The sequence below is a fragment of the Streptococcus mitis genome (genome assembly GCF_047459985.1).
In the GTDB taxonomy this organism is placed as follows: Bacteria; Bacillota; Bacilli; order Lactobacillales; family Streptococcaceae; genus Streptococcus; species Streptococcus mitis_DZ.
Genome location: NZ_JASHHD010000008.1, coordinates 1 through 57,671 on the forward strand (window position 1 = coordinate 1; position 57,671 = coordinate 57,671).

The window sequence follows — 57,671 nt, forward strand, 5'->3', positions numbered from 1 at the left end:
ACGCGAGCTGGGTTCAGAACGTCGTGAGACAGTTCGGTCCCTATCCGTCGCGGGCGTAGGAAATTTGAGAGGATCTGCTCCTAGTACGAGAGGACCAGAGTGGACTTACCGCTGGTGTACCAGTTGTCTTGCCAAAGGCATCGCTGGGTAGCTATGTAGGGAAGGGATAAACGCTGAAAGCATCTAAGTGTGAAACCCACCTCAAGATGAGATTTCCCATGATTTTATATCAGTAAGAGCCCTGAGAGATGATCAGGTAGATAGGTTAGAAGTGGAAGTGTGGCGACACATGTAGCGGACTAATACTAATAGCTCGAGGACTTATCCAAAGTAACTGAGAATACGAAAGCTGAAGGTTTTCTTAATTTGAATAGATATTCAATTTTGAGTAGGTATTACTCAGAGTTAAGTGACGATAGCCTAGGAGATACACCTGTACCCATGCCGAACACAGCAGTTAAGCCCTAGAACGCCGGAAGTAGTTGGGGGTTGCCCCCTGTGAGATATGGAAGTCGCTTAGCTTTATTCCGCCATAGCTCAGTTGGTAGTAGCGCATGACTGTTAATCATGATGTCGTAGGTTCGAGTCCTACTGGCGGAGTAATTAATTATAGGAGGTTTAGGCCTCTTTTTTTGTTGTGTAATTCATAATCTATTTAGTGTTATTTTGGGCGAGATATTTTTCGGCTCTTTGTTAACTGTAGTGGGTTGAAGAAAAGCTAAGATCTAGAAAGGACACATTTCGCCCTTTCTTTTTTGATGTTCAGAGCCATACAAATCCGTTTTTTGAAGTTTTCAAAGTTTCGAAATACAAATGCATTTCACTTTTGGCATTGGAATAGGGTAGTTGAAGAGCGTTGACGATTTTCTCTTTCTCCTTTAGAAAGGTTTTAAAAACAGTCTGAAAAAGGGGATGAACCTGCTTTAGATTGTCCTCAATGAGTCCAAAGAATTTCTCCTGTTCCTTATTCTAAAAGTGAAAAATCAAGAGTTGATAGAGCTGATAGTGGTGTTTCAAATCTTCTGAATAGCTCAAAAGCTTGTCTAGAATCTCTTTATTGATCAAGTGCAGACGAAAAGTAGGGCGATAAAAACGTTTGTCGCTGAGTTTCCGACTATCTTGTTGAATGAGTTTCCAGTATCGCTTAATAGCTTTGTATTCATGAGACTTTCGATCCAATTGATTCATTATTTGGACACGAACACGACTCATAGCATGGCTTAAGTGTTGGAGTAAAACAGTCCAGTGCACTGTTTTAGCCTGAGCCTAGAAATTCGAAAGCGAAGCTGTTTATCTAAATCATAATAAGGACTAACACTCAATTGTTTTCAAAAAGCAACCTTGTCCATTGTTTACTGACAGTGGACTTTAAAACGCTTTTTTCCAGTCCTTAAATAACTTCTTGAAGCTTATCAATGACGGCTTCCAATGTTTGGAAAGCCTTATTTTTAAAACCTCGTTTTCGAATTTCTTTCCAGACTTGTTCAATAGGGTTCATTTCTGGTGTATAAGGTGGGATAAAAGCCAACTCAATATTACTTGGAATCTCTAAGGTACTTGATTTATGCCAGATAGCATTATCCATAACCAGTAAAATATAGTCATCTGGATAAGCTTGTGAGACTTGCCGTAGAAATTCATTCGTCCACTCAGTATTACATCCTCCAGCAATAAGGAAGAAGGAATCTCCTGTCTGAGCATCTACTGCCCCATAACAATAGCGATATTCTCGCATATAATGACTAGGAATGCTAGGTCGAATTCCTTGAGGAGCCCAACAAGAACTCATCTTACTGATCCTCCCGAAACCAGCTTCATCTTGGTACATCAAGCGTACTTTGTTATAAGTCCCCTCCTCTTTAAAGCGCTTACTTAAGGTCTCGAATGTAGATTTTATTTTTAGACGTCTCAATTGTCTGAGCGTCTGCCTTCTTGGGATGTTCAGGTCGAGGAGTGACCGTTCGCCAACCATGGCGTTTCAGGAGATAATAGAAACCATCACGTGTGGAAGTGCGACCAATCTCTTTTTGATAGGCTTCAAATAACTGATTGACAGTTACAAATTCCCCAGCCTGAGCAGCTTCTATATGACGTTTTAGGAATGCTTGTTCCTCTTCGTAAGTCATATATTCTCGATGACGTCCACCACGGGTTTCTTGAAGAAGAGCTTCTAAACCAAACTCCTTATATTTTTTCAAATTCCTCCAAACAGTTGTTTTATTACAATCTAGCAAATCCATGATTTCCTTATAACTCTTTCCTTTTGAGCGAAAATAAATAATCTGTAGACGTTTGTGATATTTGGCGTACGATGAATCTTTTAAGAGTTGTTCAATTTTTTGTGTTTCTTCGTTTGTAAGTTTCATAACTACTATTATCAGATGTTTTTTGATTTTAGGCTAGTATAAACATATCCATAGTAATGATTTTCACCTGACAGCGAATAGCTCTATCGTAGCGAAGAAAGTGATTTCGGATAACAGCTTGTGTCCTGTCCTCAAGAACAGTGATGATATTTAGCTTTTCAAAATCTTGAGCAATGAAACTCATATTCATCTCCCGATTGAAACAGTTATTCCCCCGACTGTTTCAACATCCCAGGACATAATCTCAGGAAGACGAGAAAAATCATGCTTAAAACGGAATTCATTGAGCTTGCGAATAATAGTTGAAGTTGAAATGGAAAGCTGATGGGCAATATCAGTCATAGAAGTCTTTTCAATCAGCTTCTGAGCAATCTTTTGGTTGATGATACGAGGGATTTGATGATTTTTCTTGACGAGGGGAGTCTCAGCGACTGCCATTTTTGAGAACTGATAGTACTTAAAACGACGCTTTCTAAGGAGGATTCTAGTAGGCATACCAGTCGTTTCAAGGTAAGGAATTTTCGACGGTTTTGAAAGTCATACTTCTTCATGATTCTTTCTAATGATGGTTTGGTTGCTTTTCATTATAGATCTTATGGGACTTTTTTTCTACAACAAAATAGGTTCCATAATATCCATAGGGGATTTACCCACTACAAATATTATAGAGCCATCTATCTCGCGTCATTAGACTTCTATTCAATCACTTCATAGTTTAGACTGAGCAATATTCAAAGCTATGGAAATCGTACTGTATGATTTGCAGTGAGGGTAATAGTTTTTGTAAATTGATTATAGGAAATTTATTTCTATCCTGTCAACTTTTCCTATTTGTTATCTTGTTGAGGTTTGTATTTTGACAATTCAGGAATTGATAGTGAATGTGTAAAATTTTTTGTTAGAATAAGGTCATAAAAAGAAAAGGAGTATATATTTATGCTACAAAAAATTTATGAGCAGATGGCAGATTTTTATAGAAATATTGAAGAAGAGTATGGTACTGTATTTGGTGATAATTTTGATTGGGAACATGTTCATTTTAAATTTTTGATTTATTATTTTGTCCGATATAGTATTAGGTATCGTAGGGATTTTATTGTTTACCATTATCGTGCTGCTTATCGTTTGTATCTTGAAAAATTGATAATGAATCAGGGATTTATTTCTTGTTGAGATGTTTTGGGTAAATTTCCGAACAAATTTATTATTTTATTGAAAGATAATAATAAATAGCTGGTTATTTTTCTAAATCATTTTTTAATAGTTGGAAATAGCAAATCTTTCTATTGTTTCTTCTTGATAAAAAGGCGATTTTTTCTTATAATAAATTGTAAGATATAATTGCAGGTGAGAGTCCTGCCATGTATGTGAGAAAGGAAGAGCCTGAGGGCTCAGACAAGATTATGACTTCAGTTGTTGTTGTAGGTACCCAATGGGGTGATGAAGGTAAAGGGAAGATTACTGACTTCCTTTCAGCGAATGCGGAAGTGATTGCGCGTTACCAAGGTGGTGATAATGCTGGTCACACGATTGTGATTGATGGTAAGAAATTTAAGTTGCACTTGATTCCATCTGGGATTTTCTTCCCTGAAAAAATCTCTGTTATTGGGAATGGTATGGTTGTAAATCCTAAATCTCTTGTAAAAGAGTTGAGCTATCTTCATGAGGAAGGCGTTACAACTGATAACTTGCGTATTTCTGATCGCGCGCATGTTATTTTGCCTTATCATATTGAGTTGGATCGTTTGCAAGAAGAAGCTAAGGGCGACAATAAGATTGGTACTACAATTAAGGGAATTGGTCCAGCTTATATGGACAAGGCTGCTCGTGTTGGGATTCGTATCGCAGATCTTTTGGATAAAGATATTTTCCGTGAGCGTTTAGAACGTAACCTTGCTGAGAAGAATCGTCTCTTTGAAAAATTGTATGACAGCAAAGCGATTGCTTTTGATGATATTTTTGAAGAGTATTACGAATATGGTCAACAAATCAAAAAATATGTAACAGATACATCTGTTATCTTGAATGATGCGCTTGATAATGGAAAGCGTGTGCTATTTGAGGGTGCACAAGGTGTCATGCTAGATATCGACCAAGGTACTTATCCATTTGTTACGTCATCAAACCCTGTGGCTGGTGGTGTTACGATTGGTTCTGGTGTTGGTCCAAGTAAGATTGACAAGGTTGTTGGTGTATGTAAAGCCTATACGAGTCGTGTAGGAGACGGTCCTTTCCCAACTGAGTTGTTTGATGAAGTGGGAGAACGTATCCGTGAAGTTGGTCATGAATATGGTACAACAACTGGTCGTCCACGTCGTGTAGGTTGGTTTGACTCAGTTGTGATGCGTCATAGCCGTCGTGTTTCTGGTATTACGAACCTTTCATTGAACTCTATCGATGTTTTGAGTGGTTTAGATACTGTGAAAATCTGTGTGGCCTATGATCTTGATGGTCAACGTATTGACTACTATCCAGCTAGTCTTGAGCAATTGAAACGTTGCAAACCTATCTATGAAGAGTTACCAGGTTGGTCAGAAGACATCACCGGTGTCCGTAATTTGGAAGATCTTCCTGAGAATGCGCGTAACTACGTTCGTCGTGTGAGCGAATTGGTTGGCGTTCGTATTTCTACTTTCTCAGTAGGTCCTGGTCGTGAACAAACAAATATTTTAGAAAGTGTTTGGTCCTAAGAGATTTTTAAGATTTGTTTAAGATAGGTCGGGTATACTATAGACAGTTACAAGAAGACCTCCTAACTTGTTGTAACAAATATCCTAAACTTTTCTTTTTCATAATAATCTCCCTATAGAGTCACCGCATTCGGTGGCTTTTTTTGTGTTGGGAATCATGATATAATAATAAAATCGATAATACTCAATGAAAATCAAAGAGCAAACTAGGAAGCTAGCCGTAGGTTGCTCAAAGAATTGCTTTGAGGTTGTAGATAAGACTGACGAAGTCAGTTACATATATCTACGGCAAGGCGAAGCTGACGTGGTTTGAATTTGATTTTCGAAGAGTATAATTAGGAAAAGGGAAATTGATGAACTATACAGTTGAAGAAAAAGAAGTCTTTATGAGGGAAGCTTTGAGAGAGGCTGAGATTGCTCTGGAACACGATGAAATTCCAATTGGTTGTGTGATCGTCAAGGACGGAGAAATCATTGGCCGTGGGCATAATGCGCGTGAGGAGTTGCAAAGAGCGGTTATGCATGCGGAGATTATGGCCATAGAGAATGCGAACCTGAGTGAGGAGAGCTGGCGCTTGCTTGATTGCACGCTTTTTGTGACCATTGAGCCTTGTGTCATGTGTAGTGGGGCGATTGGACTCGCCCGTATTCCAAACGTGGTCTACGGGGCTAAAAACCAGAAATTTGGCGCTGCTGGGAGTTTGTACGATATCTTGACAGATGAGCGTCTTAATCATCGTGTAGAGGTTGAAACGGGAATTTTAGAAGATGAATGCGCAGCTATTATGCAGGACTTTTTTAGAAATAGACGGAAAAAATAATTTTGCTTTTAAAATGAATAGGAATGTGATATAATAAATAGTGGAGCAACAGTTCTGCGTGAAGCGGGTCAGGGGAGGAATCCAGCAGCCCTAAGCGATTTGAATTGTGTGCTCTTTTTTTCGTGCTTTTTCCGAATAAATAAGATAGAATAATCTAGAATAAATGATAATAGAAAAGAGAAGATGATGAAAATTCGTGGTTTTGAATTGGTTTCTAGTTTTACAGATGAAAATTTGCTACCAAAACGTGAGACAGCCCATGCAGCTGGGTACGACTTAAAGGTTGCGGAACGCACGGTGATTGCTCCGGGAGAGATTGTCCTCGTGCCAACAGGAGTTAAGGCTTATATGCAACCGACTGAGGTACTCTATCTTTATGATCGCTCTTCAAATCCTCGTAAGAAGGGTTTAGTCTTAATCAACTCGGTTGGTGTTATTGATGGGGATTACTATGGTAATCCAGGAAATGAAGGACATATCTTTGCTCAGATGAAAAATATTACTGATCAGGAAGTTGTTCTTGAAGTTGGGGAACGTGTAGTTCAGGCTGTCTTTGCACCATTTTTAATCGCTGATGGAGATGAAGCAGATGGAGTTCGTACTGGTGGATTTGGATCGACTGGGCACTAAGATGAAGATTATCTTTGTGCGTCACGGTGAGCCAGATTACCGTGAGTTAGAGGAGCGTTCTTATACGGGATTTGGGATAGATTTGGCACCCTTGTCTGAGAAGGGACGGCAACAAGCTCAGGAACTGAGCAAAAATCCTTTGTTTGACTCAGCTGATATACTGGTGTCTTCTGCAGTAACGAGAGCTTTAGAAACGGCTTCTTATGTGGCTTGTGCTACGGGACTTCCTTTGAGAGTGGAGCCATTATTGCATGAATGGCAGGTCTATGAAAGTGGCATAGATAGATTTGAAGAAGCTAGAAGACTATTTTTAGAAAATAATGGGGAGTTGCTCCCAAATTCTCCTGTTCAATATGAGACAGCTACAGAGATGAAGACTCGTTTTCTAGAATGTATGGCTAAGTATCGAGACAATCAAACTGTGGTAGTTGTAGCCCATCGTATGCTGATACGTCAGTTTGTGGCAAATGAGAAGATTGATTTTTGCCAAGTGATTGAGTGTGAGTTAGAGATATAGAAAGAGGTTTATCATCGCAAAGAAAAAAGCGACATTTGTATGTCAAAATTGTGGCTATAATTCCCCTAAATATCTGGGACGTTGTCCTAACTGTGGGTCTTGGTCTTCTTTTGTAGAAGAGGTTGAGGTTGCCGAGGTCAAGAATGCGCGTGTGTCCTTGACAGGTGAAAAAACAAAGCCCATGAAACTAGCTGAGGTTACTTCAATCAATGTCAATCGAACCAAGACGGAGATGGAGGAATTCAACCGTGTACTTGGAGGCGGAGTGGTACCAGGAAGTCTCGTCCTCATCGGTGGGGATCCTGGAATCGGGAAATCTACCCTTCTCTTACAAGTCTCGACCCAGCTGTCTCAAGTAGGAACGGTCCTCTATGTCAGTGGTGAGGAATCTGCCCAGCAGATTAAACTCCGTGCAGAGCGCTTGGGTGATATTGATAGTGAGTTTTATCTCTATGCCGAGACCAATATGCAAAGTGTTCGTGCAGAGGTAGAGAGAATCCAGCCTGATTTTCTCATCATCGACTCCATCCAAACCATTATGTCTCCTGAGATTTCTGGAGTTCAAGGATCGGTTTCTCAAGTGCGGGAAGTGACAGCCGAGCTTATGCAGCTAGCTAAGACCAATAATATTGCCATCTTTATCGTGGGCCATGTGACCAAGGAAGGAACCTTGGCGGGTCCACGTATGTTGGAGCATATGGTGGATACAGTGCTTTACTTTGAAGGGGAGCGTCATCATACCTTCCGTATCTTGAGAGCAGTTAAAAACCGTTTTGGTTCGACCAATGAGATTGGAATTTTTGAGATGCAGTCAGGTGGACTGGTTGAGGTCCTTAATCCTAGTCAAGTTTTCTTAGAAGAGCGTTTAGACGGTGCGACTGGTTCGTCCATCGTGGTGACCATGGAAGGGACACGTCCAATTCTTGCTGAAGTGCAGGCCTTGGTGACGCCGACCATGTTTGGGAATGCTAAGCGTACGACGACAGGCCTTGACTTCAATCGTGCTAGCTTGATTATGGCTGTTTTGGAGAAACGGGCAGGTCTCTTGCTTCAAAATCAGGATGCCTATCTTAAATCAGCTGGCGGTGTCAAATTAGATGAACCTGCTATTGACCTGGCTGTTGCAGTTGCTATTGCTTCAAGTTACAAGGACAAACCAACCAACCCTCAAGAATGTTTTGTGGGAGAATTGGGATTAACGGGAGAAATCCGACGGGTCAATCGTATCGAGCAACGCATCAATGAAGCTGCTAAACTTGGATTTACAAAAATCTATGTGCCAAAAAATTCTTTGACTGGCATTCAACCGCCTAAGGAAATTCAAGTGATTGGGGTGACAACTATCGGAGAAGTCTTGAAGAAGGTATTCTCTTAATAGTTATGGTCAGTTTTAGATGACTCATTATTTTATTGCTAATATTTATTAAAACAAGGAGGAATTTCTGATGAAATTTTCTATGGATAGCCAAATGCATTTTCCTTTGGTAGAGTTGTCGCTCAATCAAGGAGAATTCGTCTATATCCAGCGGGGTAGCATGATCTACCACACACCCAATGTAAGTCTCAATACCCAGCTCAATGCTAGCGGTTCTGGTTTAGGACGATTTGTCAAAGCCGTGGGACGTTCCATGGTTTCTGGCGAAAGTACTTTTATTACTCAAGCTGCTGCTGAGTCTGACAACGGCAACCTTGCTCTAGCACCAGATACTCCTGGTCAAGTGATTGCTCTTGAGTTAGGGGAAAAGCAGTACCGACTGAATGATGGGGCCTTTCTGGCTCTTGATGGTACGGCCTCCTATACGATGGAACATCAGTCTATTGGAAAAGCTCTGTTCGGAGGGCAAGGTGGTCTTTTTGTGATGACTACCCAAGGTCAGGGAACTCTTTTGGCCAATGCTTTTGGTTCTATTAAGAAAATTGAGCTGCAAAACCAAGAAATAACGATCGACAATGCCCATGTGGTGGCTTGGAGCCAGTCTTTGGACTATAACATCCACTTAGAAAATGGCTTCTGGCAGTCAATCGGTACGGGTGAAGGGGTTGTTAATACTTTCCGAGGTACTGGTGAAGTTTATGTACAAAGTCTCAATCTTCAGAGCTTTGCAGGCTCACTCAATAAGTATATCCAAAAAGGATCATAAACCAAAAACTAGGACAGAAGCCCGAGCTAGAAGCTGGATGTCTCTGTCCTAGTTTTTTATATAAATGCTGAAAGCTGACAAACGAGGTAAAAAATGATAAGATAGGAGAAATATTTGACTATCAAATTTTCGAGGAGGGAATCATGTCGTATTTTGAACAGTTTATGCAAGCCAATCAGGCTTATGTTGCCTTACACGGGCAGTTAAATCTGCCACTTAAACCCAAAACCAGAGTAGCCATTGTGACCTGTATGGACTCACGTTTGCACGTTGCGCAAGCTCTGGGCTTGGCACTTGGGGATGCTCATATCTTGCGGAATGCAGGTGGTCGAGTGACTGAGGACATGATTCGTTCGCTAGTTATTTCCCAGCAACAGATGGGGACAAGAGAGATTGTGGTATTGCACCATACAGACTGTGGTGCTCAGACTTTTGAAAATGGTCCTTTTCAGGAGTATCTGAAAGAGGAGCTAGGTGTCGATGTGTCAGACCAGGACTTCTTGCCCTTCCAAGATATAGAGGAGAGTGTGCGTGAGGATATGCAACTCCTTATCGACTCCCCCCTAATACCAGATGATGTCATTATCTCTGGTGCCATTTACGATGTGGATACAGGAAGTATGACAGTCGTAGAATTGTAAATACTTCATTTAGAAAGAAAGTGTATGAAGAAGAACAGTATTTTATTTATTTTTATCTTATTGCTATGTATTGGTTTACAGTATGAAACCATTTACTATACGGACGGTTCGATGTCAGGTTCGGAATATGGCCTAATGGGGGTTTCTATCTTTCTAGCTCTCTTTTACATGATTCCGGCTCTCTATTTCCTTTTCCGTATTGGGAAAAAATGGGAATTGCCAAAGAAGGCCTTGATTTTGTCTCTATTAGGTGGGATGTTCCTTTCAGGCTGGCTGTCTAGCTTTGCTAATACCTATATCCATGATTTACTGGGTGTTCTTTTCCCAGATAGTGCATTTTTAAATGCCTTTGAAAGTGCGATTGTGGCTCCTTTGGTAGAAGAGCCGCTTAAATTATTGCCACTTGCCTTTGTGTTAGCTTTAATTCCTGTGAGAAAATTAAAATCTTTGTTTTTACTAGGAATTGCTTCTGGTTTGGGATTCCAAATGATTGAGGATATTGGTTACATTCGTACGGATTTGCCAGAGGGCTTTGACTTTACTATTTCGAGAATTTTAGAGCGTATTATCTCAGGGATTGCCTCTCACTGGACTTTTTCAGGTCTTGCTGTAGTAGGTGTTTACTTGCTTTACAGAGCCTATAAAGGGCAGAAGATTGGCAAGAAAGAGGGCTTTGCTTATTTAGGGTTGGCTTTGGGAGCACATTTCCTCTTTAACTCTCCATTTGTGGAGTTGGAGACAGAGTTACCATTAGCGATTCCAGTGGTTACGGCTATTACTCTTTACGGTTTTTATCAAGCTTATCATTTTGTTGAGAAGCACAATGAGTTGATGAACTAGAATATTTTTCTAAAGAATGATGCAAGGGTACAAATATGGTGCCCTTCTTTTATTTTTGATTGAAAAATAGTGCAAAAAGCGCTACAATGGTAGATGGAAAATCTTGTGAAGAGCACAAGCGATACATATATACCGGAGGAAATCATGTCTTTTTCTGATTTAAAGCTGTTTGCCCTTTCTTCTAATCAAGAATTGGCAAAACGTGTGGCGCAGGAGATTGGGATAGAGTTGGGGAAATCAAGTGTTCGCCAATTTTCAGATGGAGAGATTCAGGTCAACATTGAAGAATCAATCCGTGGGAAACACGTCTTTATCCTACAATCAACTAGTTCGCCTGTAAATGACAATCTGCTTGAAATTTTGATTATGGTAGATGCTTTGAAGCGTGCGAGTGCAGAATCTGTCAATGTTGTCATGCCTTACTATGGGTATGCACGTCAGGATAGAAAGGCGCGAGCGCGTGAGCCAATCACTTCAAAACTTGTTGCAAATATGCTTGAAGTAGCTGGAGTGGATCGTTTATTGACTATCGACTTGCATGCTGCGCAGATTCAAGGATTCTTTGATATTCCTGTTGATCACTTGATGGGAGCTCCTCTGATTGCGGATTATTTTGAGCGTCGTGGCATGGTTGGTTCTGACTATGTGGTTGTCAGCCCAGACCATGGAGGGGTGACTCGTGCTCGTAAGTTGGCAGAATTTTTGAAAACATCTATCGCTATTATTGATAAACGTCGTAGCGTTGATAAGATGAATACTAGTGAAGTCATGAACATCATCGGTAAGGTCGAAGGCAAGACTTGTATCTTGATCGATGATATGATTGATACAGCTGGAACGATTTGTCATGCGGCAGATGCCCTTGCGGAAGCCGGCGCTGTTGAAGTTTATGCAAGTTGTACGCACCCAGTTCTATCTGGTCCAGCTATGGACAATATCCAAAAATCAGCTATTAAGAAATTGGTTGTTTTGGATACCATCTATCTGCCAGAAGAGCGCTTGATTGATAAGATTGAGCAGATTTCAATCGCTCATCTCCTAGGGGATGCTATTGTGCGTATCCATGAAAAACGCCCACTTTCTCCACTTTTCAGTATTGAGAAAAAGATTTAATGACCAAGCCTGAGATGATTCTCAGGTTTTTTTCATCTCTTTTCCGAATAAATAGATAGAGCCAGAGAATCTAACACTCTGGCTTTTGAAAATGTGTTATAATGAAAGGGGAAGCAATATGACTGTACGTCATCCGGGCATTAGCCCGATCAACGATTTGGTTGCTAAAAAAATCTTTAGCAATCCAGAAATCACTTGTCAATTTATTCGCGATATGCTGGACTTGCCAGCAAAAAATGTGACCATTTTGGAGGGAAGTAACATTCACGTCTTACCTTCCCTGTCTTATTCGGCACAGGATTTTTACACTAGTATAGATGTTTTGGCGGAGTTGGACAATGGCACTCAAGTAATCATCGAAATACAAGTCCATCATCAGAATTTTTTCATCAATCGTTTGTGGGCTTATTTATGTAGTCAGGTCAATCAAAACCTAGAAAAAATTCGCCAGCAAGAGGGCAATACTCACCAGAGTTATAAACACATCGCACCAGTATACGCAATCGCAATTGTGGATAGTAATTACTTCTCAGATGACCTAGCTTTTCATAGCTTTAGCATGCGCGAGGACACAACAGGTGAGGTCTTAACCATCACAAACAATGTACAGGAAAACCATCTAGTCAAGATGGCGTTCTTGGAATTAAAAAAATACAGAGAAACCAGCAAAGACAAGGTTCGTAAGCCGTGGTTGGAGTTTTTCGGCAACAAGCCCTTTACTCAACAACCCGAGCGAGCCATCAGTCAGGCAGACCAACTGCTGGACTATAAGAGCTGGTCCGAGGAGGACAGGAAAATGTTTAGTGAACAACGCAGACGTGAGGAACAAGCATTATTGGCTCATGACTATGCCTTGGAAACTGCTAGGGCAGAAGGTATTGAACAAGGTTTAGAACGTGGGAAACTCTTTGCCTTCCTGGATATGGTCCGCCAAGGTCTTCTGACTTCCGAGGTTGCCAGCCAGCAATTAGGCATGCCAGTCGCTGAGTTTGAGGCCTTGCTATAAGGTCACATTTTAATAGTAGAAAGTTGATGAAATGGCAAGTTCTTATCAAAAAACTTGCCATTTTTACTTGACTTTTATGAGGGTTTATAAGATAATACCATAGACGTGAGTTCTGTCCAACTATCTATGTGGATTAGATATGAATGATTTTACTCAAGGATGATCAGTTTGTGAGATTTTCACTCAAAAATACAGTATTTGACGGGTATTTTTTCTCACAAAAATGTTTTTTTCACCTTTTTTTCTAAAAATAGGTAAAAACTTTAAAAACTTTAAGAAAACCCTTGACAAATCCTGCAAATATTTATATACTGTATGGTAGTAAGATAGTCTTACGAAAAAATATTTTAAAGAAAAACAAAGGAGATAAAACGATGAAAAAAGTTTTATTGACAAGCGCAGTCGCTCTTGCAGCATTTGGTGCTGTACAAGCAGTTTCAGCTGATTCACAAGCACAATACAGTAATGGTGTAGTACCAGAGGCTAACCAATACAAACCAGCAACTCCAGCTACAAACCCATACGCTGTAAGAAATCGTATCGGTAAAGATGGTAAAGTTTTACCAGATGTATTTGGAAATGGTACTCATGTTCGTGTACATGTTAAAGATATCCAAGGGAACCCTGTAGCAGGTGCTAAAGTAGCTGCTTTGGTATACGCAACAGTAGAAGACTTTGACAACTACAAAAAACCAGCTTTGATTGAAGCAGTTACTGATGCAGCAGGTGATGTTGAGTTTCCTCTTGCAAACGGTGGTTATGTAGTTTACCGTATTGATGAAGCTCCAAAAGGTTACTTTGTTCCTGCTAAACTTACAGTAGGTACTCTACTTGATGCAGAAGAAGTTGTACGTGAAGGTTCAGACATGTTCGTTACTGGTGAATTAGTAATTGAAAAAACTGATACTTACAATGTAGCTAAAGAAGAATGGGTACAAGAAGAAACTGGTTGGAAATACTATGCATCTAACAAAGCTGTCACAGGTTGGAAACAAGTTGACGGTAAATGGTTCTTCTTTAACGCTGAAGGCGTAATGCAAAAATGGTGGGTTAAAGATGGAAACACTTGGTACTACCTAAACGGAAACGGTGAAATGCAAACTGGTTGGTTGCAAGACGGTGGTAAATGGTACTACCTTGAAACATCAGGTGCTATGAAAGCTAGCCAATGGTTTGAAGTTTCTGGTAAATGGTACTACGTTGACGGTTCAGGTGCCCTTGCAGTTAACACTACTGTAGGTGGATACACTGTAAACGGAAACGGTGAATGGGTTAAATAATCTAGTTCAATAAAAAAAGCAGGAGATTCCTTCTGCTTTTTATTTTTTCCATAAAAAGTTCAGTTTTTCTTAGAAATTTTTGTAAAAATAAGATACAATAAAGAGAAGCATAATAGCTAAATTTAAGAATGGAGAATCTTCACATGAAAAATAAAAAAGCTTTAGCTCTAGCTCTTGCTAGTGTCACAATGGCAAGTGCAGCAGTTTTGACAAGTTATTCTGCTACAACTGCTAGTTCAGTAAGTGCGGAAGAAGTTGTTTATAGAACTGAGTGGGTCACAGTGATTAATGGTCGTTCACAAGAACGTAAGACAGTATTTTTTGAAGATGGGAATCAGCCGATCTCTAAACATTCGACAATTGAAGGCTTTGAATTTCAACGTGCCTATGTTGAAGGTGGAAGGAAATACTATTTGTTTGTTGAAAAAGGAACAAAAATTGAAGATCATGCAAATGATCCAGATGCTCCAGTGAGTGAGTTAAATACTCAGGGATATAAAACATCTGACAAGGACGTAAAATGGCGTGAGTCAGCAGGAAACCGTTATCTTTACTATAAAGGTAACCCAGTAAAAGGTTGGGCAAGTGTCGATGGTAAGACTTACTACTTTGATAGTGAAGGTGTTATGGCACGTGGTGTCATTGAAAACACATCTGAACGTTACTATCTAGACGGACAAGGTGTTAAGAAAACTGGTTTCATTAAAGTAGGAGAAAAAACCTATTATTTTGTGTCAGATGGAGCTCGTAAGACAGAGATTATCTCTGAAAATGGAAAAACTTATTTTGTCAAAGATGGTGTTGTGACAACTGGAGCTCATAAGGTAGGTGCTAAATGGTATTTCTTTGCTGAAGACGGTACAACCAAGTCAGGTATTGTAAAAGATAGCGCTGGTAAATGGTATTACATCACTGCAGAAGGTGAGCGTAAGACAGGTCTGATCAAGGGCTCTGACGACAAGTATTACTATGTTACTGAAGAAGGTGAACGTAAGTTCGGTGAAATCACTGTTGATGGTAAAACTTACTACTTGACAGATGATTCTAATACAAAAGCTGGCTGGAACAAAGTTGACAATCACTGGATTTATGTTACTAAAGAAGGTAAACGTCAAACTGGCTGGCTTAAAGACGGTGGTAAATGGTACTACTTTAATGCTGAAGGCGTGATGCAAAAATGGTGGATCAAAGATGGTAACAAATGGTACTATCTAAATGGTTCAGGTGAAATGCAAACTGGTTGGTTGCAAGATGGTGGTACTTGGTACTACCTAAATAGCTCAGGTGCTATGGAAACTGGCTGGGCTAAAGTTGGTGGTACTTGGTATTACCTTAAAGACTCAGGTGCTATGGTAACTGGTTGGTTCCAAGTGGGTGGTAAATGGTACTATGCTTATAGTTCAGGTGCCCTTGCAGTAAGCACTACAGTTGATGGTTATTACGTAAACGCCAACGGTGAGTGGGTATAAAAATAGGAAGAGAGTGGTTTTTCAACTGCTCTCTTTTTACATTTAAATATTTATACACTTTTTATGTTTTTTATTGCATTTATTATAGGAAAAGGCTATAATCTATATAAATTTAACTATTTAATAAAGGAGGTTTTTCTCATGAAGAAAACACTAACAGGTATCTTGCTAGCTACTTCTGTGCTAGCTATGGCTATGGTTCAACAAGTAACAGCTGCCGAAAATGGGGCAGCAACGGCTTCAACAACTTCTACGGTTACGGAAGTCCACTATGCAACATTTAAAAATGGTAGACCTGTTGATATCAAAGATGCATTGACAGGATCTGCTGTGACAGCTGCATCTATTGAGAATCACCCTGAAATTGCAAGTTATATATATTCTTCTAGTAGAGAAGAAAATGGTATTATGTATCATATGTATTCACCAACTACTACAACAGGTACTACGAATTCTGGCACTCAGACCAATCCATACCATAGAGATAACAACCAAAACACTGGAACTAGTACAAACAACAATAATAATGGCTCAACAACAAATTCTAATTCTCCAGTAAAAACAGTTCGTTTTGTTGAATATAAACCTGGTAGTACTGTCCCAGTAGATATTAAAGATGCACGTACAGGGTCTGCAGCTTCAGATACCAGTCGTTTGGATATTCCCAACTATACTTACGTTACTGGTGAATTAAAAGGTGATATACTTTATCATATCTATCGTTCAAACACAGCCACTAACTCTAACCAAAATCAGTCTACAGCGGCAGGTCAGTTCAAAACAGAGGACGGAAAAGTCTACTATATCAAGGACGGTAAAAAGGTCAGTGGTTGGCAAAAAATCGATGATAAGACCTACTACTTTGAAGCTGATGGCGCAATGAAGAAAGGTCTATTGACTGCAGGTGGTAAGCAATATTATCTAGATGAAAAAGATGGTGTTAAAAAGCTTGGCTTTGTAAAAGTTGCTGATAAGACTTATTATTTTGTAGAAGATGGTGAGAAGAAAACTGGTTTTGTTAAAATCGATGATAAAACTTACTATGTTAAAGAAGGTGTCCGTCTAAAGGGTGATATTACTGTTGATGGGAAACATTATTTCTTGGATGAGGAAGGTGTTCTTAAACAGGGAATTGTTGTGATTGATGGTAAAAAATTCTTCATCGACAGTGAAGGAAATCGTCAGGCTGGCTGGAAGAAGGTTGAGGGTGACTGGTATTATTTCTCTAAAGAAGATGGAATGAAGACTGGTTGGCTGAAAGATGGTGGTAAATGGTATCACTTTAATGCTGCAGGAGTGATGCAAAAATGGTGGTTTAAAGAAGGTGACACTTGGTACTACTTAAATGGTTCAGGCGAGATGCAAACTGGTTGGTTACAAGACGGTGGCACATGGTATTATCTAAATGGTTCAGGTGCCATGGCGACAGGCTGGGCTCAAGTTGGTGGTACTTGGTACTATTTGAACGATTCAGGTGCTATGAAGACTGGTTGGTTGAAACAAGGTGGTAGTTGGTATTATCTTGATGGTTCAGGTGCTATGAAGACTGGTTGGTTCCAAGTAGATGGCAAATGGTACTATGCTTATAGTTCAGGAGTTCTTGCTGTCAGCACTACAATCAATGGTTACACAGTAAATGCCAATGGTGAGTGGGTTTAATTTTAAGTAATTGAATCTGAACGGGAGAGAAATCTCCTGTTTTTGTGATATGGACTATAGTGAGAGTTCTATTGAAAGAAAAAAAGTGAACAAAACGACATTTTAGTCTTGTTCACTTTTATGTTATTCTATAAACTTAGAACAAGGCCTCAAACTCAGCGACAGTCATGCCCAATTGTTCACTTGCAAATTCGGAAGTTAAAACATGTTGACGAACCATGTCTAAGAAGGCAAAAAGTTTTCCACGTTCTAACCCCTGTTCAATACCCTCTGCAAGACCACGTTCAAGACCACGCTCTAAACCTTGTTCGATACCTTCAGCCCTAGCTGTTTCCAAGGCATAGTCCTGTGCTAACAATGCTTGTTCTTCACGTCTGCGTTGTTGACTAAACATTTTCCTGTCCTCCTCGGACCAGCTCTTGTAGTCCAGTAGTTGTTCTGCTTGGTTAATGGCTAGCTCGGGTTCTTGGGTAAAGGGCTTGTTGCCGAAAAACTCCAACCACGGCTTGCGAACGCTATCCTTGCTGGTTTCTCTGTATTTTTTTAGTTCCAAGAACGCCATCTTGACCAGATGGTTTTCTTGACCGTTATTGGTGATAGTCTTACAAGAGTGCCTCAAACTCAGCGACGGTCATACCCAATTGCTGGCTAGCAACCTCAGGTGTCAGAAGACCCTGACGGACCATATCCAGGAAGGCAAAGAGTTTCCCACGCTCTAAACCTTTTTCTTCAGCTTGTCCCAAGGCATAGTCCTGTGCTAACAAGGCTTGTTCTTCTCGCATACGTAGTTGGCTAAACATCTTCCTGTCCTCCTCGGACCAGCTCTTGTAGTCCAGCAGTTGGTCTGCTTGGCTGATGGCTCGCTCGGGTTCTTGGGTAAAGGGCTTATTCCCGAAAAACTCCAACCACAGCTTGCGAACCTGATCTTTGCTGGTTTCTCTGTATTTTTTTAATTCCAAGAACGCCATCTTAACTAGATGGTTTTCTTGACCGTTATTGGTGATGGTTAATACTTCACCTGTCGTGTCTTCGCGCATACTGAAACTATGGAAAGCCAAGTCATCTGAAAAGTAATTGCTGTCCACAATAGCAATAGCATAAACTGGTGCGATGTGTTTGTAACTCTGATGGGTATCACCTTCCCGTTGGTGAATTTTTTCTAGGTTTTGATTGACCTGACTGTACAGATAAGCTCACAGGCGATTGATGAAAAAATTCTGATGATGCACTTGAATCTCAATGATAACTTGAGTACCATTGTCCAACTCCGCCAAAACATCTATACTGGTATAGAAATCCTGCGCCGAATAAGGCATGAAAGGCAAGACATGAATGTTGCTTCCCTCCAAAATGGTCACATTTTTTGCTGGTAAGTCCAGCATATCGCGGATAAATTGACAAGTGATTTCTGGATTGCTAAAGATTTTCTTAGCAACCAAATCATTGGTCGGGCTGATGCCCGGATGACGTAATATCATATTCTTTCTCCTTTCATTATAGCACATTTTTAAATCTAGGTTTACGGGATTCTTTGGCTCTATCTATTTATTCGGAAAAAGTGTGAAAAATATTGGGGCTGGCTCTTCCTAATGGTATTTTTTGGTGCTTTCCTTTATAATGGGTGTATGGATAAGAAAAAATTATTATTGATTGATGGGTCTTCTGTTGCTTTTCGGGCGTTTTTTGCGCTCTATCAGCAGTTGGACCGTTTTAAGAATGCGGCTGGTTTGCATACCAATGCGATTTATGGCTTTCAGTTGATGTTGAACCATTTGTTGGAGCGGGTTGAGCCGAGTCATATTTTAGTAGCTTTTGATGCGGGAAAGACGACCTTCCGTACAGAGATGTATGCGGACTATAAGGGTGGTCGAGCTAAGACTCCGGATGAATTTCGTGAGCAATTTCCCTTCATTCGTGAGTTGCTGAATCATATGGGGATTCGTCACTATGAGTTGGCTCAGTATGAGGCGGATGACATTATTGGGACACTGGATAAGCTAGCTGAGCAGGATGGTTTTGATATTACGATTGTCAGTGGGGACAAGGATTTGATTCAGCTGACGGATGAGCATACGGTGGTTGAAATTTCCAAGAAAGGTGTGGCTGAGTTTGAGGCCTTTACGCCAGATTATCTCATGGAAAAGATGGGTATCACACCGACTCAGTTTATCGATCTCAAGGCACTCATGGGTGATAAGTCGGATAATATCCCTGGGGTGACCAAAATCGGTGAAAAGACTGGTATTAAGCTCTTGTTGGAGCATGGTTCGCTTGAGGGTATTTATGAAAATATCGATGAAATGAAGGCTTCTAAGATGAAGGAAAATCTCATCAATGATAAGGAACAGGCCTTTTTGTCTAAGACACTGGCGACCATTGATACCAAGGCACCGATTGAGATTGGTTTGGAGGATTTGGTCTATAGTGGTCCAGATGTGGAAAATCTTGGAAAATTCTACGATGAGATGGGCTTCAAACAGCTCAAGCAGGCTTTAAATGTGTCGTCAGCTGATGTGTCTGAGAGTTTGGACTTTACTATTGTTGACCAAGTCAGTCAAGATATGCTGAGCGCGGAGTCTGTCTTCCATTTTGAGCTTTTTGGTGAGAATTACCATACGGATGATTTGGTTGGTTTTGCCTGGTCATGTGGAGATAAGTTCTATGCTACAGACATGCTTGAGATTTTGCAAGAGCCTATTTTCAAGGACTTTTTAGAAAAAACACCTCTGAGAGTTTATGACTTTAAGAAGGCTAAAGTTCTCTTGAATCGTTTTGGTGTGGATTTGCAGAGGCCTGCTTTTGACAGCCGTTTGGCGAAATACCTCCTTTCGACTGTGGAGGACAATGAAATTGCGACTATTGCTAGTCTTTATGGTCAGACTTACTTGGTTGATGATGAGACTTTCTATGGCAAGGGTGTCAAGAAGGCCATTCCTGAACGTGAGAAATTCTTGGAGCATTTAGCTCGTAAGCTTGCAGTTTTGGTCGAAACAGAGCCTATTTTGCTTGAAAAACTTAGCGAAAATGGGCAATTAGAGCTTCTTTATGACATGGAGCAACCTCTGGCTTTTGTCCTTGCTAAGATGGAAATTGCTGGGATTACGGTCAAGAAAGAGACCTTGCTTGAGATGCAGGCTGAAAATGAGCTTGTCATTGAAAAACTGACTCAGGAGATTTATGAGCTGGCTGGTGAGGAGTTTAATATCAACTCGCCTAAGCAGTTGGGCGTACTTCTCTTTGAAAAGTTGGGACTTCCTCTAGAATACACTAAAAAAACCAAGACAGGTTATTCGACAGCGGTGGATGTCTTGGAGCGCCTGGCTCCTATTGCGCCAATTGTTAAGAAAATTCTCGACTACCGTCAGATTGCCAAGATTCAATCCACTTATGTGATTGGCTTGCAGGATTGGATTTTGTCTGATGGCAAGATTCATACTCGCTATGTGCAGGATTTGACCCAGACTGGGCGTTTGTCTAGTGTGGATCCCAACTTGCAAAATATCCCTGTGCGTTTGGAGCAAGGCCGTCTCATTCGTAAGGCCTTTGTGCCTGAGTGGGAGGATAGTGTGCTGCTCAGCTCCGACTATTCTCAGATTGAATTGCGTGTTTTGGCGCATATTTCTAAGGATGAGCACTTGATCAAGGCCTTCCAAGAGGGGGCTGATATTCATACTTCGACAGCCATGCGTGTCTTTGGCATTGAGCGTCCCGAGGATGTGACTGCAAATGACCGTCGTAATGCCAAGGCGGTTAACTTTGGAGTGGTTTACGGGATTTCAGATTTTGGTTTGTCTAATAATCTGGGCATCAGCCGTAAGGAGGCCAAAGCCTACATTGATACCTACTTTGAACGCTTCCCGGGCATTAAAAACTACATGGATGAAGTGGTGCGTGAAGCGCGTGATAAGGGCTATGTAGAGACCCTCTTTAAACGTCGTCGTGAGTTGCCAGATATCAATTCGCGCAACTTCAACATTCGTGGTTTTGCGGAGCGGACTGCCATCAACTCTCCTATCCAGGGATCTGCGGCAGATATTCTTAAGATTGCCATGATTCAGCTAGACAAGGCCTTGGTTGAAGGTGGTTATCAGACCAAGATGCTGTTGCAAGTGCACGATGAAATCGTCCTTGAAGTTCCGAAATCGGAACTAGCAGAGATGAAAAAATTGGTCAAACAAACCATGGAAGAAGCCATTCAACTCAGTGTTCCTCTCATTGCAGATGAGAATGAAGGGGCAACTTGGTACGAAGCTAAATAAAAAGGGGGCTAGTCCTCCTTTTTTGTAGTCAAAATCTGCAAGCCTTTTCAAAATATGCTATACTGATGAAAAAGGAGGATTTCTATGAGTCAAGAATTTATCAATCCAAGTGATGGCGTGATTAGTCAGTATTTAGCAACGAGTAAAACCCTTGCTGTGGTGGGGTTATCAGATCGTGAGGAAACAACCAGCAATCGAGTGACCAAGGAAATGCAGGCTCGGGGTTATAAAATCATCCCAGTCAATCCCAAGGCGGCAGGTGGCGAAATCTTGGGTGAAAAGGCTTATGCCAGCCTCGCTGAGATTCCTTTTCCTGTAGACATTGTCAATGTTTACCGTCGTAGCGAGTTTTTGTCAGATGTGGCGCGTGATTTTCTCAAAGCTGATGCTAAGATTTTTTGGGCACAGCTGGGACTTGAAAGTCTAGAAGCGGAAGAAATCTTGCGTGCTGGTGGATGCGATGACATCGTGATGAATCGCTGTATCAAGAGAGAACATACACGTTTGCTTGAGGAAGCATAAGAAAAAGGTAGCTGATGGGCTACCTTTTGTGTTATACTCAATGAAAATCAAAGAGCAAACTAGCCGCAGGTTGCTCAAAACACTGTTTTTGAGGTTGCAGATAGAACTGACGAAGTCAGCTCAAAACACAGTTTTGAGGTTGTGGATAGAACTGACGAAGTCAGTAACCATACATACGGCAAGGCGACGTTGACGTGGTTTGAAGAGATTTTCGAAGAGTATTAGAAAATGCCGATAAGGGTCTGCATACCAAGACTGGTGAGGATGATGGCAATCCAGCAGATGGCTCCGAGAACAATGGATTTTCCACTGGATTTGACCATAGCGACCAGATTTGTTTTGAGACCGATAGCACTCATGGCCATTATAATGAGGAATTTGGAGAGTTGTTTGAGAGGGGTAAAGAAACTACTGGATACCCCGAGAGAGGTCAGTAGGGTGGTTAGGAGAGATGCAAGGATAAAGTAAAGGATAAAAAGTGGGAAGACTTTTTTCAGTTGCAAGCCTTGCTTATTTTTTTGCTCGCGACTTTGCCAGTAGGAGAGAAAGAGAGTGATGGGGATGATAGCCAGAGTCCGCGTAAGTTTGACAATGGTTGCGGATTCGAGGGTATTAGTCTGGTAGAGACTGTCCCAAGCGCTGGCTGTGGCGGTTACAGAGGAAGTGTCATTGACCGCAGTCCCTGCAAAGAGGGCGAAGCCGTCATTTGATAGATGAAGCCAGGTACCTAGCGTTGGAAAGATGAGCGCAGCCAAGACATTGAAGAAAAAGATAACGGAGATGGCTTGGGCTACTTCCTTTTCCTTGGCGTGAATAACAGGCGCTGTTGCTGCAATGGCAGAACCACCACAGATTGAAGAACCTACTCCAACCAAGGTAGCCAGTTTTGTATCCAGTGCAAAGAAGCGCTGGAAGAAATAGGCAATAATCAGAGCTATTGAGATGGTGGATAGGATGACAGGGAGTGAAGATTGTCCGACTGCGAAGACTTGCGAGATATTGAGACCAAAACCAAGCAAGACAACGGCATATTGGAGCAATTTTTTAGAACTAAAGGTCAATCCAGCATCCAGTTGTTTATAAGACGAGAGAAAGGGATGTAGGAGCATGCCTATGAAAATCGCAAATACAGGCGCGCCAATCACAGGGAAGAATCCTCCTAAGTACCAAGATACGATAGAAATGAGAAGGCAGGCAAAGATGCCTGCTCCATTTTTTGATAGAAATGACATAAAAACCTCCAAATAGAATCTGTTACTATTATAGACCTATAAACAGGAAAAGTAAAATAGAAAGTGGAGCCTAATAATTATTTGACAAGTAGTGCTAATTATGTGATAATAATCTTACAAGAACTGTAACGAAGTCTTGGCAAAAACAAAAATACCAGAGCTCCACCTCTGGTATTTCTTTTTGTCCAGTTATATTAAAACTAAACTCAGGTTATATTTTTTTGTCGCGCTTATCTAACCACTTTCTGACTATCCACTCAGAAATGACATTACCGATAATAGTAATCAGTAACGGTGCTAGAATAGTTGTAACGAAGATTATCAAAACCTCAATACTCGTCGAAAATCTCATGATACGTTGTCATCTTCGGCTTACCTAACTTTAGTTATGCTTTCACCTCGATTCCTAGTCTCATGAGATTTTCATTGAGTATTCTAAAAACATAGTGTTGTAATGGATTAAAATTAACACACTTCAATTTGTTATGCTAGCGTTATTCTATCATGTATTTTTGCGGTCAGAGAGCTTTTGTAGTATAATAGATATATGTTCTTTGATCAAGGAGGATATATATGGACTTAACCAAACGCTTTAATAAACAATTAGATAAGATACAAGTTTCCTTGATTCGTCAATTTGACCAGGCTATTTCAGAGATTCCTGGAGTCCTGCGATTGACCTTGGGAGAACCAGATTTTACAACGCCAGATCATGTCAAGGAAGCTGCAAAGCGAGCCATTGACCAAGACCAATCCTACTATACAGGGATGAGCGGTTTGTTGACATTGCGTCAGGCGGCGAGTGATTTTGTAAAAGAGAAATATCAGCTGGACTACAATCCAGAGAATGAAATCTTGGTTACAATTGGTGCGACAGAAGCCCTATCTGCTACTTTGACAGCTATTTTGGAGGAAGGAGACAAGGTTCTCTTGCCAGCTCCTGCCTATCCAGGTTACGAGCCGATTGTCAATCTAGTGGGGGCAGAGATTGTCGAGATTGATACAACTGAAAATGGTTTTGTTTTGACGCCTGAGATGTTGGAAAAGGCAATTTTGGAGCAGGGGGACAAGCTCAAGGCAGTTATTCTCAACTATCCAGCCAACCCTACAGGAATTACCTATAGTCGCGAGCAATTAGAAGCCTTGGCAGCTGTTCTACGTAAGTATGAGATTTTCGTAGTCTGTGATGAAGTATACTCAGAATTGACCTATACAGGAGAAAATCATGTGTCTTTGGGAACTATGCTGAGAGATCAGGCAATTATCATTAACGGTCTTTCTAAATCCCATGCCATGACAGGTTGGCGTTTAGGTTTTATCTTTGCACCAGCAAACTTCACAGCTCAACTCATCAAGAGTCATCAATATTTAGTAACTGCTGCAAACACCATGGCACAACATGCTGCGGTGGAAGCATTGACAGCTGGTAAAGATGATGCAGAACCGATGAAGAAGGAATATATCCAGCGTCGGGACTATATTATCAACAAGATGACTGACCTTGGTTTTGAGATTATCAAACCAGATGGGGCTTTTTATATCTTTGCTAAGATTCCGGCAGGATATAATCAAGATTCCTTTGCTTTTCTGAAGGATTTTGCCCAGAAGAAGGCTGTTGCTTTTATCCCTGGTGCTGCCTTTGGACAGTATGGAGAAGGCTATGTTCGCCTATCTTATGCAGCTAGCATGGGAACCATTAGAGAAGCTATGAAACGACTTGAGGAGTACATGAGAGAAGCATGATTCAATCGATTACGAGTCAGGGTTTAGTACTTTACAATCGAAATTTTCGAGAGGATGATAAGCTTGTTAAAATCTTTACAGAACAGGCAGGCAAGCGCATGTTTTTTGTCAAACACGCCGGCCAATCCAAACTAGCTCCGGTTATTCAGCCCTTGGTGCTGGCACGATTTCTCTTGCGAATCAATGATGACGGACTTAGCTACATCGAGGACTATCATGAGGTGATGACCTTTCCAAAGATTAATAGTGATCTCTTTGTCATGGCCTATGCGACCTACGTAGCGGCTCTTGCAGATGCTAGTTTGCAGGATAATCAGCAGGATGCTCCCTTGTTTGCTTTTTTACAAAAGACCTTGGAGTTGATGGAAGCTGGCTTGGATTATCAGGTTTTGACCAATATTTTTGAAATTCAAATCTTGACCAGATTTGGAATCAGCCTCAATTTTAATGAGTGTGTCTTTTGTCATCGGGTTGGTCAGGCTTTTGACTTTTCTTTCAAATATGGAGCCTGCCTCTGTCCAGAACATTATCATGAAGACGAGAAACGTTGCCACCTGAATCCCAATATTCCTTATTTGCTCAATCAATTTCAAGCTATTGATTTTGAGACTCTGGAGACTATTTCGCTCAAGTCAGAAATTAAGCAAGACTTACGCAAGTTTATGGACCAGATTTACGAAGAGTATGTTGGGATTCACCTAAAATCAAAGAAATTTATTGATTCCCTAGCCGATTGGGGACAATTACTAAAAGAGGAAAACAAATGAAAAAAATCGCAGTAGATGCCATGGGGGGCGATTACGCACCCCAAGCCATCGTTGAGGGTGTCAATCAAGCCCTAGCTGACTTTTCAGATATTGAGGTTCAACTTTACGGAGATGAAGCTAAAATCAAGCAATATCTGACAGCGACAGAGCGCGTCAGTATTATCCATACGGATGAGAAGATTGATTCGGACGATGAACCTACGAGAGCTATTCGGAAGAAGAAAAATGCCAGTATGGTCTTGGCGGCCAAGGCTGTCAAAGAAGGAGAAGCAGACGCTGTCCTCTCAGCTGGGAATACAGGTGCTTTGTTGGCAGCAGGATTCTTCATCGTGGGTCGTATCAAGAATATCGACCGTCCTGGACTTATGTCGACCTTGCCAACTGTAGATGGGAAGGGTTTTGACATGCTGGACCTTGGTGCTAATGCGGAAAATACAGCCCAGCACCTCCATCAATATGCGGTTCTAGGTTCTTTCTATGCTAAAAATGTCCGTGGCATTGCGCAACCACGTGTTGGCTTGCTTAATAACGGAACAGAGAGTAGTAAGGGCGACCCGCTTCGTAAGGAAACTTATGAATTACTGGCGACTGATGAAAGTTTGAACTTTATCGGAAATGTGGAAGCGCGTGATTTGATGAATGGCGTTGCGGATATTGTTGTGGCAGATGGTTTCACGGGAAACGCTGTGCTCAAATCCATCGAAGGGACAGCCATGGGAATCATGGGCTTGCTCAAGACAGCTATTACAGGTGGAGGGCTTCGAGCGAAACTAGGCGCCCTCCTTCTCAAAGACAGCCTCAGAGGTTTGAAAAAACAGCTCAACTACTCAGATGTTGGTGGAGCAGTCTTGTTTGGTGTCAAGGCACCTGTTGTCAAGACTCATGGCTCAAGCGATGCCAAGGCTGTTTATAGTACAATCCGCCAGATCCGTACCATGCTAGAAACAGACGTAGTTGCCCAGACTGCGCGTGAATTTTCAGGAGAATAAAAGAGATGACAGAAAACGAAATTTTTGACCGTATTGTGACCATTATCCAAGAGCGACAGGGAGAGGACTTTGTCGTGACAGAATCCTTGAGTCTGAAAGACGACTTGGATGCTGACTCAGTCGACTTGATGGAGTTTATCTTGACACTGGAAGATGAATTTAGCATCGAAATCAGTGATGAGGAAATTGACCAACTGCAAAGTGTAGGCGATGTGGTTAAAATCATTCAAGCAAAATAAAGATAAGAAGTTCCAAGGCATTTGCTTTGGAATTTTTTATTTGGCTTAATACTCTTCGAAAATCTCTTCAAATCACGTCAGCGTCGCTTCATCTACAACCTCAAAGCCGTGCTTTGAGCCCCCTGCAGCTAGTTTCCTAGTTTGCTCTTTGATTTTCATTGAGTATCAATCTCCAAAAAGGAGATAAGAAATGAAGATCAAATGAAAAAATCAATTGATTTCTGCTAGAACAAAAATGTTAAAATAGTCACAAATTCAATTGACTTTCCTTTTTTCCAGGACTATAATGTAGATATAAAAAAGGATTTATTTTATAGTTGGGAGAAGGTGATGGCTATGTACTTTTGATAAACTAGTCTCTATCTTATATTTTTGGAAATTTTAGAAGTTCTATTTTGACTTCGTTTCTATTGGATTTTCTTACTTTGGATTTATCTATTTTAGGAGGAAATGGCTATGAAAAAATCTAAACTACTCACTCTTGGTCTGCTTGCAGGTGCTGGTCTGCTTTTATCTATCAACCAAGCACAGGCTGCAGATACTTGGGTTAAAAATGGTGCTGACTGGAATCTTTCACAAGATGGCAGTCTCGCTAAAAACAAATGGGTACAAAATGCTGGCTCATGGTATCATTTTGACAGCACTGGTAAAATGCAGACAGGCTGGCTCAAGGACGGTGATACATGGTATTCTCTAGCAGATAGTGGAGCAATGCGCACTGGCTGGTACAAGGAAGGTAATACATGGTACTCACTCGCAAATAGTGGTGCCATGCGTACAGGTTGGTACCAAGAAGGGTCTACATGGTATTACCTCAAAGGCAGTGGCGCTATGGCAACAGGATGGGCGACTGCAAATGGTAAATGGTCTTACTTTGAAAATTCAGGTGCTATGATCGCAGATAGAGCTGTCCCAGCCAGTGATGGGGAAAGTTATGTCATTGGCAAGGATGGTTATATGTTGACCAAACTTCCAAGTGAAGTTGAACAAGATCCTTTTGATGATACAGTTATTACAGATATCGTTACTTTGTCTGATGGTTATGATTATCACCTTGTTCATAAGAAAGATGGAGTTGTTATCGAAAAGAATGCCTGGTATATCAAACCTATTGTTGAACGTTTTTCTTATCAAAAGATTGGCGATGTAAAACTAAATACTTTAGATGCAATTACTGATAATAAAAAACCAGGGGAAGAAATTGATCCTAAAGCTGTTATAAAGAATTTCCAAAACTTACCAAATAAATATTACTTTGGAGCTGATGGACGTAAGGTTGCGAATCTACCAGAATTCACTACTCACTTCCCCATTCAAAAAGTTGGATCTGAACTTTATCTTAAAAATTCAAGTCCAGTTATTAGTCTAGAATCATCTGGATTGACAATTAATGACAACAAACTTTATCTAAGAGATGTCAATAATCGTAATGGTAAACTTGTAACTGGCTATTTCACAATGTTTATGGACGGATTATTATCTAAAGATCACCATATTTTGGGCTATGCAGATGAATCTGGTGAAATCGTGAAGATGAAAGTTTTACCTAATGATTTCCGTGATTATATTGAAAAAGGAATTTCAGGTTTTTATGGAGAAACTGTTAGATATGACAGTTCAACAGGAAATGTTTTTGTTGTGAAATAAACTATCTGACAGAGTAAAACGAAAAAGTGAACAGTTTCGTTTACTAGGAAATTATGTTCATTTCACTATAGGATAGGAGGAAATGGCTATGAAAAAATCTAAACTACTCACTCTTGGTCTGCTTGTAGGTGCTGGTCTACTATTGTCTATCAACCAAGCACAGGCTGCAGATACTTGGGTTAAAAATGGTGCTGACTGGAATCTTTCACAAGATGGCAGTCTAGCTAAGGATAAATGGGTACAAAATGCTGGCTCATGGTATCATTTTGACAGCACTGGTAAAATGCAGACAGGCTGGCTCAAAGAAGGCAATACTTGGTATTCACTAGCAGATAGTGGTGCTATGCGCACAGGCTGGTACAAGGAAGGCAATACCTGGTACTCACTCGCAAATAGTGGTGCCATGCGCACTGGCTGGTATAAGGAAGGTAACACCTGGTACTCATTAGCTAATAGTGGCGCTATGCGCACAGGCTGGTACAAAGAAGGCAACACATGGTACTATCTTCATTTTAGTGGTTCTATGATGACAGGTTGGGAGTGCATAAATAATAATTGGTATTATTTTGAACAATCAGGTGCGATGGCCTCTGATAGAGTTGTAAATTCTAGTGATGGGACAGGCTATATTCTCAGCAAGGATGGCCATATGTTCACTTTACAAAATAGCCCTTATAAAAATGATGATATTGTTCGTTTAGGCGATGGATATGAATATCTGATTACATCAAAATTTGACGGACATAACTATACTGATGTTATCGTGGATAAAAATACTTGGTATATCAAACCTGAGTTCAAGAAGTTTTCCGACAAATATGGGGATGAGGTTGCAAATACTACCTTAGCTTTAGTGGATAATAAAGAAGAAGGACAAGAAATTGATCCTAAAGCTGTTATTCGTAATTTCCAAAATCTACCAGGTCGATATTACTTTGGAGCAGATGGTCGTAGAGTATTACCACTTCCAGAGATGACAACTAGATCAGAAATCAAAAAAGTTGGCAATGATCTTTATCTAGAAGACCCAGGTGTACGACTTCGATTTGATAACTTCACAATCAATAACAATAAACTATACTATTTAGATAATGGACAAGGTAAGCTCAAAACAGGTTACTTTGTACTGATTGATGATGGTATGGCTACAACTCACTATCACTTCCTTGTATATGCAGACCAATCTGGTGAGATTCTTAAGATGAAACGCTTGCCATCAGGAGTTAGAGATTATCTTGACAAAGAAATCGATGGTTTCTATGGTCAAAAAATTAAGATTACACAGCCAAATAAGTATGAATATTACAAGGTTCTTGTGGTAAAATAAATAGATAAGCAATCTTCACAACTAATCGTTAACACTCTAACCAATATACCATTTTCAGGAGGCTTTAGATTTCTTGTATTTTAAAAGGAAACTAAAGCCTTTTGTAGATGGAATGCTACAGAAGATTGTAAATATAATAATGGAGAATGTGATTAGACAGTATGATTTTTATTAAGGAAACTCTATTTGCTTTATTGCTGATGGTTTCCATCATAGTTCCTCCAATTTATCTAGGTTACCAAATTACACCGGAATTTTGTAAAAAGAGATACATAAATGTTACTATCAATAATTTATTTGTTCCAAGCTTGCCTAGGGTGACAGTAAAAAATCAATTTCCTTTCATACCATATTTTTAGTAGGTAGGACGTTAGTTCTACCTATTTTCTTTATCCAAAAAGTGCAGTTGAGGTATTTATTTATATCGTTTGGAGTTTATTTGGAGTTTTATATGTATTTTTTGATAAAATAGGTATAGAAATTAGGAAAGTTTAAGAAAAGAAATGAATAAGATTTTAAAATATTTTTTAGTATTTGTTTTTCTATTTTTAATGAATATTTTCATCTTTAGGATACTAGCAACTCTGGGATTTCAGCTGACAATGACTGAAAAGAGTTATATTGTACCACCGCTATTTTCGATTATCGTTTTATATATGATTGACAAAAGAATTAGGAAGAAAAAGAAATAAATATATATTTTGAGCAGGACATTTGTTCTGCCTATTTTTTTGCCAAAAAATGCAGTTGGGAGGGAGAAAGGTGCATTTGGGGAGGAAGTCCAGTTTTTATTTGGGGATTGGGGTAAGATAGTTATTATCAGATGAGTTTAGGAAAAAGGAGATGAATATGAAATTTGGGAAACGTCATTATCGTCCGCAGGTGGATCAGATGGACTGCGGTGTAGCTTCATTAGCCATGGTTTTTGGCTACTATGGTAGCTATTATTCTTTGGCTCACTTGCGAGAATTGGCCAAGACGACCATGGATGGGACGACGGCTTTAGGCTTGGTCAAGGTGGCAGAGGAGATTGGTTTTGAGACGCGGGCTATCAAGGCGGATATGACTCTCTTTGACTTGCCAGATTTGACTTTTCCTTTTGTTGCCCATGTGCTTAAGGAAGGGAAATTGCTCCACTACTATGTGGTGACTGGGCAGGATAAGGACAGCATTCATATTGCCGATCCAGATCCTGGGGTGAAGTTGACCAAACTGCCACGTGAGCGTTTTGCGGAAGAATGGACAGGGGTGACTCTTTTTATGGCACCTAGTCCAGACTACAAGCCTCATAAGGATCAAAAGAATGGCCTGCTCTCTTTTATCCCTATATTGGTGAAGCAGCGTGGCTTGATTACCAATATCGTTTTGGCAACACTCTTGGTAACCTTGATTAACATTGTGGGTTCTTATTATCTGCAGTCTATCATTGATACCTATGTGCCAGATCAGATGCGTTCGACACTGGGGATTATTTCAATTGGGCTGGTCATCGTCTATATCCTCCAGCAGATCTTGTCTTATGCTCAGGAGTATCTCTTGCTTGTTCTGGGGCAACGTTTGTCAATTGATGTGATATTGTCCTATATCAAGCATGTTTTTCACCTGCCGATGTCCTTCTTTGCGACACGCAGGACAGGGGAAATTGTTTCTCGTTTTACAGATGCTAATAGTATTATCGATGCACTGGCTTCGACCATCCTTTCGATTTTCCTAGATGTGTCAACGGTTGTCATTATTTCCCTTGTTTTATTTTCACAAAATACCAATCTCTTTTTCATGACCTTATTGGCGCTTCCTATCTACACAGTGATTATCTTTGCCTTTATGAAGCCGTTTGAAAAGATGAATCGGGATACCATGGAAGCCAATGCAGTTCTGTCTTCTTCTATCATTGAGGATATTAATGGCATTGAGACGATAAAATCCTTGACTAGTGAAAGCTCCCGTTATCAAAAGATTGACAAGGAATTTGTGGATTATCTGAAAAAATCTTTTACCTATAGTCGGGCAGAAAGTCAGCAAAAGGCTCTGAAAAAGCTTGCCCAGCTCTTGCTCAATGTTGGCATTCTATGGATGGGGGCTCTCTTAGTCATGGACAATAAGATGAGTTTGGGCCAGTTGATCACCTATAATACCTTGCTTATTTACTTTACAAATCCTTTGGAGAATATCATCAATCTGCAAACCAAACTTCAGACAGCGCAGGTAGCCAATAACCGTCTGAATGAAGTTTATCTGGTTGCATCTGAGTTTGAGGAAAAGAAAACAGTCTCAGATTTGAGCTTGCTAGAAGGAGATATGGATTTCAAGCAGGTTCACTACAAATATGGTTATGGTCGAGATGTCTTGTCGGACATCAATCTGACTATTCCACAAGGCTCTAAAGTGGCTTTTGTGGGAATTTCAGGATCGGGTAAGACGACCTTGGCTAAGATGATGGTTAATTTTTACGATCCTAGTCAGGGAGAGATTAGTCTGGGTGGTGTCAATCTCAATCAGATTGATAAAAAGGCTCTGCGCCAGTATATCAACTATCTGCCTCAACAGCCCTATGTCTTTAATGGAACGATTTTGGACAATCTTCTTTTGGGAGCCAAGGAAGGGACGACTCAGGAAGATATCTTACGGGCGGTCGAGTTGGCAGAGATTCGGGAGGATATCGAGCGCATGCCATTGAATTATCAGACAGAGTTGACTTCGGATGGGGCGGGGATTTCAGGTGGACAACGTCAGAGAATCGCTTTGGCGCGTGCTCTCTTGACAGATGCGCCTGTCTTGATTTTGGATGAGGCGACCAGCAGTTTGGATATTTTGACTGAGAAGCGAATTGTCGATAATCTTATGGCTTTAGACAAGACCTTGATTTTCATTGCTCACCGTTTGACCATTGCTGAGCGGACAGAGAAGGTTGTTGTCTTGGATCAGGGCAAGATTGTTGAAGAAGGAAAGCATGCTGATTTGCTTGCACAGGGTGGCTTTTACGCCCATTTGGTGAATAGCTAGAAAGAGGAGAGGATGAAACCAGAATTTTTAGAAAGTGCGGAGTTTTATAATCGTCGTTACCATAATTTTTCCAGTCGGGTGATTGTCCCCATGTCGCTTCTGCTCGTGTTTTTACTTGGATTTGCAACTTTGGCAGAGAAGGAGATGAGTTTGTCTACTAGAGCCACTATCGAGCCTAGTCGTATCCTTGCAAATATCCAGTCAACTAGCAACAATCGCATTCTTGTCAATCATTTGGAAGAAAATAAGATGGTCAAGAAGGGGGAGCTTCTGGTTCAATATCAGGAAGGGGCAGAAGGTGTTCAAGTAGAGGCCTATGCCAGTCAGTTGGACATGCTCAAGGATCAAAAAAAGCAATTGGAGTATTTGCAAAAGAGCCTGCAAGAAGGTGAGAACCACTTTCCAGAGGAGGATAAGTTTGGCTACCAGGCTACCTTTCGCGACTACATCAGTCAAGCAGGCAGTCTTAGGGCTAGTACATCGCAACAAAATGAGACCATCGCGTCCCAGAATGCAGCAGCTAGCCAAACCCAAGCTGAAATCGGCAACCTCATCAGCCAAACAGAGGCTAAAATTCGTGATTACCAGACAGCTAAATCAGCTATTGAAACAGGTGCTTCCTTGGCCAGTCAGAATCTAGCCTACTCTCTCTATCAGTCCTATAAGTCTCAGGGCGAGGAAAATCCGCAAGCTAAGGCTCAGGCAGTGGCGCAGGTTGAAGCACAGCTTTCTCAGTTAGAATCTAGTCTTGCTACTTATCGTGTCCAGTATGCGGGTTCAGGTACCCAGCAAGCCTATGTGTCTGGTTTAAGCAGTCAATTGGAATCTCTTAAATCACAACACTTGGCTAAGGTTGGTCAGGAATTGACCCTTCTAGACCAGAAAATCTTGGAGGTGGAGTCAGGCAAGAAGGTACAGGGAAGTCTTCTAGACAAGGGGAAAATTACGGCGAGTGAGGATGGGGTGCTTCATCTTAATCCTGAGACTAGTGATTCTAGCATGGTTGCAGAGGGGAGCCTGTTAGCCCAACTCTATCCGTCCTTAGAAAAAGAAGGGAAAGCCAAACTTACAGCTTATCTAAGTTCAAAAGATGTAGCAAGGATCAAGGTCGGTGATTCTGTTCGCTATACGACGACTCATGATGCCAAGAATCAAATTTTCCTGGATTCCACGATTACTAGCATAGATGCGACAGCTACTAAGACTGAGAAAGGGAATTTCTTTAAAATCGAGGCGGAGACTAATCTAACTTCTGAGCAGGCTGAAAAACTTCGGTATGGGGTGGAAGGTCGTCTGCAAATGATTACAGGCAAGAAAAGTTATCTACGCTATTATTTGGATCAATTTTTGAATAAAGAGTAATGTTCGTATTTTTAGAGTTATACTCAATGAAAATCAAAGAGCAAACTAGAAAACTAGCCGCAGGCTGTACTTGAGTACGGCAAGGCGACGTTGACGCGGTTTGAATTTGATTTTCGAAGAGTATTAAATGATTTTAAAACTGTGAGAAAGATACTTCTTGCAGTTTTTTCTTTACGATTTTTGATACGATCATTCTATTTATTCGGTTAAATTCTTGTAATTTTAGGTTTTTTATGGTAGAATGTGCTCAAGTAATACGAAAGGCGAACTTTAAAATGTCAAAACAATTGATCTATTCGGGAAAAGCTAAAGATATCTATACAACTGAGGATGAAAATCTTATTATTTCAACTTACAAGGACCAGGCGACTGCTTTCAATGGTGTCAAGAAAGAGCAGATTGCAGGCAAGGGAGTGTTGAATAATCAGATTTCATCTTTTATTTTTGAGAAATTAAATGCGGCTGGTGTGGCGACTCACTTTTTGGAGAAACTTTCAGACACGGAACAACTCAATAAAAAGGTTGAGATTATTCCTCTAGAAGTCGTGCTTCGCAACTACACGGCTGGTTCCTTTTCAAAACGTTTTGGAGTAGACGAAGGTATCGCATTTGAGACTCCGATTGTTGAATTTTACTACAAAAATGACGATTTGGATGATCCATTTATCAATGACGAGCATGTGAAGTTTTTAAAGATTGCGGATGACCAGCAAATCGCCTACTTGAAGGAAGAAACGCGTCGTATCAATGAACTTTTAAAAGGCTGGTTTGCTGAGATTGGGCTTAAATTGATTGACTTTAAGCTAGAGTTCGGTTTTGATAAGGATAGCAAAATCATCTTAGCAGATGAATTTTCACCAGATAACTGCCGCTTGTGGGATGCAGATGGCAACCACATGGATAAGGATGTTTTCCGTAGAGGACTAGGTGAATTAACAGATGTTTATGAGATTGTTTGGGAAAAGTTGCAGGGATTGAAATAATCTGTTGGGAGCAACCTCAAGGTCGTTTGAGAACATTGCAAGAGCTGAAATAAAGGAATAAGAATTGATGGATAAACGTATTTTTGTTGAAAAAAAGGCTGATTTTCAGGTCAAGTCAGAGAGTTTGGTGAGAGAACTCCAGCACAACTTGGGACTGTCAAGCTTGAAAAGTATTCGCATCGTGCAAGTATATGATGTATTTGACTTGGCAGAGGACCTATTTGCACCTGCAGAGAAGCACATTTTCTCTGAGCAGGTAACAGACCATGTCTTGGATGAAGCGGCTGTGCAGGCGGATCTTGCTAACTATGCTTTCTTTGCTATTGAAAGCCTGCCAGGGCAGTTTGACCAGCGTGCGGCATCTTCACAGGAAGCCTTGCTTTTGCTGGGTAGCTCAAATGATGTGACAGTTAATACAGCCCAACTTTACTTGGTGAATAAAGATATTGATGCGAATGAATTGGAAGCAGTCAAAAACTACTTGCTCAATCCAGTCGATTCTCGTTTTAAGGACATCACGACGGGGATTGCCAAGCAGGAATTTTCAGAGTCAGATAAGACCATTCCAAAATTGACTTTCTTTGAAAGCTATAGGGCAGAAGACTTTGCCCGCTACAAGGCCGAGCAAGGGATGGCTATGGAAGTGGATGATTTGCTTTTTATCCAGGACTACTTTAAGTCAATCGGGCGCGTGCCAACTGAGACGGAACTCAAGGTTTTGGATACTTACTGGTCTGACCACTGCCGTCATACGACTTTTGAGACAGAGTTGAAACACATCGACTTTTCAGCATCTAAGTTCCAAAAACAATTGCAGTCAACCTATGACAAGTATATTGCTATGCGTGATGAGTTGGGGCGTTCTGAAAAACCACAAACCTTGATGGATATGGCGACTATTTTCGGTCGTTATGAGCGTGCCAATGGTCGTTTGGACGACATGGAAGTGTCAGACGAAATCAATGCTTGCTCAGTAGAAATCGAAGTGGATGTCAATGGTGTCAAAGAACCATGGCTCCTTATGTTCAAAAATGAAACCCACAACCATCCAACAGAAATTGAGCCATTTGGTGGGGCTGCTACCTGTATCGGTGGGGCTATTCGTGACCCATTGTCAGGCCGTTCATACGTTTATCAAGCCATGCGAATCTCGGGTGCTGGTGATATTACAGCACCGATTTCGGAAACTCGTGCTGGGAAATTGCCACAACAAGTGATTTCTAAAACAGCAGCTCATGGTTATTCTTCATATGGTAATCAGATTGGGCTTGCGACGACCTACGTTCGTGAGTATTTCCACCCAGGTTTTGTGGCTAAACGTATGGAGCTAGGTGCAGTTGTAGGTGCGGCTCCTAAGGAAAATGTCGTCCGTGAAAAACCAGAAGCGGGGGATGTCATTATCCTTCTTGGAGGTAAGACAGGACGTGATGGTGTCGGTGGTGCGACAGGTTCTTCTAAGGTTCAAACAGTAGAGTCTGTGGAGACTGCTGGTGCCGAGGTTCAAAAAGGGAATGCCATCGAAGAACGTAAGATTCAACGCCTCTTCCGTAATGGCAATGTCACTCGTCTTATCAAGAAATCTAATGACTTTGGAGCAGGTGGTGTCTGTGTAGCTATCGGTGAATTGGCAGACGGTCTTGAAATCGACCTCAACAAGGTTCCTCTTAAATACCAAGGCTTGAATGGAACAGAAATTGCTATCTCTGAATCACAAGAACGGATGGCAGTCGTGGTTCGTCCTGAGGATGTAGATGCCTTCATAGCAGAATGTAACAAAGAAAACATTGATGCTGTTGTGGTTGCAACAGTAACTGAAAAACCAAATCTTGTCATGAACTGGAATGGTGAAACCATCGTTGATTTGGAGCGTCGTTTCCTTGATACCAATGGAGTGCGTGTCGTTGTAGATGCTAAGGTAGTTGACAAGGATGTCAAGCTTCCAGAAGAACGACAAACATCTGCTGAAACCCTTGAAGCGGATACCCTTGCGGTTCTATCTGACCTCAACCATGCGAGTCAAAAAGGTTTGCAGACTATCTTTGACTGTTCGGTCGGTCGTTCTACGGTCAACCACCCACTTGGTGGTCGTTACCAACTCACACCGACTGAGGCTTCAGTACAGAAATTGCCAGTCCAACATGGCGTGACTCATACTGCTTCTGTCATGGCCCAAGGATTTAACCCATACATCGCAGAATGGTCTCCATATCATGGAGCTGCGTATGCGGTCATCGAAGCAACTGCTCGTTTGGTTGCTGCTGGTGCAAACTGGTCTAAGGCTCGTTTCTCTTACCAAGAGTACTTCGAGCGTATGGATAAACAAGCAGAGCGTTTTGGTCAGCCAGTAGCAGCTCTTCTTGGATCAATCGAAGCTCAGATTCAACTTGGTTTGCCATCTATCGGTGGTAAAGACTCTATGTCTGGTACTTTTGAAGAATTGACAGTACCACCAACCTTGGTTGCTTTTGGTGTGACAACAGCAGATAGCCGTAAGGTCCTTTCTCCAGAATTTAAGGCTGCTGGTGAAAATATCTACTACATCCCAGGTCAAGCTTTGGCTCAAGAGATTGATTTTGATCTTATCAAGTCTAATTTTGCTCAATTTGAAGTTATTCAAAAGGCTCACAAAGTGACATCTGCATCAGCTGTCAAATATGGTGGTGTTGTTGAAAGTTTGGCTCTTGCTACCTTTGGAAATCATATCGGTGCAGAGGTAACCTTGTCTGAACTTGAAACAGCTTTAACAGCTCAATTGGGCGGATTTATCTTCACATCTCCTGAAGAAATAGCTGGAGTGGAGAAAATCGGTCAAACAAGTGCAGACTTTACCCTGCTTGTTAACGGTGTGAAGCTAGATGGATACAAGCTTGATAGCGCCTTTCAAGGTAAATTGGAAGAAGTTTACCCAACAGAATTTGCCCAAGCCAAGGAACTGGCTGAAGTACCAGCTGTCTCTTCTGACCTAATCATCAAAGCCAAAGAAAAGATTGGAAAACCGGTTGTTTACATCCCAGTATTTCCAGGGACCAACTCAGAATATGACTCAGCAAAAGCCTTTGAAAAAGAAGGTGCAGAGGTCAACTTGGTGCCATTCGTGACCTTGAATGAAGAAGCCATTGTCAAGTCAGTTGAAACAATGGTTGACAACATCGGCAAGGCTAACATCCTCTTCTTTGCAGGTGGTTTCTCAGCTGCGGATGAACCAGATGGTTCAGCCAAGTTTATCGTCAACATCCTCCTCAATGAAAAAGTCCGTGCAGCTATTGATAGCTTTATCGCTCGTGGTGGCTTGATTATCGGTATCTGTAATGGATTCCAGGCCTTAGTCAAATCGGGTCTCCTACCATACGGAAACTTCGGGGATGCCAGCAGTACTAGCCCAACCCTCTTCTATAATGATGCTAACCAGCACGTGGCCAAGATGGTAGAAACTCGTATTGCAAATACTAACTCACCATGGTTGGCTGGGGTGCAAGTGGGCGATATTCATGCTATCCCAGTATCACACGGTGAAGGGAAGTTTGTCGTGACGGCTGAGGAATTTGCAGAGCTCCGTGACAATGGACAAATTTTCAGCCAATACGTAGACTTTGACGGCAAACCAAGCATGGACTCTAAGTACAATCCAAATGGTTCTGTCCATGCTATCGAAGGAATTACTAGCAAGAACGGTCAAATCATCGGTAAGATGGGACACTCAGAACGTTATGAAGACGGTCTTTTCCAAAATATTCCAGGAAATAAAGACCAGCACCTGTTCGCGTCGGCGGTTAAATTTTTCACTGAAAAATAAGACTTGCAGATTTTCGAAGAGTATCAGTAATGTGAAAGTCATGTAGATTGAGCTCTTGATGATTGCAAATGAAAATTAGGTATAAAAAATGACATACGAAGTAAAATCTCTTAATGAAGAATGTGGTGTTTTCGGTATCTGGGGGCATCCAGATGCTGCTAAATTGACCTATTTTGGGCTCCACAGTCTTCAGCACCGTGGTCAGGAGGGGGCAGGAATCCTCTCCAATGATCAGGGGCAATTGAAGCGCCATCGTGATATGGGCCTTCTTTCAGAAGTCTTCAGAAATCCTGCTAATTTGGATAAATTGACAGGAACTGGTGCGATTGGGCATGTGCGTTACGCGACTGCTGGCGAAGCTTCTGTAGATAACATCCAGCCCTTCCTCTTCCGTTTTCACGATATGCAGTTTGGCTTGGCTCATAATGGAAATCTAACCAATGCGGCCTCTCTTAAGAAAGAACTGGAACAAAGAGGAGCGATTTTCAGCGCGACTTCGGACTCGGAAATCTTGGCTCATCTCATTCGTCGCAGTCATAATCCGAACTTGATGGGCAAAATCAAGGAAGCACTCAGTCTTGTCAAAGGTGGCTTTGCTTATATCTTGATGTTTGAAGATAAGTTGATTGCGGCTCTTGACCCCAATGGTTTCCGTCCCCTTTCTATCGGGAAAATGGCTAACGGAGCAGTCGTAGTGTCATCTGAAACCTGTGCTTTTGAGGTTATTGGTGCAGAATGGATTCGCGATTTGAAGCCAGGTGAGATTGTGATTATTGATGACAAGGGCATCCAGTATGATAGCTACACAAACGATACTCAGCTGGCAATTTGTTCCATGGAGTATATTTACTTTGCCCGTCCTGACTCCAATATCCATGGTGTCAATGTTCATACGGCTCGTAAGAGAATGGGAGCTCAATTAGCACGTGAGTTCAAGCATGAAGCCGATATCGTAGTTGGGGTACCAAATTCCTCACTCAGCGCAGCTATGGGATTTGCGGAAGAATCAGGTTTGCCAAATGAAATGGGTCTTATCAAGAACCAATATACACAACGGACCTTTATCCAGCCGACTCAAGAATTGCGGGAACAAGGAGTGCGAATGAAGCTCTCTGCCGTTTCTGGTGTCGTTAAAGGCAAACGTGTGGTCATGATTGATGACTCTATCGTGCGAGGAACAACATCTCGTCGTATTGTCCAACTTTTGAAAGAAGCGGGGGCATCAGAAGTTCACGTTGCCATTGGGAGTCCTGCTCTTGCCTATCCATGTTTCTACGGAATTGATATCCAGACACGTCAGGAGTTGATTGCGGCTAATCATACCGTTGAGGAAACTTGCCAAATCATTGGTGCGGATAGCCTGACTTATCTTTCGATTGATGGCTTGATTGACTCTATTGGGATTGAAACAGATGCACCAAATGGCGGTCTCTGTGTGGCTTACTTTGATGGGAACTATCCAACTCCTCTCTATGACTATGAAGAAGAATATCGTAGAAGTTTGGAAGAAAAAACGAGTTTTTACAAATAAAATTCCCCATTAAAGGAAAGGAAAAGGAAAAAACAAATGACGAATAAAAATGCTTATGCGCAGTCTGGTGTGGATGTTGAAGCGGGTTATGAAGTTGTTGAACGCATCAAAAAACACGTAGCTCGTACGGAACGTGCAGGTGTTATGGGAGCTCTCGGTGGCTTCGGTGGTATGTTCGACCTTTCAAAAACAGGTGTCAAAGAGCCCGTTTTGATATCTGGTACAGATGGTGTCGGAACTAAACTCATGCTGGCTATCAAGTACGACAAGCACGATACCATTGGACAAGACTGTGTGGCTATGTGTGTCAATGATATCATTGCTGCAGGTGCAGAACCTCTCTACTTCTTGGACTATATCGCAACTGGTAAAAATGAACCAGCTAAACTAGAACAAGTTGTTGCTGGTGTGGCTGAAGGTTGTGTGCAAGCTGGTGCAGCCCTTATAGGTGGTGAAACGGCTGAAATGCCTGGTATGTATGGTGAAGATGACTATGATTTGGCTGGATTTGCTGTCGGTGTTGCAGAAAAATCTCAAATCATAGATGGGTCAAAAGTAGCTGAAGGGGATGTGATTCTTGGACTTGCTTCAAGCGGTATCCACTCAAATGGTTACTCACTTGTTCGTCGTGTTTTTGCAGATTACACAGGTGAAGAAGTTCTCCCAGAATTGGAAGGGAAGAAACTTAAAGACGTTCTTTTGGAACCAACTCGTATCTACGTCAAAGCAGCATTGCCACTCATCAAAGAAGAATTGGTGAATGGTATTGCCCACATCACAGGTGGTGGTTTCATCGAAAATGTCCCACGGATGTTCGCGGATGACTTGGCTGCTGAAATTGACGAAAGCAAAGTCCCAGTCCTTCCAATTTTCAAAGCCCTTGAAAAATATGGTGAAATCAAACATGAAGAAATGTTTGAAATCTTCAACATGGGTATCGGTCTCATGCTTGCGGTAAAACCAGAAAATGTGGAACGTGTCAAAGAACTTCTTGACGAACCTGTTTATGAAATTGGTCGTATTGTGAAGAAGACAGATGCAAGTGTGGTGATTCAATAATGGCTAAAAAGATTGCTGTTTTTGCCTCTGGCAACGGCTCAAACTTTCAGGTGATTGCGGAACAATTTCCAGTAGAATTTGTCTTTTCAGATCATCGGGATGCCTATGTACTTGAGCGTGCAGAGAATCTTGGGGTATTATCCTACGCTTTTGAACTCAAAGAGTTTGAGAACAAGGCAGACTATGAAGGAGCCATTGTCGAACTTTTGGATGAACACAAGATTGACTTGGTTTGTCTCGCAGGCTACATGAAAATCGTCGGCCCCACCTTGCTAGCAGCTTATGAAGGCCGTATCATCAATATTCATCCGGCTTATCTCCCTGAATTCCCAGGAGCTCATGGTATTGAGGATGCTTGGAATGCAGGTGTTGCTGAGAGCGGTGTGACCATTCACTGGGTGGACTCTGGTGTTGATACCGGTAAGGTCATCAAACAAGTCCGTGTGCCACGCCTTGAAGGGGACACCCTTGATATTTTCGAGACTCGCATCCACGAAACAGAGTACAAACTCTATCCAGAAGTCTTGGATAGTTTGGGAGTGGAGAGGAAGAAATGATTATGGACCAATACTATATGGAGTTAAAGAATAAGTTATCTAACAGACCAATCCTACTGGATAATACTAATGATTTTCTTTTTGTTTTAGTAAATACAGTGAAAGCTATGATAGAAAATACTGATAAAAGTCAGCTTTCAGAGTTAGATAAAATTTTAGACGGTGTCACAAGTCAAGAATTAAAACTTGCCTATGATTTTTGTCAAGGGAAATTCGGTCAAGCAGGTTTTTCTTATCGTAGGCACCCGAATTATTTTTATTTGTCTAGTTTAATTGCGACTTTTCCAGAATTTGAGTTGTCTAAAGCAGACCTAGATTACCTCAAAGGAATCATAAATTTTGATAACTACCTTTTATATGAGTTAGATTAGTCTTTAATCGCCTCAAAATCCTATTTATTCAAAAGGAGAAAACATGACTAAACGAGCACTTATTTCAGTCTCAGACAAAGCGGGCATTGTTGAATTTGCCCAAGAACTCAAAAAACTTGGTTGGGACATCATCTCAACAGGTGGTACCAAGGTTGCCCTTGACAATGCTGGGGTAGATACCATTGCCATTGACGATGTGACTGGTTTCCCAGAAATGATGGATGGTCGCGTCAAGACTCTCCATCCAAATATCCACGGTGGACTTCTCGCTCGTCGTGATTTGGATACTCACCTGGAAGCAGCCAAGGACAATCATATTGAGCTCATTGATCTTGTGGTGGTAAACCTCTACCCATTCAAGGAAACCATTCTCAAACCAGACGTGACTTACGCTGACGCGGTGGAAAACATCGATATCGGTGGTCCATCAATGCTTCGTTCCGCAGCTAAGAATCACGCCAGCGTGACAGTCGTGGTAGACCCTGCTGACTATGCTGTGGTTTTGGAAGAATTGTCAGCTAATGGCGAAACTACTTATGAAACTCGTCAACGTTTGGCAGCAAAAGTATTCCGTCACACAGCTGCTTATGATGCCTTGATTGCGGCATACTTCACAGCTCAAGTGGGTGAAGATAAACCTGAAAAACTCACTTTGACTTATGACCTCAAGCAACCGATGCGTTACGGGGAAAATCCTCAACAGGATGCTGATTTCTACCAAAAAGCCTTGCCGACTGACTACTCGATTGCTTCAGCTAAACAACTTAACGGTAAAGAATTGTCCTTCAATAATATCCGTGACGCTGATGCTGCTATCCGTATCATCCGTGATTTCAAAGATCGTCCAACCGTTGTGGCTTTGAAACACATGAACCCATGTGGAATTGGTCAAGCTGAAGACATCGAAACGGCTTGGGACTACGCTTATGAATCTGACCCAGTGTCTATCTTTGGTGGTATCGTCGTTCTAAACCGTGAGGTTGACGCTGCGACAGCCACGAAAATGCACGGTGTTTTCCTTGAAATTATCATCGCACCAAGCTATACAGACGAAGCACTTGAAATCTTGACAACAAAGAAGAAAAACTTGCGTATCCTTGCCTTGCCATTCGATGCTCAAGATGCCAGCGAAGCAGAAGCAGAATACACTGGTGTTGTCGGTGGACTCCTCGTTCAAAATCAAGACGTGGTCAAAGAAAGCCCAGCTGACTGGCAAGTGGTAACCAAACGCCAACCAACTGAGACAGAAGCGACTGCCCTTGAGTTTGCTTGGAAAGCTATCAAGTATGTCAAATCAAATGGAATCATCGTGACTAATGATCACATGACACTTGGTGTCGGTCCTGGTCAAACCAACCGTGTGGCTTCCGTCCGTATCGCCATTGACCAATCCAAAGATCGCCTTGACGGTGCTGTCCTTGCTTCGGATGCCTTCTTCCCATTTGCGGATAACGTGGAAGAAATCGCTAAGGCAGGTATCAAGGCCATCATCCAGCCAGGGGGCTCTGTCCGTGACCAAGAGTCTATCGAAGCTGCTGATAAATACGGCCTGACTATGGTCTTCACAGGCGTGAGACATTTTAGACATTAAGAAAATAAAAGGGAAGAAAACAGTTTCTTTCCTTTTTTTGCTTTAAAAGCGAAATGAAACAAGATTAAAACGAACGTTTATGGTATAATATTAGTAAATAATTCGCAAAAGAGGTTGAAAGATGAAGCTGTTAGTTGTCGGCTCGGGTGGTCGTGAACATGCCATTGCTAAGAAGTTGCTTGAGTCAAATGACGTTGAAAAAGTCTTTGTAGCTCCTGGGAATGACGGGATGACTCTGGATGGTCTGGAATTGGTAAATATCTCTATTTCCGAACATTCTAAATTGATTGAGTTTGCAAAAACCAACGATATTGCTTGGTCCTTCATTGGTCCAGATGACGCCCTTGCGGCTGGGATTGTGGATGAGTTCAATGCAGCTGGTCTCAAAGCCTTTGGTCCGACAAGATTGGCAGCGGAGTTGGAGTGGTCCAAGGATTTTGCTAAGGAAATCATGGTCAAGTACGGCGTTCCGACAGCAGCCTATGGCACATTTTCTGACTTTGAGGAAGCCAAGGCTTATATCGAAGAAAAAGACGCTCCAATCGTCGTCAAGGCAGACGGTTTGGCCCTTGGGAAAGGTGTCGTCGTTGCGGAGACAGTCGAGCAAGCAGTCGAAGCAGCTCACGAGATGCTTTTGGACAATAAATTCGGTGACTCAGGTGCACGTGTGGTCATCGAGGAATTCCTTGACGGGGAAGAGTTCTCTCTCTTTGCCTTTGTCAATGGTGACAAGTTCTACATCATGCCAACGGCTCAGGACCACAAACGTGCTTATGATGGCGACAAGGGGCCCAACACTGGTGGGATGGGTGCCTATGCGCCAGTTCCTCACTTGTCACAGAGAGTGGTTGACACAGCGGTTGACACCATTGTCAAGCCAGTCCTTGAGGGGATGATCCAAGAAGGGCGTCCTTACCTTGGTGTCCTTTACGCAGGGCTTATTTTAACAGCAGACGGACCTAAGGTCATCGAGTTTAACGCTCGTTTCGGAGATCCTGAAACTCAAATCATCTTGCCTCGTTTGACTTCTGATTTTGCGCAAAATATCACGGATATTTTGTATGGTCAAGAGCCAGCCATCACCTGGACGGACAAGGGTGTGACACTAGGTGTGGTTGTAGCTTCAAATGGCTACCCACTCGCTTATGAGAAAGGTGTCAAGCTTCCTACCAAGACAGAAGGCGACATCATCACTTACTATGCCGGTGCTAAATTCGCTGAAAATGGCCAAGACCTCCTCTCAAACGGCGGACGTGTCTATATGCTAGTCACAACAGCAGACACCGTCAAAGACGGCCAAAACATTATCTACAATGAACTTAACAAACAAAACACAGAAGACCTCTTCTATCGTACAGATATCGGAAGCAAGGCCATAAAAGATTAACAGCTACTAAATTTGTCATGGCGAGCGAAAGCGAGCTAAACTAAGATAATGGTTGCCGTGGTGAAAAGACCAGAACAGCATCTGTTCTGGTCGGGGGAAACTTTGAGACCTTAGGCTCAAAGTTTAGGAATGAAACCGAAGGTTTGCTTCCGTCCCCACTACCTAAGACCATTATCAAAAAAGAAGAAAAAAGGAAAAATTATGACTAAACCAATTATTTCCATCATCATGGGCTCAAAATCCGACTGGGCAACCATGCAAAAAACAGCAGAAGTCCTAGACCGCTTCGGCGTTGCTTACGAAAAGAAGGTTGTCTCTGCCCACCGTACGCCAGACCTCATGTTCAAGCATGCAGAAGAAGCACGTAGCCGTGGCATCAAGGTCATCATCGCAGGAGCAGGTGGCGCAGCCCATTTGCCAGGTATGGTTGCGGCTAAAACTACTCTTCCAGTCATCGGGGTTCCAGTCAAATCACGTGCCCTTAGCGGTGTGGATTCACTTTATTCTATCGTTCAGATGCCAGGTGGAGTACCAGTTGCGACCATGGCTATCGGTGAAGCGGGTGCGACTAACGCTGCCCTCTTTGCCCTCCGTCTCCTGTCGGTAGAGGATCAGGATATCGCGACAGCTTTGGCAGATTTCGCAGAAGAACAAGGAAAAATCGCAGAGGAGTCGACAAATGAGCTCATCTAAAACAATCGGAATTATCGGTGGCGGTCAGCTTGGTCAGATGATGGCCATTTCTGCTATCTACATGGGGCACAAGGTTATCGCGCTGGATCCTGCGGCGGATTGTCCAGCCTCTCGAGTGGCGGAAATCATCGTGGCGCCTTATAACGATGTAGATGCCCTCCGTCAGTTGGCTGAGCGTTGCGATGTCCTGACCTATGAGTTTGAAAATGTCGATGCTGACGGTCTGGATGCTGTTATCAAAGCAGGTCAGCTCCCTCAAGGGACCGACCTACTTCGCATCTCCCAAAACCGGATTTTTGAGAAGGACTTTCTTTCCAACAAGGCACAAGTTACTGTTGCACCTTACAAGGTCGTGACCTCAAGCCAGGATTTGGCAGATATCGACCTCTCGAAAAACTATGTCCTCAAGACTGCGACCGGTGGTTACGATGGGCATGGTCAAAAGGTTATTCGTTCAGAAGCAGACTTGGAAGAAGCCTATGCGTTAGCTGATTCAGCAGACTGCGTTTTAGAAGAGTTCGTCAACTTTGACCTTGAAATTTCTGTCATCGTGTCTGGAAATGGCAAGGACGTGACGGTTTTCCCAGTTCAGGAAAATATCCACCGCAACAACATTCTTTCAAAAACAATTGTACCTGCTCGCATTTCAGAAAGTCTAGCTGAAAAAGCCAAAGCTATGGCAGTACGAATTGCAGAACAGCTGAACCTTTCTGGAACGCTCTGCGTGGAAATGTTTGCGACGGCTGATGACATCATCGTCAATGAAATCGCCCCACGTCCCCACAATTCAGGGCACTACTCAATCGAAGCATGTGACTTTTCACAGTTCGATACGCACATCTTGGGAGTTCTCGGAGAACCACTCCCAACAATCCACCTCCATGCCCCTGCTGTCATGCTCAATGTCCTTGGGCAACACGTCGAGGCGGCTGAGAAATATGTCACAGAAAATCCAAGCGCCCACCTCCACCTGTATGGTAAAATAGAAGCGAAGCACAACCGCAAGATGGGGCATGTGACTTTGTTTAGTGATGTGCCGGATAGTGTGGATGAGCTCGGGAAAGGGATAGATTTTTAGGAGAAACCTATGATTCAAATCATCGTAAATGCATTTGTCGAAAAAGAGAAGACTGGGGCAGTCGTCGAAGTCTTGTATGCTAGTAGCGATCATGAAAAAGTGAAAGCTAAGTATGAAGAGTTGATTGCTCAGTATCCTGATAACTATTTAGCTATCTATGATCTACCGCTTGATACGGATTTGAATACACTAGATCACTATCCGTCTGTATGGATTGGGAAAGAAGAGTTTGAATAGGGAACTTCATTCACTTAGCTAGCTAATGCCCAAAAGGTTAAGAAGAAAGGAAAATAAAATTACATGATTGATAGATATAGTCGCCCTGAGATGGCGAACATTTGGAGTGAAGAAAATAAATACCGTGCTTGGCTTGAGGTGGAAATCTTGGCTGATGAGGCATGGGCTGAGTTGGGGGAAATCCCTAAGGAAGATGTGGCTTTGATTCGCGAGAAAGCGGACTTTGACATCGACCGTATTTTGGAGATTGAGCAGGAGACTCGCCACGATGTGGTGGCCTTCACGCGTGCGGTTTCTGAGACTCTTGGTGAGGAGCGCAAGTGGGTTCACTATGGCTTGACCTCTACTGACGTGGTGGATACGGCCTACGGTTACCTCTACAAGCAGGCTAACGACATCATCCGTCGTGACCTTGAAAACTTCACCAATATCATCGCTGATAAGGCGAAAGAGCACAAATTTACCATCATGATGGGTCGTACCCACGGGGTGCACGCTGAGCCGACGACTTTTGGTCTTAAATTAGCCACTTGGTACAGCGAAATGAAGCGCAATATCGAGCGTTTCGAGCATGCGGCTGCTGGTGTAGAAGCTGGTAAGATCTCTGGTGCGGTTGGGAACTTTGCCAACATCCCACCATTTGTGGAGCAATACGTCTGCGATAAGCTTGGCATCCGTGCTCAAGAAATCTCTACACAGGTCCTTCCTCGTGACCTTCACGCTGAGTATTTTGCAGTTCTTGCTAGCATCGCAACTTCTATCGAGCGTATGGCAACGGAGATCCGTGGATTGCAAAAATCTGAACAACGCGAAGTGGAAGAATTCTTTGCTAAAGGTCAAAAAGGTTCATCTGCAATGCCTCACAAACGCAACCCAATCGGTTCTGAAAACATGACAGGTCTTGCGCGTGTTATCCGTGGTCACATGGTAACAGCTTATGAGAACGTAGCCCTTTGGCACGAACGTGATATCTCTCACTCATCAGCTGAGCGCATCATCACACCAGATACGACCATCTTGATTGACTACATGCTCAACCGTTTTGGAAATATCGTCAAAAACTTGACAGTCTTCCCAGAAAACATGATCCGCAACATGAACTCAACCTTTGGTCTTATCTTTAGCCAGCGTGCCATGTTGACCTTGATCGAGAAAGGGATGACTCGTGAGCAAGCCTATGATTTGGTGCAACCGAAGACAGCTCAATCATGGGACAATCAAGTAGACTTTAAACCCCTTCTCGAAGCAGATTCAGAGGTAACATCACGTCTTACACAAGAAGAAATCGATGAAATCTTCAACCCTGCATACTATACCAAACGAGTGGATGAGATCTTCGAACGTCTTGGACTTGGTGATTAATTAAAAAATAAACAGCGAGGTTCACAATCTCGCTGTTTATTTTTTATCGAAAAGACTTAGTCTTCCTTTTTCTTAGTGAGTCCATAGGCTGCTAGTGTGGCCATGAGTCCTGCGACTACTAATCCTGCAGAATCGTGACTTCCTGTTTCAGGAAGTTTTTTCTCTGTTGCCACAGAAGCTGGACCTTGAGGAAGAGCTTTGTTTTCCTCAGCAGGAACAGTTCATGGAGCCGATTCGCCTGGAATCTCTAGTACTGATTTTTCTTCTGCCGCAGGAGTTGGCACACTTGGGATTTCTTGTGCTGGTTTTTCTTCTTTGACAGCCGCTTGTCCATATTCACCACCTACATGTGTTACAAGGGTTCCGACTTCGACTATTTGTGTAACGGCTTCCTGTGCTACGACACTTGTAACCAATGTTCTAACTTCAGTTCCGTCTGCAGCCGTAGTTACAGAATAGAAATAACTTATACGACCGTTTACACCTTCTGTTACGACACGGGATTGTCCTTTAGGCAATTGATCAGTTTCACGAGTCACTGTGGTAAACGGAATTTCTTCCTCTTGGATATCTAGTCTAGGTTTTGCCTCAGTAGTTGCTGCAAGACCACTTTCATCGCCCTTGTGGGTTACAAGAGCACCGACTTCGACAACTTGGTCCATAGGTTCTTTGGTGACTTGACTATCTAGAACGGTTTCACTAGTCTTTCCATTTTCAGTAAGAGTAGAGATGTAAGAAGTGCATTCACCTAGAACTCCTGCTTTGACAACTTTTTCTTGACCTGCTGGGAGGTTCGGATTTTCTTTTCGAATGACTTTAAATGGAATGCTTTCTGTCTTCACAACTAGTTCAGGTTTGGTTTCAACATTAGCAGCTAGTTCATTTTCATCTAGGCTTCCTGAATGAGTTGCAGCTGGTTTGAGACCTTGAAGAGCGGCCTTGAGTTTACCTACTAGTGCGTCTAATTCAGCTTGTTTGCTACGGTTGAGGTTAAGATTCAGTCCATCTTTTGCAGCCTTGAGTGCTACTAGGCTTTATGTGCTGTATCCGTCTAAGTTTGTAGAAATTTTAGCTAATTCTTCGCGGAGAGCATTATAATTAGCACGGAAGTAGTCTTTGTTGTGGTCTGCAAAGGCAGTCATGAGTTCAAAGATTTCTTCCTCCTTATACTCAGCGCTTGGTTTATCTGCCCAGATAGCAAGCATACTTCCAACTGTTGGAAGGTCTACTTCAGGATATTTGGTAGAAGCAAGCTGGTTAAATGGCACTTTACCAGAGTTTTCAATCGCCTTTGATAGTGGGTAGGCTTCGTCTGCTTTGTGATTACCTAAAACATAGTACCAATCTCCGTTGGTATTGAGAAGTTTATAGCCTTTACTTGCAAGATACTGAGGAGTTGCAAGGTTGTAGCCCCACCAGCCTTTAGACCAGTAAGAAATCAAGACATCTTTGTCAAACTGAACATCGTCCTTGTCTTCATAGTAGAAGCCATCGTTGAAGGCCATTGGTTGAAGCCCTCTTTCCTTAGCCATAGCAGCTAGGCTGTTAGAATAATCTGCGAACTTGTTATAGAGGCCATACCATTTAAGGTAGTACCAACCTTGGGCATTCGTTGCATCATTGGCATATTCATCTGTACCATAGTTAAAAATCTTTGATTTATCAGCAAAGTAATCCATGTACTTGCCGATAAGGGCTTTGGTAAATCCAACTGCTTCTTGATTTTCAAGATCCATGGTTGTTTTTGAAACCTTATCAAAGTTGGCTTGAGGATTCTTGATGCCCAATTTTTCCATGGCAACCAGCATAGCATCCATGTGACCTTGGCTGTTGATAGCTGGGATGAGACCAATCCCTTTAGATTTAGAGTATTCAATTAATTCTGTTACTTCTGCTTGTGTCAGTGAAGTTCCATTCGGATCATCGTAGTAAGCTTTTGTTCCTTGGATGATGGCATTTTTTACATCATCACTAGCATAGGTTTTTCCGTTGGCAGTAATGGTCATATCATCGAGTAGGAAACGAAGGCCATCATTTCCTAGAAGGAGATGGGCATCAGAATAGCCGAGCTCGCTGGCCTTGTCTACGATGCGTTTGAGTTGATCTAAAGAGAAGTATTTGCGACCTGCATCGATGGAAATGACTTTATTCTTATTAAGTTTTTCAAGTTCACGTTTAGCATCTTCTTCTTTTTGAGCTTCTGGTGTGAAGGTCAAATTGCTGACTGCTTCTTGAAGTTTTGCGATTGCTTGGTCAATCGTGTCTTGTTGAGCACGGCTGAGATTGCTATCAAGTGAACGGATGGCTTTTTCTGCCTCTTTGACTGCAGTAACGCTTTCTGTTGTGTAGCGCTTGAGGTCTGCTGGAATTTCTTTTAGTGCTTGTTCAGCAGACTGGTAGTCTGCAGCGAAGTATTCAGCATTGGCATTTGCAAAATGACGCATGAGTTTGAAGAGGTGAGATGGGGAATAACGTGCAGATGGTGTATCAGCCCAAGCAGCTACCATACCACCGATGAATGGAATAGTTGCTCCGTCGGATTTTGGCACAGCAGTGATTGGTGTATTTTTAATACCATTGAGACCCTGATCAAGATTGTACCAACCTTGGCCATCAGCATTTCTCCCAAGAACATAGTACCAAGCATCGTTAGTGTTTAGGATTTGGTGACCTTTTTCTACTAGAAGTTTAGAAGAAGCGACGTCGTAACCTCCCCAGCCACCAGTCAACATTGAAACGATGATGTCTTTGTCAAAACTACCAAAGCTTGTATCGCTATTATAGTAGATACCATCGTTGAAGGCCATTGGTTTGAGACCGCGTGATTTCACGATTTGGGCTAGATCATTGGCGTAAGAGATGAATTTTTCATATCCTTTTCAGGGTAACCTTCGTTTGGATAGTATTTATCAGCTTGAAGAACGCTCCAACCTTTAGCGTTTGTTGCGTCATTGGCATATTCATCAAGTCCGATGTTGAATATTTCAGACTTGCCAGCAAAGTAGGCTGCGTATTTGTCAATCAGAGCTTTTGTAAAATCGACTGCTTGTTTATTATTTAAGTCAACAGTTCGTTCAGATTTTTTACCAAAATAATCAAAGTTAGGATTTTCAATGCCAAGTTCTTTCATAGCATGAAGAATAGCATCCATATGTCCAGGGCTATTGACAGTTGGAATCACACCAATTCCCTTATCTTTGGCATAATTAATTAAATCTGTCATCTGACTTTCAGTGAGATGGTTCCCATTTGGATCATTGTAATAAGCATTTGTTCCATGTTCAATAGCGCGTTTGACATCATCGCTAGAGTAGGTTTTATCGCCCACTTTCATAGACATATCATCTAGCATGAAACGGAGGCCATCGTTACCTACCAAGAGATGAAGATCTGTGTAACCATATTCTTTCGCTTTGTCAATGATTTCTTTGAGTTGTTCAGGTGAAAAATATTTACGTCCGGCATCAATTGAAACGATTTTTCGTTTAGCTAATTTTTCATTTTGAGTTGCAGCGCGTTCCTTTCCTGCCTCTGTTGCTGGTTTATCAGCCTCTGCTTTCGTTTCATCTTTTTTAGCATCTTTTTCAGCTGGTTTATCCTTGCCAGCTTCTGACTTATCAGTCTTATCTATGTTAGACTCTTTAGAATCAGCCTCTTTCAGCTCTTCCTTTTTAGGGCTAACTTCCTCCGCCTTTTTATCAGCAGTAGCAGAAGTTAGCACTTTTTCTTTATCACTAGGAGTAAAGCCTTCTTCCTCCTGCGGTTTCTCCTCTGTTTTTGAAAGACTAGCTAGCTTATCAGTAGCTGAAGTTTCTGCTTCTACAGTTTTTGGAGCTTCTGGTTGAAGCTCTGCTTTAGGTTTTTCCTCAGTAGTCAGATTTTCAGATGCTTGAGGGGAATCGGAAACCGTATGGTTGGTTGGTTGGTTTTCCGTAGTAGGAGTCATTCCATCGGCTGCAACAGCTTGTGCTTGGAAAGTAAATCCTATTAGAACAGAAGCTGCTCCTACCGCGTATTTACGAATGGAAAAACGCTGTTGTTTTTCTTATTTCATTGCAAAACCTCCTGATTGCATTTTGATATTAATAACGTTTACACAATTCAACAATTTTGTTTTATTTATTATGTTAACAGGAGTCAAGTAGGATTGCTTTAAAGCTATAATAAGTATAAAAACTAATCAAAATTAAACAAAGAATTCTATTAATTGATATATGCATATATAGTGTAATTCAATCCTATTTCTATAAAATATTCTACAAAATATAGAAGGTTATACAAAAAAGTAAGCGCTTTCCTTTTATTGTGGTATAATGTGTATAGAAGAAAGCCTAAGCAGTGCTCAGGCTTTTCTTCTTAGTGATCACGGTCACATGAAATGAATTTGATTTTGTAGTAATCCGCTCGTTTATATGTTTCGCTGTATGCGAGAACTTGACCAGTAGACTCTAGTTTAGTAGTCTTGGTTTGTAAAACGGTTGGGAATTGTTCATCGACTCCGAGGACCGAAGCCACATGTTCTGGAGTTGGAAATGCTATTTCATTGATTTCTTCAAAATGTTCATCATTCATGTGAATGTGGTAATCCAATTTGAAACGGTTATAGATAGAGCTATAATATTCAAGATTTGGATAATTTGCGTTGATGTATTGTTCTGGAATGTAAGATGTATGGTAGATGTACATAACACCACCTGTTTCGCGAACGCGTTCAATCTTGTAGTAGAACTGATCTCCGCGTAGTCCGAGTTTTTCTAGGTAGCTTAGTTTGTTTCCACGCTCAATAGAAAGGACGGTAACTTTATCATCTTTAGTTTCAAAAACTTCTACATCTGAAAACTCTACGAGTTTGTGTTTGCGTGCGCGTGAAACGAATGTACCCTTTCCTTGTTGGCGGATAATATAGCCATCCTTGGCAAGGTCGTTTAAGGCGCGGACAACTGTGATAGAACTTACATCATACATTGCAATCAATTCAGCTTCAGTGTAGAATTTATCGCCACTGGCAAATTGACCAGAAATGATTTTGTTCTTTAACTCATCTTTAATATATTGATACTTTGGAATTGCCATATTTTCACCTCGATTTTCCTTCTCCGTTAAAGATTCTACCATAAAAACGGAAAGAATAGTAGTATTTTGAATAAAAAAATTAGAATAATAGGCTAAAAGGTTAAATTACATATAAAAAAGGAGATTTTATACATTTTTATACATGTCAACTACTTGAAGCTCTATGTCTGTAAAATCTATATCTTTATAAGTTTTTTGTGTAAAAATTGGTAAAAAATGAAAAAAATTGTGAAAACCTATTGACAAATGCAGGATATTGAGATATATTTACTATATCAACAAATGAAAGCGTGAACTTTAATTGTCAGAAGGTAGTAATATGACACGATTTGAGATTAGGGACGATTTCTATTTGGATGGGAAACCGTTCAAGATTTTGTCCGGCGCCATTCATTATTTTAGGATTCCTCCAGAAGATTGGTATCATTCGCTCTATAACTTGAAGGCTCTTGGTTTTAATACAGTAGAGACTTATGTGGCTTGGAATTTACACGAGCCTCGTGAGGGTGAGTTTCACTTTGAAGGAGCTCTGGATTTGGAGAGATTTCTCCAGACAGCACAAGATTTAGGCCTCTATGCTATTGTACGTCCGTCACCATTTATCTGTGCGGAGTGGGAATTCGGTGGCTTACCAGCTTGGCTCTTAACCAAAGACATGAGGATTCGTTCATCAGACCCTGCCTATATTGAGGCTGTTGGTCGCTACTATGACCAGCTTTTGGCACGGTTGGTTCCACATTTATTGGACAATGGTGGCAATATTCTCATGATGCAGGTTGAAAATGAGTATGGTTCTTATGGAGAAGATAAGGCTTACCTGAGAGCGATTCGACAGTTGATGGTAGAGCGTGGTGTAACCTGCCCACTCTTTACATCAGATGGCCCATGGAGAGCAACTCTGAAAGCTGGAACCTTAATCGAAGATGATCTCTTTGTAACAGGGAACTTTGGTTCTAAGGCACCTTACAACTTTTCACAGATGCAGGAATTCTTTGATGAACATGGTAAGAAATGGCCACTCATGTGTATGGAGTTCTGGGATGGCTGGTTCAATCGTTGGAAAGAACCGATTATCACACGGGATCCAAAAGAATTGGCAGATGCAGTTCGAGAAGTTTTGGAGCAAGGTTCCATTAATCTATACATGTTTCATGGTGGTACAAACTTTGGCTTTATGAATGGTTGCTCGGCTCGAGGAACTTTGGACTTGCCACAAGTTACATCTTATGATTACGATGCCCTTCTGGATGAAGAAGGAAATCCAACTGCTAAATATTTGGCGGTCAAGAAGATGATGGCAACACATTTCCCAGAGTATCCGCAGTTAGAACCACTCTACAAAGAGAGTATGGAGTTGGATGCTATTCCTTTAGTAGAAAAGGTTTCCTTGTTTGAAACCTTAGATAGCTTGTCTAGTCCGGTAGAAAGCCTCTATCCTAAAAAGATGGAGGAGCTGGGACAAAGTTATGGCTATCTTCTCTATCGAACAGAAACAAACTGGGATGCAGAAGAAGAAAGACTTCGTATCATTGACGGTCGAGATAGGGCTCAGCTGTATGTCGATGGTCAGTGGGTTAAAACCCAATATCAGACAGAGATTGGGGAAGATATTTTTTATCAAGGTGAAAAGAAAGCGCTGTCTAGATTGGATATTTTGATAGAAAATATGGGGCGTGTCAACTATGGACACAAGTTCTTAGCAGATACGCAACGTAAGGGAATTCGGACAGGGGTTTGTAAGGATTTGCACTTCTTACTAAACTGGAAACACTATCCACTCCCACTAGACAATCCTGAGAAAATTGATTTTTCAAAAGGATGGACAGAAGGACAACCAGCCTTTTACGCTTATGACTTTACAGTCCAAGAGCCAAAAGATACTTACCTAGACTTGTCTGAGTTTGGTAAGGGAGTTGCCTTTGTCAATGGGCGTCACCTAGGACGTTTTTGGAACGTCGGCCCAACCCTCTCGCTTTATATCCCTCATAGCTATCTCAAGGAAGGTGCCAATCGCATCATTATCTTTGAAACAGAAGGTGAATATAAAGAAGAGATTCATTTAACTCGTAAACCTACACTAAAACACATAAAGGGGGAAAATTTATGACAATTGTAGGATGCCGTATCGATGGACGTTTGATCCACGGACAAGTAGCCAATCTTTGGGCTGGGAAACTAAATGTTTCACGTATTATGGTTGTAGACGACGAAGTTGTCAACAACGACGTTGAAAAGAGTGGTTTGAAACTTGCGACACCACCAGGTGTGAAATTGAGTATTTTGCCAATTGAAAAAGCGGCAGCCAATATTCTTGCTGGTAAATACGATAGCCAACGTCTCTTTATCGTGGCTCGTAAACCAGACCGCTTCCTTGGTTTGGTAGAAGCAGGTGTACCACTTGAAACCCTTAATGTTGGGAATATGTCTCAAACACCAGAAACTCGCGCCATCACACGTTCTATCAACGTAGTAGACAAGGATGTGGAAGATTTCCACAAACTAGCAGAAAAAGGTGTTAAACTTACTGCTCAAATGGTTCCAAATGATCCAGTTTCAGACTTTTTGAGCTTATTAAAATAGGAAAAAATTTTTAGGAGGTCATTGTTATGATACAATGGTGGCAAATTTTACTTCTCACTTTGTACTCAGCTTATCAAATCTGTGATGAGTTGACGATCGTTTCTTCTGCAGGTTCCCCTGTATTCGCTGGTTTCATTACTGGTTTGATCATGGGAGATTTGACAACTGGTTTGTTTATCGGTGGTAGCTTGCAGTTGTTCGTACTTGGGGTAGGTACCTTTGGTGGTGCTTCTCGTATCGACGCAACTTCTGGTGCGGTTCTTGCGACTGCTTTCTCAGTTTCACAAGGTATCGAAACTGACCTTGCGATCACTACAATCGCTGTACCAGTAGCGGCACTTTTGACTTACTTCGACGTACTTGGTCGTATGACTACTACATTCTTCGCACACCGTATTGATGCTGCGATCGAACGCTTTGACTACAAAGGAATCGAACGCAACTACCTTCTTGGTGCGCTTCCTTGGGCTCTTTCTCGTGCCCTTCCAGTATTCTTCGCCCTTGCTTTCGGTGGAGAATTCGTACAAGGTGTTGTAAACCTTGTTAAAGAATACCAATGGGTTGCAGACGGTTTGACTCTTGCAGGTCGTATGCTTCCAGGTCTTGGATTCGCTATCTTGCTTCGTTACCTTCCAGTTAAACGTAACCTTCACTACCTTGCTATGGGATTCGGTTTGACAGCTATGTTGACTGTACTTTACTCATACGTAACAGGTCTTGGTGGAGCAGTTGCTGGTATCATTGGCACTCTTCCTGCTGACGTTGCTGAAAAAATTGGCTTTGCCAACAACTTCAAAGGTTTGTCTATGATCGGTATCTCTATCGTGGGTATCTTCCTTGCAGTTGTTCACTTCAAGAACAGCCAAAAAGTTGCTGTAGCAGCACCTTCTACACCATCAGAAAGTGGGGAAATTGAAGATGACGAATTCTAATTACAAATTAACAAAAGAAGATTTTAATCAAATTAACAAACGTAGCTTGTTCACTTTCCAATTGGGATGGAACTACGAACGTATGCAAGCATCAGGTTACCTTTACATGATCTTGCCACAATTGCGTAAAATGTATGGAGATGGAACTCCTGAGTTGAAAGAAATGATGAAAGTTCATACT

Annotated in this window: 43 protein-coding genes, 1 tRNA gene, 2 rRNA genes, 1 other RNA gene and 6 pseudogenes (1 of these 53 running past the window's edge); 45 read left to right on the forward strand and 8 right to left on the reverse strand. The window is 41.7% G+C overall.

The window, feature by feature from the left end; translation table 11 throughout:
• From QM959_RS05785 to QM959_RS05795, 3 genes are all read left to right on the forward strand, one after another.
• A 23S ribosomal RNA gene (locus QM959_RS05785) occupies positions 1-329 on the forward strand; the annotation flags it as partial.
• 76 nt (positions 330-405) lie between these two features.
• Positions 406-521, forward strand: a 5S ribosomal RNA gene (gene rrf / locus QM959_RS05790).
• A gap of 5 nt (positions 522-526) precedes the next feature.
• Positions 527-600, forward strand: a tRNA-Asn gene (locus tag QM959_RS05795).
• A gap of 118 nt (positions 601-718) precedes the next feature.
• Here QM959_RS05795 and QM959_RS05800 read toward each other — a convergent pair.
• The 3 pseudogenes from QM959_RS05800 to QM959_RS05810 all read right to left on the reverse strand — a co-directional run.
• Positions 719-1,313, reverse strand: a pseudogene (locus tag QM959_RS05800) (transposase); the annotation flags it as partial.
• A gap of 5 nt (positions 1,314-1,318) precedes the next feature.
• Positions 1,319-2,366: pseudogene (locus tag QM959_RS05805) on the reverse strand (IS630 family transposase).
• A gap of 40 nt (positions 2,367-2,406) precedes the next feature.
• A pseudogene (locus QM959_RS05810) lies at positions 2,407-2,920 on the reverse strand (helix-turn-helix domain-containing protein); the annotation flags it as partial.
• 382 nt (positions 2,921-3,302) lie between these two features.
• On the opposite strand from QM959_RS05810, the gene comW reads away from it, so the two are divergent.
• The 15 genes from comW to QM959_RS05885 all read left to right on the forward strand — a co-directional run bounded on the left by comW (position 3,303) and on the right by QM959_RS05885 (position 17,173).
• Positions 3,303-3,539, forward strand: a complete 237-nt coding sequence (gene comW / locus QM959_RS05815) for a sigma(X)-activator ComW (protein WP_414372008.1) — start codon at positions 3,303-3,305, stop codon at positions 3,537-3,539.
• A gap of 230 nt (positions 3,540-3,769) precedes the next feature.
• Positions 3,770-5,056, forward strand: coding sequence for an adenylosuccinate synthase (locus QM959_RS05820; RefSeq protein ID WP_001832534.1), 1,287 nt, complete (start codon positions 3,770-3,772; stop codon positions 5,054-5,056).
• A 353-nt stretch (positions 5,057-5,409) separates the two neighbouring features.
• Positions 5,410-5,877 carry a tRNA adenosine(34) deaminase TadA gene (gene tadA / locus QM959_RS05825; protein WP_001110112.1) on the forward strand — a complete coding sequence of 156 codons (468 nt, stop codon included), beginning with the start codon at positions 5,410-5,412 and terminating at the stop codon, positions 5,875-5,877.
• A 32-nt stretch (positions 5,878-5,909) separates the two neighbouring features.
• Positions 5,910-6,007: signal recognition particle sRNA small type (gene ffs / locus QM959_RS05830), an RNA gene on the forward strand.
• Positions 6,008-6,063: 56 nt separating this feature from the next.
• Positions 6,064-6,507, forward strand: a complete 444-nt coding sequence (locus tag QM959_RS05835; RefSeq protein ID WP_000701981.1) for a dUTP diphosphatase — start codon at positions 6,064-6,066, stop codon at positions 6,505-6,507.
• The gene (locus QM959_RS05840; RefSeq protein ID WP_414372010.1) at positions 6,467-7,024 is read left to right on the forward strand and encodes a histidine phosphatase family protein; all 558 of its coding nucleotides are present in this window, start codon (positions 6,467-6,469) and stop codon (positions 7,022-7,024) included. The genes QM959_RS05835 and QM959_RS05840 overlap by 41 nt, the downstream gene beginning before the upstream one ends.
• A gap of 13 nt (positions 7,025-7,037) precedes the next feature.
• Complete coding sequence (gene radA, locus QM959_RS05845; RefSeq protein ID WP_414372087.1) at positions 7,038-8,399, forward strand: DNA repair protein RadA; 1,362 nt, start codon at positions 7,038-7,040, stop codon at positions 8,397-8,399.
• 70 nt (positions 8,400-8,469) lie between these two features.
• Positions 8,470-9,165 carry a TIGR00266 family protein gene (locus tag QM959_RS05850; RefSeq protein ID WP_414372011.1) on the forward strand — a complete coding sequence of 232 codons (696 nt, stop codon included), beginning with the start codon at positions 8,470-8,472 and terminating at the stop codon, positions 9,163-9,165.
• Between the two features lie 143 nt (positions 9,166-9,308).
• Entirely contained in the window at positions 9,309-9,806 is a 498-nt protein-coding gene (locus QM959_RS05855) for a beta-class carbonic anhydrase (RefSeq protein ID WP_004240973.1), read from the forward strand.
• Positions 9,807-9,830: 24 nt separating this feature from the next.
• Positions 9,831-10,646 carry a PrsW family intramembrane metalloprotease gene (locus tag QM959_RS05860; RefSeq protein ID WP_414372013.1) on the forward strand — a complete coding sequence of 272 codons (816 nt, stop codon included), beginning with the start codon at positions 9,831-9,833 and terminating at the stop codon, positions 10,644-10,646.
• Positions 10,647-10,790: 144 nt separating this feature from the next.
• Positions 10,791-11,759: a ribose-phosphate diphosphokinase gene (locus QM959_RS05865; protein ID WP_033682853.1), complete on the forward strand. Its 969-nt coding sequence runs from the start codon at positions 10,791-10,793 to the stop codon at positions 11,757-11,759.
• A gap of 118 nt (positions 11,760-11,877) precedes the next feature.
• Positions 11,878-12,765, forward strand: a complete 888-nt coding sequence (locus tag QM959_RS05870; protein WP_414372016.1) for an Rpn family recombination-promoting nuclease/putative transposase — start codon at positions 11,878-11,880, stop codon at positions 12,763-12,765.
• Between the two features lie 374 nt (positions 12,766-13,139).
• Positions 13,140-14,045: an N-acetylmuramoyl-L-alanine amidase family protein gene (locus QM959_RS05875; RefSeq protein ID WP_414372018.1), complete on the forward strand. Its 906-nt coding sequence runs from the start codon at positions 13,140-13,142 to the stop codon at positions 14,043-14,045.
• Between the two features lie 143 nt (positions 14,046-14,188).
• On the forward strand, positions 14,189-15,514 hold the full coding sequence (locus tag QM959_RS05880) for a nucleoside triphosphate hydrolase (protein WP_414372020.1): 1,326 nt from the start codon (positions 14,189-14,191) through the stop codon (positions 15,512-15,514).
• 141 nt (positions 15,515-15,655) lie between these two features.
• Complete coding sequence (locus QM959_RS05885; protein ID WP_414372021.1) at positions 15,656-17,173, forward strand: PspC family transcriptional regulator; 1,518 nt, start codon at positions 15,656-15,658, stop codon at positions 17,171-17,173.
• Positions 17,174-17,309: 136 nt separating this feature from the next.
• On the opposite strand, the pseudogene QM959_RS05890 reads toward QM959_RS05885, so the two are convergent.
• Positions 17,310-17,774: pseudogene (locus tag QM959_RS05890) on the reverse strand (hypothetical protein); the annotation flags it as partial.
• Position 17,775: 1 nt separating this feature from the next.
• Positions 17,776-18,651, reverse strand: a pseudogene (locus tag QM959_RS05895) (Rpn family recombination-promoting nuclease/putative transposase).
• A gap of 147 nt (positions 18,652-18,798) precedes the next feature.
• Between QM959_RS05895 and polA the strand changes: the two are divergent.
• On the forward strand, positions 18,799-21,432 hold the full coding sequence (gene polA, locus QM959_RS05900) for a DNA polymerase I (RefSeq protein ID WP_414372023.1): 2,634 nt from the start codon (positions 18,799-18,801) through the stop codon (positions 21,430-21,432).
• 84 nt (positions 21,433-21,516) lie between these two features.
• Entirely contained in the window at positions 21,517-21,954 is a 438-nt protein-coding gene (locus tag QM959_RS05905; protein WP_414372024.1) for a CoA-binding protein, read from the forward strand.
• A gap of 221 nt (positions 21,955-22,175) precedes the next feature.
• Here QM959_RS05905 and QM959_RS05910 read toward each other — a convergent pair whose 3' ends face one another.
• Entirely contained in the window at positions 22,176-23,186 is a 1,011-nt protein-coding gene (locus QM959_RS05910) for a YeiH family protein (protein ID WP_218774347.1), read from the reverse strand.
• Positions 23,187-23,759: 573 nt separating this feature from the next.
• Between QM959_RS05910 and QM959_RS05915 the strand changes: the two genes are divergently transcribed.
• The 21 genes from QM959_RS05915 (at position 23,760) to purB (ending at position 48,905) form a co-directional block, all read left to right on the forward strand.
• Complete coding sequence (locus QM959_RS05915) at positions 23,760-24,929, forward strand: pyridoxal phosphate-dependent aminotransferase (protein ID WP_414372027.1); 1,170 nt, start codon at positions 23,760-23,762, stop codon at positions 24,927-24,929.
• A complete protein-coding gene (gene recO, locus QM959_RS05920) occupies positions 24,926-25,696 on the forward strand; it encodes a DNA repair protein RecO (protein WP_414372029.1) in 771 nt (256 codons plus the stop codon). Before QM959_RS05915 ends, recO begins: the two co-directional genes overlap by 4 nt.
• Positions 25,693-26,685 (forward strand): phosphate acyltransferase PlsX, encoded by a 993-nt coding sequence (gene plsX / locus QM959_RS05925; protein WP_414372031.1) that lies wholly within the window; start codon positions 25,693-25,695, stop codon positions 26,683-26,685. Before recO ends, plsX begins: the two co-directional genes overlap by 4 nt.
• Before the next feature lie 5 nt (positions 26,686-26,690).
• Positions 26,691-26,924, forward strand: a complete 234-nt coding sequence (locus tag QM959_RS05930) for an acyl carrier protein (protein WP_414372032.1) — start codon at positions 26,691-26,693, stop codon at positions 26,922-26,924.
• Between the two features lie 456 nt (positions 26,925-27,380).
• Positions 27,381-28,571: an N-acetylmuramoyl-L-alanine amidase family protein gene (locus tag QM959_RS05935; protein WP_414372034.1), complete on the forward strand. Its 1,191-nt coding sequence runs from the start codon at positions 27,381-27,383 to the stop codon at positions 28,569-28,571.
• Between the two features lie 88 nt (positions 28,572-28,659).
• Positions 28,660-29,898 (forward strand): N-acetylmuramoyl-L-alanine amidase family protein, encoded by a 1,239-nt coding sequence (locus QM959_RS05940; protein ID WP_414372035.1) that lies wholly within the window; start codon positions 28,660-28,662, stop codon positions 29,896-29,898.
• A 503-nt stretch (positions 29,899-30,401) separates the two neighbouring features.
• The gene (locus QM959_RS05945; RefSeq protein WP_414372037.1) at positions 30,402-30,590 is read left to right on the forward strand and encodes a hypothetical protein; all 189 of its coding nucleotides are present in this window, start codon (positions 30,402-30,404) and stop codon (positions 30,588-30,590) included.
• A 157-nt stretch (positions 30,591-30,747) separates the two neighbouring features.
• Positions 30,748-32,901 (forward strand): peptide cleavage/export ABC transporter ComA, encoded by a 2,154-nt coding sequence (gene comA, locus QM959_RS05950; protein ID WP_414372039.1) that lies wholly within the window; start codon positions 30,748-30,750, stop codon positions 32,899-32,901.
• Positions 32,902-32,913: 12 nt separating this feature from the next.
• Complete coding sequence (comB, locus tag QM959_RS05955) at positions 32,914-34,263, forward strand: competence pheromone export protein ComB (protein WP_414372041.1); 1,350 nt, start codon at positions 32,914-32,916, stop codon at positions 34,261-34,263.
• A gap of 275 nt (positions 34,264-34,538) precedes the next feature.
• On the forward strand, positions 34,539-35,246 hold the full coding sequence (gene purC / locus QM959_RS05960) for a phosphoribosylaminoimidazolesuccinocarboxamide synthase (protein WP_414372043.1): 708 nt from the start codon (positions 34,539-34,541) through the stop codon (positions 35,244-35,246).
• Between the two features lie 67 nt (positions 35,247-35,313).
• A complete protein-coding gene (locus tag QM959_RS05965; RefSeq protein ID WP_414372045.1) occupies positions 35,314-39,039 on the forward strand; it encodes a phosphoribosylformylglycinamidine synthase in 3,726 nt (1,241 codons plus the stop codon).
• Positions 39,040-39,127: 88 nt separating this feature from the next.
• Positions 39,128-40,570, forward strand: a complete 1,443-nt coding sequence (purF, locus tag QM959_RS05970; protein WP_414372048.1) for an amidophosphoribosyltransferase — start codon at positions 39,128-39,130, stop codon at positions 40,568-40,570.
• Positions 40,571-40,606: 36 nt separating this feature from the next.
• Entirely contained in the window at positions 40,607-41,629 is a 1,023-nt protein-coding gene (gene purM / locus QM959_RS05975; RefSeq protein ID WP_414372050.1) for a phosphoribosylformylglycinamidine cyclo-ligase, read from the forward strand.
• On the forward strand, positions 41,629-42,186 hold the full coding sequence (purN, locus tag QM959_RS05980) for a phosphoribosylglycinamide formyltransferase (protein ID WP_414372051.1): 558 nt from the start codon (positions 41,629-41,631) through the stop codon (positions 42,184-42,186). The genes purM and purN overlap by 1 nt, the downstream gene beginning before the upstream one ends.
• A gap of 2 nt (positions 42,187-42,188) precedes the next feature.
• A complete protein-coding gene (locus tag QM959_RS05985; protein ID WP_414372053.1) occupies positions 42,189-42,557 on the forward strand; it encodes a hypothetical protein in 369 nt (122 codons plus the stop codon).
• Between the two features lie 43 nt (positions 42,558-42,600).
• On the forward strand, positions 42,601-44,148 hold the full coding sequence (purH, locus tag QM959_RS05990) for a bifunctional phosphoribosylaminoimidazolecarboxamide formyltransferase/IMP cyclohydrolase (protein WP_414372054.1): 1,548 nt from the start codon (positions 42,601-42,603) through the stop codon (positions 44,146-44,148).
• Positions 44,149-44,269: 121 nt separating this feature from the next.
• Positions 44,270-45,535, forward strand: a complete 1,266-nt coding sequence (purD, locus tag QM959_RS05995) for a phosphoribosylamine--glycine ligase (protein ID WP_414372055.1) — start codon at positions 44,270-44,272, stop codon at positions 45,533-45,535.
• Between the two features lie 201 nt (positions 45,536-45,736).
• Positions 45,737-46,228, forward strand: coding sequence for a 5-(carboxyamino)imidazole ribonucleotide mutase (gene purE, locus QM959_RS06000; protein WP_247935116.1), 492 nt, complete (start codon positions 45,737-45,739; stop codon positions 46,226-46,228).
• On the forward strand, positions 46,215-47,306 hold the full coding sequence (gene purK / locus QM959_RS06005) for a 5-(carboxyamino)imidazole ribonucleotide synthase (protein ID WP_414372057.1): 1,092 nt from the start codon (positions 46,215-46,217) through the stop codon (positions 47,304-47,306). The genes purE and purK overlap by 14 nt, the downstream gene beginning before the upstream one ends.
• Positions 47,307-47,315: 9 nt before the next feature.
• Positions 47,316-47,543 carry a phosphoribosylaminoimidazole carboxylase gene (locus QM959_RS06010; protein ID WP_247935114.1) on the forward strand — a complete coding sequence of 76 codons (228 nt, stop codon included), beginning with the start codon at positions 47,316-47,318 and terminating at the stop codon, positions 47,541-47,543.
• A gap of 63 nt (positions 47,544-47,606) precedes the next feature.
• Positions 47,607-48,905, forward strand: a complete 1,299-nt coding sequence (gene purB / locus QM959_RS06015; RefSeq protein ID WP_414372059.1) for an adenylosuccinate lyase — start codon at positions 47,607-47,609, stop codon at positions 48,903-48,905.
• 56 nt (positions 48,906-48,961) lie between these two features.
• Here purB and strH read toward each other — a convergent pair.
• A pseudogene (strH, locus tag QM959_RS06020) lies at positions 48,962-52,929 on the reverse strand (LPXTG-anchored beta-N-acetylhexosaminidase StrH).
• A gap of 332 nt (positions 52,930-53,261) precedes the next feature.
• A complete protein-coding gene (locus tag QM959_RS06025) occupies positions 53,262-53,978 on the reverse strand; it encodes a GntR family transcriptional regulator (RefSeq protein WP_414372061.1) in 717 nt (238 codons plus the stop codon).
• 319 nt (positions 53,979-54,297) lie between these two features.
• Between QM959_RS06025 and QM959_RS06030 the strand changes: the two genes are divergently transcribed.
• The 4 genes in view from QM959_RS06030 to QM959_RS06045 are tightly spaced (at most 26 nt apart) and all read left to right on the forward strand, a layout consistent with a single transcriptional unit that may run on beyond the window.
• On the forward strand, positions 54,298-56,085 hold the full coding sequence (locus QM959_RS06030) for a glycoside hydrolase family 35 protein (RefSeq protein ID WP_414372063.1): 1,788 nt from the start codon (positions 54,298-54,300) through the stop codon (positions 56,083-56,085).
• Complete coding sequence (locus QM959_RS06035; protein ID WP_000156971.1) at positions 56,082-56,558, forward strand: PTS sugar transporter subunit IIB; 477 nt, start codon at positions 56,082-56,084, stop codon at positions 56,556-56,558. The genes QM959_RS06030 and QM959_RS06035 overlap by 4 nt, the downstream gene beginning before the upstream one ends.
• 26 nt (positions 56,559-56,584) lie before the next feature.
• Positions 56,585-57,490: a PTS mannose/fructose/sorbose/N-acetylgalactosamine transporter subunit IIC gene (locus QM959_RS06040; RefSeq protein WP_414313249.1), complete on the forward strand. Its 906-nt coding sequence runs from the start codon at positions 56,585-56,587 to the stop codon at positions 57,488-57,490.
• Positions 57,477-57,671 carry the start of a PTS system mannose/fructose/sorbose family transporter subunit IID gene (locus QM959_RS06045; protein ID WP_000185293.1) on the forward strand. 627 nt of this gene lie beyond the right edge of the window, so only the first 195 of its 822 coding nucleotides appear in the window; it begins with the start codon at positions 57,477-57,479; its stop codon lies off the right edge, out of view. The genes QM959_RS06040 and QM959_RS06045 overlap by 14 nt, the downstream gene beginning before the upstream one ends.

What these genes read in the sequence shown, in the direction of transcription:
- comW (WP_414372008.1), top strand. Translation starts at nt 3,303, where the DNA reads ATGCTACAAAAAATTTATGAGCAGATGGCAGATTTTTATAGAAATATT.
- QM959_RS05820 (WP_001832534.1), top strand. Translation starts at nt 3,770, where the DNA reads ATGACTTCAGTTGTTGTTGTAGGTACCCAATGGGGTGATGAAGGTAAA.
- tadA (WP_001110112.1), top strand. Translation starts at nt 5,410, where the DNA reads ATGAACTATACAGTTGAAGAAAAAGAAGTCTTTATGAGGGAAGCTTTG.
- QM959_RS05835 (WP_000701981.1), top strand. Translation starts at nt 6,064, where the DNA reads ATGAAAATTCGTGGTTTTGAATTGGTTTCTAGTTTTACAGATGAAAAT.
- QM959_RS05840 (WP_414372010.1), top strand. Translation starts at nt 6,467, where the DNA reads ATGGAGTTCGTACTGGTGGATTTGGATCGACTGGGCACTAAGATGAAG.
- QM959_RS05850 (WP_414372011.1), top strand. Translation starts at nt 8,470, where the DNA reads ATGAAATTTTCTATGGATAGCCAAATGCATTTTCCTTTGGTAGAGTTG.
- QM959_RS05855 (WP_004240973.1), top strand. Translation starts at nt 9,309, where the DNA reads ATGTCGTATTTTGAACAGTTTATGCAAGCCAATCAGGCTTATGTTGCC.
- QM959_RS05860 (WP_414372013.1), top strand. Translation starts at nt 9,831, where the DNA reads ATGAAGAAGAACAGTATTTTATTTATTTTTATCTTATTGCTATGTATT.
- QM959_RS05865 (WP_033682853.1), top strand. Translation starts at nt 10,791, where the DNA reads ATGTCTTTTTCTGATTTAAAGCTGTTTGCCCTTTCTTCTAATCAAGAA.
- QM959_RS05870 (WP_414372016.1), top strand. Translation starts at nt 11,878, where the DNA reads ATGACTGTACGTCATCCGGGCATTAGCCCGATCAACGATTTGGTTGCT.
- QM959_RS05875 (WP_414372018.1), top strand. Translation starts at nt 13,140, where the DNA reads ATGAAAAAAGTTTTATTGACAAGCGCAGTCGCTCTTGCAGCATTTGGT.
- QM959_RS05880 (WP_414372020.1), top strand. Translation starts at nt 14,189, where the DNA reads ATGAAAAATAAAAAAGCTTTAGCTCTAGCTCTTGCTAGTGTCACAATG.
- QM959_RS05885 (WP_414372021.1), top strand. Translation starts at nt 15,656, where the DNA reads ATGAAGAAAACACTAACAGGTATCTTGCTAGCTACTTCTGTGCTAGCT.
- polA (WP_414372023.1), top strand. Translation starts at nt 18,799, where the DNA reads ATGGATAAGAAAAAATTATTATTGATTGATGGGTCTTCTGTTGCTTTT.
- QM959_RS05905 (WP_414372024.1), top strand. Translation starts at nt 21,517, where the DNA reads ATGAGTCAAGAATTTATCAATCCAAGTGATGGCGTGATTAGTCAGTAT.
- QM959_RS05910 (WP_218774347.1), bottom strand. Translation starts at nt 23,186, where the DNA reads ATGTCATTTCTATCAAAAAATGGAGCAGGCATCTTTGCCTGCCTTCTC.
- QM959_RS05915 (WP_414372027.1), top strand. Translation starts at nt 23,760, where the DNA reads ATGGACTTAACCAAACGCTTTAATAAACAATTAGATAAGATACAAGTT.
- recO (WP_414372029.1), top strand. Translation starts at nt 24,926, where the DNA reads ATGATTCAATCGATTACGAGTCAGGGTTTAGTACTTTACAATCGAAAT.
- plsX (WP_414372031.1), top strand. Translation starts at nt 25,693, where the DNA reads ATGAAAAAAATCGCAGTAGATGCCATGGGGGGCGATTACGCACCCCAA.
- QM959_RS05930 (WP_414372032.1), top strand. Translation starts at nt 26,691, where the DNA reads ATGACAGAAAACGAAATTTTTGACCGTATTGTGACCATTATCCAAGAG.
- QM959_RS05935 (WP_414372034.1), top strand. Translation starts at nt 27,381, where the DNA reads ATGAAAAAATCTAAACTACTCACTCTTGGTCTGCTTGCAGGTGCTGGT.
- QM959_RS05940 (WP_414372035.1), top strand. Translation starts at nt 28,660, where the DNA reads ATGAAAAAATCTAAACTACTCACTCTTGGTCTGCTTGTAGGTGCTGGT.
- QM959_RS05945 (WP_414372037.1), top strand. Translation starts at nt 30,402, where the DNA reads ATGAATAAGATTTTAAAATATTTTTTAGTATTTGTTTTTCTATTTTTA.
- comA (WP_414372039.1), top strand. Translation starts at nt 30,748, where the DNA reads ATGAAATTTGGGAAACGTCATTATCGTCCGCAGGTGGATCAGATGGAC.
- comB (WP_414372041.1), top strand. Translation starts at nt 32,914, where the DNA reads ATGAAACCAGAATTTTTAGAAAGTGCGGAGTTTTATAATCGTCGTTAC.
- purC (WP_414372043.1), top strand. Translation starts at nt 34,539, where the DNA reads ATGTCAAAACAATTGATCTATTCGGGAAAAGCTAAAGATATCTATACA.
- QM959_RS05965 (WP_414372045.1), top strand. Translation starts at nt 35,314, where the DNA reads ATGGATAAACGTATTTTTGTTGAAAAAAAGGCTGATTTTCAGGTCAAG.
- purF (WP_414372048.1), top strand. Translation starts at nt 39,128, where the DNA reads ATGACATACGAAGTAAAATCTCTTAATGAAGAATGTGGTGTTTTCGGT.
- purM (WP_414372050.1), top strand. Translation starts at nt 40,607, where the DNA reads ATGACGAATAAAAATGCTTATGCGCAGTCTGGTGTGGATGTTGAAGCG.
- purN (WP_414372051.1), top strand. Translation starts at nt 41,629, where the DNA reads ATGGCTAAAAAGATTGCTGTTTTTGCCTCTGGCAACGGCTCAAACTTT.
- QM959_RS05985 (WP_414372053.1), top strand. Translation starts at nt 42,189, where the DNA reads ATGGACCAATACTATATGGAGTTAAAGAATAAGTTATCTAACAGACCA.
- purH (WP_414372054.1), top strand. Translation starts at nt 42,601, where the DNA reads ATGACTAAACGAGCACTTATTTCAGTCTCAGACAAAGCGGGCATTGTT.
- purD (WP_414372055.1), top strand. Translation starts at nt 44,270, where the DNA reads ATGAAGCTGTTAGTTGTCGGCTCGGGTGGTCGTGAACATGCCATTGCT.
- purE (WP_247935116.1), top strand. Translation starts at nt 45,737, where the DNA reads ATGACTAAACCAATTATTTCCATCATCATGGGCTCAAAATCCGACTGG.
- purK (WP_414372057.1), top strand. Translation starts at nt 46,215, where the DNA reads ATGAGCTCATCTAAAACAATCGGAATTATCGGTGGCGGTCAGCTTGGT.
- QM959_RS06010 (WP_247935114.1), top strand. Translation starts at nt 47,316, where the DNA reads ATGATTCAAATCATCGTAAATGCATTTGTCGAAAAAGAGAAGACTGGG.
- purB (WP_414372059.1), top strand. Translation starts at nt 47,607, where the DNA reads ATGATTGATAGATATAGTCGCCCTGAGATGGCGAACATTTGGAGTGAA.
- QM959_RS06025 (WP_414372061.1), bottom strand. Translation starts at nt 53,978, where the DNA reads ATGGCAATTCCAAAGTATCAATATATTAAAGATGAGTTAAAGAACAAA.
- QM959_RS06030 (WP_414372063.1), top strand. Translation starts at nt 54,298, where the DNA reads ATGACACGATTTGAGATTAGGGACGATTTCTATTTGGATGGGAAACCG.
- QM959_RS06035 (WP_000156971.1), top strand. Translation starts at nt 56,082, where the DNA reads ATGACAATTGTAGGATGCCGTATCGATGGACGTTTGATCCACGGACAA.
- QM959_RS06040 (WP_414313249.1), top strand. Translation starts at nt 56,585, where the DNA reads ATGATACAATGGTGGCAAATTTTACTTCTCACTTTGTACTCAGCTTAT.